45 protein-coding genes and 1 tRNA gene (2 of these 46 cut by a window edge) are annotated in these 57,671 nt (G+C 61.0%); 13 read left to right on the top strand and 33 right to left on the bottom strand.

Features of this window, described 5'->3' with window-relative positions; all coding sequences use genetic code 11:
* Together betA and betB are read left to right on the top strand one after the other, a co-directional pair.
* On the top strand, positions 1 to 1,024 hold the 3' portion of the coding sequence (betA, locus tag ACWTU9_RS14350; protein WP_455858836.1) for a choline dehydrogenase. It extends 629 nt beyond the left edge of the window; only the last 1,024 of its 1,653 coding nucleotides appear in the window; its start codon lies beyond the left edge, outside the window; it ends in the stop codon at positions 1,022 to 1,024.
* A 34-nt stretch (positions 1,025 to 1,058) separates the two neighbouring features.
* Positions 1,059 to 2,522: a betaine-aldehyde dehydrogenase gene (gene betB / locus ACWTU9_RS14345; protein ID WP_455858835.1), complete on the top strand. Its 1,464-nt coding sequence runs from the start codon at positions 1,059 to 1,061 to the stop codon at positions 2,520 to 2,522.
* 3 nt (positions 2,523 to 2,525) lie between these two features.
* Here betB and ACWTU9_RS14340 read toward each other — a convergent pair whose 3' ends face one another.
* Both ACWTU9_RS14340 and ACWTU9_RS14335 read right to left on the bottom strand, forming a co-directional pair.
* The gene (locus ACWTU9_RS14340; protein WP_455858834.1) at positions 2,526 to 4,760 is read right to left on the bottom strand and encodes a mannose-1-phosphate guanylyltransferase/mannose-6-phosphate isomerase; all 2,235 of its coding nucleotides are present in this window, start codon (positions 4,758 to 4,760) and stop codon (positions 2,526 to 2,528) included.
* Between the two features lie 11 nt (positions 4,761 to 4,771).
* A complete protein-coding gene (locus tag ACWTU9_RS14335; protein ID WP_455858833.1) occupies positions 4,772 to 6,292 on the bottom strand; it encodes a phosphomannomutase/phosphoglucomutase in 1,521 nt (506 codons plus the stop codon).
* A gap of 200 nt (positions 6,293 to 6,492) precedes the next feature.
* On the opposite strand from ACWTU9_RS14335, the gene ACWTU9_RS14330 reads away from it, so the two are divergent.
* Together ACWTU9_RS14330 and ACWTU9_RS14325 are read left to right on the top strand one after the other, a co-directional pair.
* Positions 6,493 to 6,569: transfer RNA gene (locus ACWTU9_RS14330), tRNA-Pro, on the top strand.
* Between the two features lie 175 nt (positions 6,570 to 6,744).
* Complete coding sequence (locus ACWTU9_RS14325; protein ID WP_455858832.1) at positions 6,745 to 7,089, top strand: hypothetical protein; 345 nt, start codon at positions 6,745 to 6,747, stop codon at positions 7,087 to 7,089.
* A gap of 42 nt (positions 7,090 to 7,131) precedes the next feature.
* Here the strand turns inward: ACWTU9_RS14325 and ACWTU9_RS14320 are convergent, their stop codons facing one another.
* The 14 genes from ACWTU9_RS14320 to ACWTU9_RS14255 all read right to left on the bottom strand — a co-directional run bounded on the left by ACWTU9_RS14320 (position 7,132) and on the right by ACWTU9_RS14255 (position 29,152).
* Complete coding sequence (locus ACWTU9_RS14320) at positions 7,132 to 8,751, bottom strand: ABC transporter ATP-binding protein (protein ID WP_455858831.1); 1,620 nt, start codon at positions 8,749 to 8,751, stop codon at positions 7,132 to 7,134.
* A gap of 17 nt (positions 8,752 to 8,768) precedes the next feature.
* Entirely contained in the window at positions 8,769 to 9,896 is a 1,128-nt protein-coding gene (locus ACWTU9_RS14315) for an ABC transporter permease (protein WP_455858830.1), read from the bottom strand.
* A 24-nt stretch (positions 9,897 to 9,920) separates the two neighbouring features.
* Positions 9,921 to 10,844: an ABC transporter permease subunit gene (locus tag ACWTU9_RS14310; protein ID WP_454573872.1), complete on the bottom strand. Its 924-nt coding sequence runs from the start codon at positions 10,842 to 10,844 to the stop codon at positions 9,921 to 9,923.
* Between the two features lie 172 nt (positions 10,845 to 11,016).
* Positions 11,017 to 12,609: a peptide ABC transporter substrate-binding protein gene (locus tag ACWTU9_RS14305; protein ID WP_455858829.1), complete on the bottom strand. Its 1,593-nt coding sequence runs from the start codon at positions 12,607 to 12,609 to the stop codon at positions 11,017 to 11,019.
* Positions 12,610 to 12,889: 280 nt separating this feature from the next.
* Positions 12,890 to 14,527, bottom strand: a complete 1,638-nt coding sequence (gene bglA / locus ACWTU9_RS14300) for a beta-galactosidase BglA (RefSeq protein WP_455858828.1) — start codon at positions 14,525 to 14,527, stop codon at positions 12,890 to 12,892.
* Positions 14,527 to 16,527, bottom strand: a complete 2,001-nt coding sequence (gene glgX, locus ACWTU9_RS14295) for a glycogen debranching protein GlgX (protein WP_455858827.1) — start codon at positions 16,525 to 16,527, stop codon at positions 14,527 to 14,529. The genes bglA and glgX overlap by 1 nt, the downstream gene beginning before the upstream one ends.
* A gap of 199 nt (positions 16,528 to 16,726) precedes the next feature.
* Positions 16,727 to 18,355 (bottom strand): alpha-D-glucose phosphate-specific phosphoglucomutase, encoded by a 1,629-nt coding sequence (locus tag ACWTU9_RS14290; protein WP_455858826.1) that lies wholly within the window; start codon positions 18,353 to 18,355, stop codon positions 16,727 to 16,729.
* Between the two features lie 3 nt (positions 18,356 to 18,358).
* Positions 18,359 to 19,804, bottom strand: coding sequence for a glycogen synthase GlgA (glgA, locus tag ACWTU9_RS14285; RefSeq protein WP_455858825.1), 1,446 nt, complete (start codon positions 19,802 to 19,804; stop codon positions 18,359 to 18,361).
* A gap of 80 nt (positions 19,805 to 19,884) precedes the next feature.
* Positions 19,885 to 21,150 (bottom strand): glucose-1-phosphate adenylyltransferase, encoded by a 1,266-nt coding sequence (gene glgC / locus ACWTU9_RS14280; protein ID WP_455858824.1) that lies wholly within the window; start codon positions 21,148 to 21,150, stop codon positions 19,885 to 19,887.
* Between the two features lie 84 nt (positions 21,151 to 21,234).
* Positions 21,235 to 23,448, bottom strand: a complete 2,214-nt coding sequence (gene glgB / locus ACWTU9_RS14275) for a 1,4-alpha-glucan branching protein GlgB (protein ID WP_455858823.1) — start codon at positions 23,446 to 23,448, stop codon at positions 21,235 to 21,237.
* A gap of 119 nt (positions 23,449 to 23,567) precedes the next feature.
* Positions 23,568 to 26,030, bottom strand: a complete 2,463-nt coding sequence (locus tag ACWTU9_RS14270; protein ID WP_455858822.1) for a glycogen/starch/alpha-glucan phosphorylase — start codon at positions 26,028 to 26,030, stop codon at positions 23,568 to 23,570.
* A gap of 141 nt (positions 26,031 to 26,171) precedes the next feature.
* Complete coding sequence (locus tag ACWTU9_RS14265; protein ID WP_454586590.1) at positions 26,172 to 26,954, bottom strand: ATP-binding cassette domain-containing protein; 783 nt, start codon at positions 26,952 to 26,954, stop codon at positions 26,172 to 26,174.
* 2 nt (positions 26,955 to 26,956) lie between these two features.
* Positions 26,957 to 28,018, bottom strand: coding sequence for an ABC transporter permease (locus ACWTU9_RS14260; protein ID WP_454586591.1), 1,062 nt, complete (start codon positions 28,016 to 28,018; stop codon positions 26,957 to 26,959).
* Between the two features lie 156 nt (positions 28,019 to 28,174).
* On the bottom strand, positions 28,175 to 29,152 hold the full coding sequence (locus tag ACWTU9_RS14255) for a substrate-binding domain-containing protein (protein WP_454586905.1): 978 nt from the start codon (positions 29,150 to 29,152) through the stop codon (positions 28,175 to 28,177).
* Positions 29,153 to 29,416: 264 nt separating this feature from the next.
* Here ACWTU9_RS14255 and ACWTU9_RS14250 point away from each other — a divergent pair, with 264 nt between their 5' ends.
* The 4 genes from ACWTU9_RS14250 to ACWTU9_RS14235 all read left to right on the top strand — a co-directional run bounded on the left by ACWTU9_RS14250 (position 29,417) and on the right by ACWTU9_RS14235 (position 33,449).
* Complete coding sequence (locus ACWTU9_RS14250; protein WP_454573861.1) at positions 29,417 to 30,643, top strand: ROK family transcriptional regulator; 1,227 nt, start codon at positions 29,417 to 29,419, stop codon at positions 30,641 to 30,643.
* Positions 30,644 to 31,090, top strand: a complete 447-nt coding sequence (locus tag ACWTU9_RS14245) for an RbsD/FucU family protein (RefSeq protein ID WP_454586593.1) — start codon at positions 30,644 to 30,646, stop codon at positions 31,088 to 31,090.
* Positions 31,087 to 32,010: a carbohydrate kinase family protein gene (locus ACWTU9_RS14240; protein ID WP_455858821.1), complete on the top strand. Its 924-nt coding sequence runs from the start codon at positions 31,087 to 31,089 to the stop codon at positions 32,008 to 32,010. The genes ACWTU9_RS14245 and ACWTU9_RS14240 overlap by 4 nt, the downstream gene beginning before the upstream one ends.
* Before the next feature lie 296 nt (positions 32,011 to 32,306).
* On the top strand, positions 32,307 to 33,449 hold the full coding sequence (locus tag ACWTU9_RS14235; protein WP_455858820.1) for a DegT/DnrJ/EryC1/StrS family aminotransferase: 1,143 nt from the start codon (positions 32,307 to 32,309) through the stop codon (positions 33,447 to 33,449).
* A 3-nt stretch (positions 33,450 to 33,452) separates the two neighbouring features.
* Here ACWTU9_RS14235 and cysQ read toward each other — a convergent pair whose 3' ends face one another.
* From cysQ to ACWTU9_RS14215, 4 genes are all read right to left on the bottom strand, one after another.
* A complete protein-coding gene (cysQ, locus tag ACWTU9_RS14230; protein WP_455858912.1) occupies positions 33,453 to 34,241 on the bottom strand; it encodes a 3'(2'),5'-bisphosphate nucleotidase CysQ in 789 nt (262 codons plus the stop codon).
* Positions 34,242 to 34,251: 10 nt separating this feature from the next.
* Positions 34,252 to 36,189 (bottom strand): sulfate adenylyltransferase subunit CysN, encoded by a 1,938-nt coding sequence (gene cysN / locus ACWTU9_RS14225; RefSeq protein ID WP_455858819.1) that lies wholly within the window; start codon positions 36,187 to 36,189, stop codon positions 34,252 to 34,254.
* Positions 36,190 to 36,191: 2 nt separating this feature from the next.
* Positions 36,192 to 37,097: a sulfate adenylyltransferase subunit CysD gene (cysD, locus tag ACWTU9_RS14220; RefSeq protein ID WP_455858818.1), complete on the bottom strand. Its 906-nt coding sequence runs from the start codon at positions 37,095 to 37,097 to the stop codon at positions 36,192 to 36,194.
* A 73-nt stretch (positions 37,098 to 37,170) separates the two neighbouring features.
* The gene (locus tag ACWTU9_RS14215; protein WP_455858817.1) at positions 37,171 to 37,410 is read right to left on the bottom strand and encodes a hypothetical protein; all 240 of its coding nucleotides are present in this window, start codon (positions 37,408 to 37,410) and stop codon (positions 37,171 to 37,173) included.
* Positions 37,411 to 37,570: 160 nt separating this feature from the next.
* On the opposite strand from ACWTU9_RS14215, the gene ACWTU9_RS14210 reads away from it, so the two are divergent.
* Positions 37,571 to 38,851 (top strand): O-antigen ligase family protein, encoded by a 1,281-nt coding sequence (locus ACWTU9_RS14210; RefSeq protein WP_455858816.1) that lies wholly within the window; start codon positions 37,571 to 37,573, stop codon positions 38,849 to 38,851.
* Complete coding sequence (locus ACWTU9_RS14205; RefSeq protein WP_455858815.1) at positions 38,848 to 39,783, top strand: NAD-dependent epimerase/dehydratase family protein; 936 nt, start codon at positions 38,848 to 38,850, stop codon at positions 39,781 to 39,783. Before ACWTU9_RS14210 ends, ACWTU9_RS14205 begins: the two co-directional genes overlap by 4 nt.
* Here ACWTU9_RS14205 and ACWTU9_RS14200 read toward each other — a convergent pair.
* The 3 genes from ACWTU9_RS14200 to ACWTU9_RS14190 all read right to left on the bottom strand — a co-directional run bounded on the left by ACWTU9_RS14200 (position 39,771) and on the right by ACWTU9_RS14190 (position 43,387).
* Positions 39,771 to 40,310 carry a sugar transferase gene (locus ACWTU9_RS14200; RefSeq protein WP_455858814.1) on the bottom strand — a complete coding sequence of 180 codons (540 nt, stop codon included), beginning with the start codon at positions 40,308 to 40,310 and terminating at the stop codon, positions 39,771 to 39,773. The genes ACWTU9_RS14205 and ACWTU9_RS14200 overlap by 13 nt on opposite strands.
* Before the next feature lie 17 nt (positions 40,311 to 40,327).
* Positions 40,328 to 41,260: a glycosyltransferase family 2 protein gene (locus ACWTU9_RS14195; protein WP_455858813.1), complete on the bottom strand. Its 933-nt coding sequence runs from the start codon at positions 41,258 to 41,260 to the stop codon at positions 40,328 to 40,330.
* Positions 41,261 to 41,398: 138 nt separating this feature from the next.
* Positions 41,399 to 43,387: an SDR family NAD(P)-dependent oxidoreductase gene (locus ACWTU9_RS14190; protein ID WP_455858812.1), complete on the bottom strand. Its 1,989-nt coding sequence runs from the start codon at positions 43,385 to 43,387 to the stop codon at positions 41,399 to 41,401.
* Between the two features lie 393 nt (positions 43,388 to 43,780).
* Between ACWTU9_RS14190 and ACWTU9_RS14185 the strand changes: the two genes are divergently transcribed.
* The 3 genes from ACWTU9_RS14185 to ACWTU9_RS14175 all read left to right on the top strand — a co-directional run bounded on the left by ACWTU9_RS14185 (position 43,781) and on the right by ACWTU9_RS14175 (position 46,016).
* On the top strand, positions 43,781 to 44,572 hold the full coding sequence (locus tag ACWTU9_RS14185; RefSeq protein ID WP_455858811.1) for an ABC transporter permease: 792 nt from the start codon (positions 43,781 to 43,783) through the stop codon (positions 44,570 to 44,572).
* Positions 44,573 to 44,581: 9 nt separating this feature from the next.
* Positions 44,582 to 45,289, top strand: a complete 708-nt coding sequence (locus ACWTU9_RS14180) for an ABC transporter ATP-binding protein (RefSeq protein ID WP_455858810.1) — start codon at positions 44,582 to 44,584, stop codon at positions 45,287 to 45,289.
* A 103-nt stretch (positions 45,290 to 45,392) separates the two neighbouring features.
* Positions 45,393 to 46,016: a class I SAM-dependent methyltransferase gene (locus tag ACWTU9_RS14175; RefSeq protein ID WP_455858809.1), complete on the top strand. Its 624-nt coding sequence runs from the start codon at positions 45,393 to 45,395 to the stop codon at positions 46,014 to 46,016.
* A 181-nt stretch (positions 46,017 to 46,197) separates the two neighbouring features.
* Here ACWTU9_RS14175 and ACWTU9_RS14170 read toward each other — a convergent pair whose 3' ends face one another.
* The 10 genes from ACWTU9_RS14170 to rfbA all read right to left on the bottom strand — a co-directional run.
* On the bottom strand, positions 46,198 to 49,914 hold the full coding sequence (locus ACWTU9_RS14170; RefSeq protein ID WP_455858808.1) for a glycosyltransferase: 3,717 nt from the start codon (positions 49,912 to 49,914) through the stop codon (positions 46,198 to 46,200).
* A 67-nt stretch (positions 49,915 to 49,981) separates the two neighbouring features.
* Entirely contained in the window at positions 49,982 to 50,722 is a 741-nt protein-coding gene (locus ACWTU9_RS14165) for an ABC transporter ATP-binding protein (RefSeq protein ID WP_455858807.1), read from the bottom strand.
* Positions 50,719 to 51,534, bottom strand: a complete 816-nt coding sequence (locus ACWTU9_RS14160) for an ABC transporter permease (RefSeq protein WP_455858806.1) — start codon at positions 51,532 to 51,534, stop codon at positions 50,719 to 50,721. The genes ACWTU9_RS14165 and ACWTU9_RS14160 overlap by 4 nt, the downstream gene beginning before the upstream one ends.
* A gap of 202 nt (positions 51,535 to 51,736) precedes the next feature.
* Positions 51,737 to 52,897, bottom strand: a complete 1,161-nt coding sequence (locus ACWTU9_RS14155) for a glycosyltransferase (RefSeq protein ID WP_455858805.1) — start codon at positions 52,895 to 52,897, stop codon at positions 51,737 to 51,739.
* A gap of 54 nt (positions 52,898 to 52,951) precedes the next feature.
* Positions 52,952 to 53,455 (bottom strand): GNAT family N-acetyltransferase, encoded by a 504-nt coding sequence (locus ACWTU9_RS14150; RefSeq protein ID WP_454573842.1) that lies wholly within the window; start codon positions 53,453 to 53,455, stop codon positions 52,952 to 52,954.
* Positions 53,452 to 54,579: a DegT/DnrJ/EryC1/StrS family aminotransferase gene (locus ACWTU9_RS14145; RefSeq protein ID WP_455858804.1), complete on the bottom strand. Its 1,128-nt coding sequence runs from the start codon at positions 54,577 to 54,579 to the stop codon at positions 53,452 to 53,454. Before ACWTU9_RS14145 ends, ACWTU9_RS14150 begins: the two co-directional genes overlap by 4 nt.
* Before the next feature lie 25 nt (positions 54,580 to 54,604).
* The gene (gene rfbD / locus ACWTU9_RS14140) at positions 54,605 to 55,513 is read right to left on the bottom strand and encodes a dTDP-4-dehydrorhamnose reductase (RefSeq protein ID WP_455858803.1); all 909 of its coding nucleotides are present in this window, start codon (positions 55,511 to 55,513) and stop codon (positions 54,605 to 54,607) included.
* Complete coding sequence (gene rfbB / locus ACWTU9_RS14135; protein WP_455858802.1) at positions 55,510 to 56,604, bottom strand: dTDP-glucose 4,6-dehydratase; 1,095 nt, start codon at positions 56,602 to 56,604, stop codon at positions 55,510 to 55,512. Before rfbB ends, rfbD begins: the two co-directional genes overlap by 4 nt.
* Positions 56,605 to 56,629: 25 nt before the next feature.
* Positions 56,630 to 57,181: a dTDP-4-dehydrorhamnose 3,5-epimerase gene (gene rfbC, locus ACWTU9_RS14130; protein WP_455858801.1), complete on the bottom strand. Its 552-nt coding sequence runs from the start codon at positions 57,179 to 57,181 to the stop codon at positions 56,630 to 56,632.
* A gap of 1 nt (position 57,182) precedes the next feature.
* A protein-coding gene (rfbA, locus tag ACWTU9_RS14125) for a glucose-1-phosphate thymidylyltransferase RfbA (RefSeq protein WP_455858800.1) crosses the window boundary here: on the bottom strand, positions 57,183 to 57,671 show its 3' portion. Its footprint extends 393 nt past the window's final position; 489 of the gene's 882 nt are visible here — the last part of the coding sequence; its start codon lies beyond the right edge, outside the window; the stop codon is at positions 57,183 to 57,185.

Genomic DNA, 57,671 nt, shown 5'->3' with positions numbered 1-57,671 from the left:
CAGCGTGGTCAAAGGCTTCGCGCGCCGCGTGATCATCGAGAATCAACGCGCCGTCGGCGTCGAGATCGAAGCTCACAAACAGATTCAAGTCGTTAAGGCACGGCGTGAGGTGATTGTCGCAGCGTCGTCGATCAATTCGCCCAAGATCCTGATGCTGTCCGGCATCGGCCCGGCCGCGCATCTCGCCGAAAACGGGATCGAGGTGATTGCCGACCGCCCCGGTGTCGGCCGCAATCTGCAGGATCATATGGAGCTCTATATCCAGCAGGAATCGACACAGCCGATCACGCTGAACTCGGTGCTCAACCCCTTCTCCAAGGCGCTGATCGGAGCGCAATGGCTGTTCTTAAAGACCGGCCTCGGCGCCACCAACCATTTCGAGGCGGCGGCCTTCGTGCGCTCTCAAGCCGGCGTCGACTACCCCGATATCCAGTACCATTTCATCCCGGCGGCGGTGCGCTATGACGGCAAGGCGGCGGCGAAGTCACATGGCTTCCAGGCGCATGTCGGGCCGATGCGCTCGAAGTCGCGCGGCTCGGTGACGCTGCGCTCGCCCGACCCGAAAGCGACGCCGGTGATCCGCTTCAATTATATGTCGCATCCAGACGACTGGACCGAGTTCCGCCACTGCATCAGGCTGACCCGGGAAATCTTCGGCCAGAAGGCTTTCGACAGCTTTCGCGGCAAGGAGATATCGCCGGGTTCGCACGTCCAGTCGGACGAGGATCTCGACGCCTTCATCCGGGATCATGCCGAAAGCGCGTACCACCCTTGCGGCACATGCAAGATGGGCCGTGCCGACGACCTGATGAACGTCGTCGATCCGGAATGCCGCGTCATCGGCGTCGAGGGCTTGCGTGTCGCGGACTCCTCGATCTTCCCGCGCGTCACCAACGGCAACCTGAACGCGCCGTCGATCATGACCGGCGAGAAGGCATCCGACCACATTCTCGGCCGCACGCCGCTGGCGCCGTCCAACCTGGAACCCTGGATCAATCCACGCTGGCAGGTCGCCGATCGATAGGGCATTGTCCAGCGAAGATCATTGGAGAATTCATATGCGCGCCCAGCCAACGGCATCGCACTATGTCAACGGCCGCTACATCGAGGACGAAGGCGGCGCGCCGCTGCCGGTGATCTATCCGGCGACCGGTGAGATCATTGCCACGCTGCATTCGGCGACGCCGAATGTGCTGGAGTTGGCGATCGAAGCCGCACGCGCGGCGCAGCCCGCCTGGGCGCGGATGAAGCCGGTGGAGCGCGGCCGCATTCTGCGCCGCGCCGCCGACATTCTGCGCGCCCGCAACGCCGACCTCGCCCGCATCGAGACACTCGATACCGGCAAGGCGATCCAGGAAACGCTGGTAGCAGATGCGCCCTCGGCCGCCGACTGCCTTGAATATTTCGGCGGTGCGGTCGCAGCCTTCAATGGTGAGGCCATCGATCTCGGCGGACCCTTTGCCTATACGAGGCGTGAGGCGCTCGGTGTGTGCGTCGGCATCGGCGCCTGGAACTATCCGATCCAGATCGCCGGCTGGAAATCCGCGCCCGCGCTCGCCATGGGCAATGCAATGGTGTTCAAGCCGTCGGAGAATACCCCGCTGTCGGCGCTGGCGCTGGCCGAAATCTACTCGGAAGCCGGCCTGCCCGACGGGCTGTTCAACGTTGTGCAGGGCTATGGCGATGTCGGCGCCGGCCTGGTCGGCCATGATGTCGTTGCAAAAGTCTCGGTGACCGGCTCGGTGCCGACCGGCCGCAAGGTGCTGTCGCTTGCCGGCTCGAAGATGAAGCACGCCACGATGGAACTCGGCGGCAAGTCGCCGCTGATCGTCTTCGATGATGCGGATCTCGAAAACGCCATTGGCGGCGCCATGCTCGGCAATTTCTATTCCACGGGCCAGATATGTTCCAACGGCACGCGCGTCTTCGTGCAGAGCGGCATCCATGACCGTTTCGTCGACCGGCTGGTCGAACGCACGAAAAAGATCCGCATCGGCGATCCGCTCGATCCGGAGACGCAGATGGGACCGTTGGTGAACAAGGCGCAGCAGGAGAAGGTCGTTTCCTACATCAAGGCCGGCCAGCAGGATGGCGCGACGCTCGCCTGCGGTGGCAACGTGCCGGCGCTGCAGGGTTTCGATCGCGGCTTCTTCGTCGAGCCGACGGTGTTCACCGGTGTCACCGACACCATGCGCATTGCGCGTGAGGAGATTTTCGGCCCGGTGATGAGCGTGCTGAAGTTCGACGGCGAGGACGAGGTGATCGACCGCGCCAACGACACCGAGTTCGGCCTCGCCGCCGGCGTCTTCACCCGCGATCTGCAGCGCGCCCATCGGGTGATCGCCGAGTTGCAGGCCGGCACATGCTGGATCAATGCCTACAATCTGACGCCGGTGGAAATTCCGTTCGGCGGCGTCAAGCAGTCCGGCATCGGGCGCGAGAATTCACTCGCCGCGATGTCGCTCTATTCGCAGCTGAAGGCGGTGTATGTGGAGACGGGGGATGTGGCGAGCCCGTATTAGGGCTCACCCCTCCGCCGTCCCATCCAGATACTGCGTCAGCGCACAGACCAGGTGGTAGAAAATGCTGGCCGGCACATCGGATGCCAATGAGCGGCCGCGTTCGTCGATGCGGTCGATCCACAGGCCGAGCGGCGCTGGGTCGATGTGCCAGCGGAACAGGCGGCCGACGCGAGCCTCGATCTCCGGTTTGAGGTCGGGGCCGCCAGAACCATCCAGCGCTATCGCCGCCTTGATGGCTTCGGCCTGTGGCCAGCTGCGCGACACGAGGTCGAGCGGCATGCCTTGCCGGGAGACCGCGCCATAAGCGAGGCCGGTGGCGCGGTTGAGGCCGTTGGCGATGGCCGATGCATAGAGTTTTCGGGCAAAATTGCTCAACTCGCTCTGGCCGCTGCGGGCGGCAAAATCCGTAAGCAGCGAGGCCCATTCGAAATGATGGCCGGGCTCGGTCCATGTGCCCCTCTCGCCGGCGGCCGGCTTCCATCCGGAGTCGAAAAATTCGCCCAGCGTCCAGCTCTCGGCATCGAAGAAATGGCTGCGGAAGAGGTCGATGATGCGCGCCGCGCGGCGCAGATAGGTACGGTCGCCGGTCGCCTCGTACCAGGCCAGGAAGGCCTCGAGCAGATGCATATGCGGGTTGGAGTGCCGTTCGCCCTCGCCGTCGGGCGTTTCGAGAAACCCGGTCATGCGGCTGTCCTCGAGATGTGTATCGAGGAACGAGAAGGTTTCCTCACCCAGCCGCAGCGCATCCGGGTGGCCGCTGATATGCGCATGCGCCAGTGCCAAGAGCACGCAGGAATGGTCGTAGGCATCCTCGGTGGCGTCGGCGACGGAGCCGTCGACATTGAGCGTGCGCACCCAGCCACCGCGATCGGTGCGGCCCTTGCCGGCCATGAAGGCAATGCCATGGCTAATCAGGCGGTCGGCCGGACCATCCCAACCACGCGCCTTGGCTACGGCGAAGGCATAGACCTGTCTGGCGGTGGTGCGCATGCGCTTGGGCTTCAAAAGCGGATTGCCGTCGAAACCCAGCGCCTCATGAAAACCGCCGTGGCGTTCATCGACGCCAACCGTCGACCAGAGAGGCAAGGTCTCCTCGAACAGCCAGTGATGCACACGCCGCCGCCAGGCGCCGCTTTCGATCACGCGGTCATGCGCAGGCGTGAACCTGGTTTCCAGCCGGCCCGATTTCTCCAGCTGCTCGACGATCTTCTTCACGTGCTGGCTATGGCTGACGGGAGCGACAAAGGTGGCGTCCGCCGTCGAGACGATGGCAACGTCCTTCATGCCGATCGCCGACAACAGCCGTCCGTCGCTTCTGATGTAGGAGTTCTCGCAGTCGATAGCGACGACATCGCCGACGACGACATTGCCCTTGGCGTCGGCAGGGCCGACATCGAGCAGCGACTGCCACGAGCCGAGATCGTTCCAGCGGAAGCCGGCCGGCACCATGGCGATGTCTTTTGCCCGCTCCATGATGGCGTAGTCGATCGAGTTCGACGGAATAGCGGCGTAAAGGTCCAGCGGCATATAGAGGCCGGACAGATCCGATGTCGCCGCCTTGTAGGCCGCTTCGGTGGCCTGCCAGATATCGGGCTGGAACGCCGCGAAGGCATCGCGCATGGCGCCGGCGCGAAACAGGAAGATGCCGGTGTTCCAGTAGAAGGTGCCAGACTTGAGGTAGCTCTGCGCGGTGGCCAGGTCGGGCTTCTCGACGAAGCGCGAGACGTCGAAGACGCCGTCGCCTTCGGCGGCAACCTCGATATAGCCGTAGCCGGTCTCGGGCTGCGTCGGCCTGATGCCGAACACCACCAGCCGCCCGGCAAGCGCTGCCGCCGCGCCTATCTCGACGCTCTGCCAGAACTGTTTCGGTGTGGCGATTTCATGGTCGGACGGCACCACCAGAACCAGGCTGTCGCCGAACTCCGACAATGTGCGCAGCGCAGCCAAGGCAACAGCGGCGGCGGTGTTGCGGCCGGTCGGCTCGAACAACGGACCGCCGCCTGAGAGGTCAAGACCGGCAAGGTCGGCATGGACGCGCTCGGCATGGCGCTCGGCGGCGATCAGGAAGATCGGCGTCTCACCTTCCGGCCGCGCCGTCAGCCGACGCAAGGTCTTGGCCAGCATCGAGCCGTCGCCGGAAAGATCGTGGAACTGCTTTGGATTGTCCTCGCGCGACAGCGGCCAGAGCCGCGAGCCGACACCGCCACTCATGACAAAACTGACAATGCGCTCGGACATGAAGGGCCCAATCAAAAGGTCTGGTTATAGGCGCCGACTTCAGGATTGCGGCGCAGCACGGCGTCGACGGCCTCGAACATCTGGCGGCGGCGGGCCGACGATACCGGGCTTTCGACAACCACGACAAGCTCCGGCTTGTTCGATGACGCCCGCACCAGGCCCCAGGTGCCGTCCTCGGCCACGACACGCACGCCGTTGACGGTGATCAACTCTGATATCTTCTGGCCGGCAAGGCTGGCGCCTTCTCGCTGCATTGCCTGGAAGTCCGCCACCACGCGTTCGACCACGCCGTATTTCACCTCGTCGGCGCAATGCGGCGACATGGTCGGCGTGCCATAGGTCAGCGGCAGTGCGCGATAGAGGTCGGCCATCGAGTTCTTTGGGTTGCGGTCGAGCATCTCACAAATGGCGATCGCGGTGATAAGGCCATCATCGTAGCCGCGGCCGATCGGCGGGTTGAAGAAGAAATGGCCTGATTTCTCGAAGCCGGCGACAGCGCCGAGCTCGGCAACGCGGCGCTTGATGTAGGAATGGCCGGTCTTCCAGTAATCGGTGACGGCGCCATTGTCCCTGAGCACGCTATCGGTGTTGAACAGGCCGGTCGATTTGACGTCGACGACAAAGGTCGAACCGGGATGCTGGCTGGAAATGTCGCGCGCCAGCATGACGCCGACCTTGTCGGCGAATATTTCGTTGCCCTCGTTGTCGACCACGCCACAGCGGTCGCCGTCACCGTCGAAGCCCAGCCCGACATCGGCGCCGGTCTCCAGAACCTTGTCCCTGATGGCGTGCAGCATCTGCATGTCCTCGGGGTTCGGGTTGTAGCGCGGAAAAGTGTGGTCGAGCTCGACGTCAAGTGGGATCACCTCGCAGCCGATGCGCTCCAGCACCTGCGGCGCAAAGGCACCGGCGGTGCCATTGCCGCATGCGGCCACAACCCTGAGCTTGCGCGCGATGTGCTTGCCGCCGACGAGATCGTCGAGATAAGTCTCGCGAAAACCGGAGACGAAATCGTAGGACCCGCCGCCGGCAAGATCGAAATCGCCCGACAGCACGATCTGTTTCAATGCGCTCATTTCCTCCGGCCCGAAGGTCAGCGGCCGCGCCGCGCCCATTTTGACCCCGGTCCAGCCATTTTCATTGTGAGACGCCGTGACCATGGCGACGGACGGTGTGTCGAGGGCGAACTGGGCAAAATAAGCCATCGGCGACAGCGCCAGGCCGATGTCTTTCACCCTGGCGCCCGCAGCCATCAGGCCGGAGACCAACGCCAGCTTGATGCCGAGCGAATAGGCGCGGAAATCGTGGCCGGTAACGATGTCTGGTCCCGCACCAAGACGGCGAATCAACGTGCCCAGCCCCATGCCGAGTGCCTGGACGCCGATCAGGTTCAGCTCCGGCGGCTGCGTGGAGCCGGGGTGACCGAACCACCAGCGCGCATCATACTCGCGAAATCCGGACGCCTTGATCAGCGCTGCGATTTCGAATTCGAAGCTGTTGGGCCGGGCGTCGCCTACGATTTTCAAGGGCAAAACAGCAGAGCTCCAGATGGCGAAAACACGATTTTATCGAGGCTGCCACTTAGCACACAAGGCTTTAAGCCGGGTTTATCCCGGCGGGAAATCCGAGCTTTGCGGCAACGCCCGACGAAAGCGAGGGAAATGCGACAGAAGCGCTGCCATTGCCGCTTGCAGGAACGGGATGCGGCAGCTATAAGCCCGCGGTCTGGTCACGGAGTGTAGCGCAGCCTGGTAGCGCACCTCGTTCGGGACGAGGGGGTCGCAGGTTCAAATCCTGCCACTCCGACCAGAAAAAACAGACACTTAGGTGTCCGTTCCTCCCGACATTCCACAAAATACCTTAAAGCCAAACCGGCCGCATCGGCGTCGAGTGTCGGCATGGTATTTTGACGAGACAAGCATCTGCGCTACCTCGATAATAGGGCAACCGCCGAGACAGCGGCCCGGAACGAGGTTTGCGGAAGATGAAATTGTTGATTTCAAGCGCGGGCCGGCTGTCAGCGCTGCTTGCCCTGTCGCTGGCGGCAGGCTGCTCGTCGCTGGGCGGCACGGTCAACCCGGCGAAATACGACAGCATGTCCTGCGCCGAACTCAACAATGCCGTGGGCGATATCGCGCGCGACATCTCGCAGACCGCCATCACCCGCGGCAAGGTCGCCAACACCAGCGTGCCGAACTGGCTGCTCGGCGGCGCACGTGTGAAGACCGCTGTGGCCAACCGAGAGACGGCCAGGATCGAAAGGCTGAAGCAGCAAGAAGATGCGCTCGTCGAGGCAAGAGCCAACAGATGCCCCAGGTCAGCGGGCTAAGCGAACTAGGCCCTGCCCTGACGATCTGCTTCCCGTCACGTCTCAAGCACTCAACCGGAACCGCGTGACATCGATCGCAGCGTTCATCAGCGTCTGCGTATAGGCGGCCTGCGGGTTGCTGAAGATCTCTTCGGTCGGCCCTTCCTCGACGATCTTGCCTTGCTTCATGACGATGATGTAGTCGGCCATGGCACGCACGACCGCAAGGTCGTGGCTGATGAAGAGGTAGGACAGCTCGTGGTCGGCCTGCAGCTTGCGCAGCAATTCGACGATCTGTTTCTGCACCGACCGGTCGAGCGCCGAGGTCGGCTCGTCCAGCACCACCAGTTTGGGCTTCAGAATCATGGCCCGCGCGATGGCGATGCGCTGGCGCTGGCCGCCGGAGAATTCGTGCGGGTAGCGGTTGCGTGCGTTGGGATCGAGGCCGACCTCGAGCAAGGCCTCGACCGCGCGTTGATCGCGTTGCTTGCCGGACAGATTCGGCTCATGCACCAAAAGCCCTTCGGTGATGACCTGGCCGACGGTCATGCGCGGCGACAGCGAGCCGAACGGATCCTGGAAGACGAGTTGCATCTCGCGCCGCAGCGGCCGCATGGCCTGGCGGTCGGCGGTGGAAATGTCGCGATCCCCGAAGCGGATGACGCCATCGCTCGGCAGCAGCCGGAGCAGCGCGCGGCCGAGGGTCGATTTTCCCGAACCGGATTCACCGACGATGCCGATGGTCTGGTTGCGCTTCAGCCTGATCGAAATGTGGTCGACGGCGCGTAGCAGTAGCGGCTCGCCGGCGAGGAAGCCGCCGCCGATCTTGAAGGTCACTTCGACATTCCTGCCTTCGAGCAGCACCGGCGCATTGGCTGGCGGCGGCGCCTTGGTGCCGGTCGGTTCGGCGGCAAGAAGCATTTTCGTATAGGCATGCTGCGGATTGGCGAACAGCACTTCCGCCTCGCCCTCCTCGACCACTTCGCCATAGCGCATGACATAGACGCGGTCGGCGAAGCGCCGGACGATGCCGAGATCGTGAGTGATGAAGACGATGGCCATGCCGAGCTTGCGCTGCAGTTCGGCGAGCAGCGTCAGGATCTGTGCCTGGATGGTGACGTCGAGCGCCGTCGTCGGCTCGTCGGCGATCAGAATGTCTGGGTCGTTGGCCAGCGCCATGGCGATCATGACGCGCTGGCGCTGGCCGCCCGACATTTCGTGCGGATAGGATTTCATCCGCCGCTCGGGATCGGGAATATGCACCAGCCGCAAGAGCTTGAGCGCCTCTTCGCGCGCCTCGGCCGCGTTCAGCCCGCGATGCTTCCGGATCGGTTCCATCAGCTGGTTGCCGATCGAATAGAGCGGATCCAGCGAGGTCATGGGCTCCTGGAAGATCATGCTGATCTTGGCACCTCGCACCTTGTTGAGGTCAGACTTGCTCAGCGTCAACAGGTTGCGGCCGCGATAATCGACGTGACCTGTCGCCTCGCCGTTGGACGCCAGCAGGCTCATCGCCGCCATCATCGTCTGGCTCTTGCCGGAACCGGATTCCCCGACCACGGCAACGGTTTCGCCCGCCTTGACGTGAATGTTGATGCCCTTGACGGCTTCAACCGCGCCGTCGAGCGTGCGGAAGCGGACGCGGAGGTCCTTGACGCTGAGGATCGTCTCGGGAGTTCCCATCTCAACGGTTCCCATCTTTATCGATCTCTCGGGTCGAGCGCGTCGCGCAGGCCGTCGCCGACGAAATTCAGCGCAAACAGCGTCGAGACGAGGAAGAAGGCGGGAAACAGGAGCAGCCAGTTGGCGGTGCCGATGTTCTTGGCGCCGACCGATATCAGCACGCCCCAGCTGGTCATCGGCTCCTGCACGCCAAGGCCGAGGAATGACAGGAAGCTTTCCAGGATGATGACCTGCGGCACCAGCAGCGTCATGTAGATCACCACCGGTCCGAGCAGATTGGGGATGACATGGCGGATCAGGATGCCGCGCTGGCCGACGCCCATGGCTTCGGCCGCCTGGACATATTCCTGGCGGCGTATCGACAGCGCCTGGCCGCGCACGATGCGCGCCATGTCGAGCCACAGCACCGCCCCGACCGCTAAAAACATGAGCACGAAGTTGCGGCCGAAGAACACCACCAGCATGATGACGAAGAAGATGAAGGGCAGCGAATAAAGCACATCGACGATGCGCATCATCACCTCGTCGATCTTGCCGCCGGAAAAGCCGGCTGCCGCTCCGTAGAGGACGCCGATCACCACGGCGACAATGCCGGCAAGCAGGCCGATGGCCAGTGAAATGCGACCTGCCATCAGCGTGCGGGACAACAGATCGCGGCCGGTGTTGTCGGTGCCGAACAGGAAATATTGCTGCTTGACCGACGCGCTCATCGTCACTTCGAGACCGTCGGGCGACTTGCTCTCTATCCTGGTGTCGTCGAAGGCATCGGAGCGGTCGAGATAGCGGATGTTGCGCTCGTCGATCGGCTTGGTCGAGGTAATGGTGACGGTGACGCGATTGCCGTCCTGTTTCCACTCCTTGATGTCGACGCGCATGCGCTTGATCGCATCCGTCAGCGCTGTCTCGATCATGTCGGCCTTGGGATAGGCTGAGAAGCTTGGCGGCGTGCGCACGTAGTCGGCATAGATGGTGGTGTATTGATGCGGCACAAACCAGGGCCCGAATATGCTGATGACGCCGATGAACGCCAGATAATAGAGGCTGAACATGGCGGCGCGGTTGGCTTTGAGCCGCGCCCATGCATCGCCCCAGAGCGAGCGGCCGACGACGGCCGGCGGCGCAGCGGCGGCTGTGATGTCAGTCATAGCGCACCCTTAGTCATAGCGAACTCAGTCATAGCGAACTCTGGGGTCGACGACCGCGTACATGACGTCGACGATCAGGTTGAAGACGATGGTGAAGAGCGCGATCACCACGACGGTCCCCATCACCAGCGTGTAGTCGCGGTTGAGCGCTGCATCGACGAAATAGCGGCCGACACCGGGAATAGAGAAGATCGTCTCGACGATGACCGAACCGGTGAGCAGCGCCGCGGCCGCCGGACCGGTGAAGGAAACGATCGGCAGAATGGCGCCGCGCAATGCGTGTTTGACCACCACCGACCAGTCCGACAGGCCGAGCGCACGTGCCGTTCGGATATGATGCGAACGCAAGCTCTCGATCATCGAACCGCGCATCAGGCGGGCGACGATGGCGATCTGCGGCAAAGCGAGCGTCAGCACCGGGCCGACCTTGTTGATCAGTGCGCCATCACCCCAGCCGCCGATCGGCAACAGCTTCCAGGTCAATCCGAAGGCAAGCTGGATGATCGGGGCGATGACGAAGGTGGGGATGGTGCTGCCGGCGGTCGCCAGCGCGATCACCGTATAGTCGCCAAGCTTGTTCTGGTTGAGCGCGGCAATGGTGCCGAGCACCGACCCCAGCAGAAGCGCCAGGATCAGCGCGGAGGTGCCGAGCTGGACTGAAATCGGCAAGCCCTTGGCGAAGAGTTCGGTGACGGTGAAGTCAGGCAAATTGTAGCTCGGCCCGAAATTGCCCCGCAGCAGGTTGCCGAGATAGTGGGCATATTGCAACCAAAGCGGATCGTCGAGGCCGAACTGTGCTTCCAGATTGGCCCTGATCTCGGGACTGAGGCCCCGCTCCTGATTAAACGGGCCGCCCGGTGCGACGCGTATCAGGAAAAACGCCAAGGTCACGATGACGAACAGCGTCGGTATGGCGGTCAGAAGCCGCCGTAAGATATATCGCAGCATCAGCGCCCCGTTTCGGCCAGAGCGACACACGTCCATGCGGACGCATAACCACGCTCCGGCGCCAAATCTTCGCACCGGGCTTGCCGAAAATCGACCACGACTTTCGGACCGGTGCGATGACCGACCAGCCCGCCGCGCCCGGATGAGGCGCGGCGGTCCAGTCAAGGATGATTCAGTCCTTGGAGACGAAGCGGGAGGGATGGATGTCCATCACATTGTCATCGAAGCCATGCAGCTTCGAGGAAACGATGTCGTGGAAGCTGTAGTAGAGAAGCGGAATGTTACCGACATCATCGACGAGGATGCGCTCGGCCTCAGTGAGGTCCTTCATACGCTCTTCCGGCTTGCCGCCGGCGGCGGCGGCCTTGTCCATGGCCGCTTCATATGCCGGGCTGACGTAGTCCGAATAGTTGTTTCCGCTGGCCTTGCGCGTGATGCCGAGGAAGGTCTCGGGATCCTTGTAGTCGGCGATCCAGGCGGCACGCGCCACGTCATAGTTGCCCTTCTGCTCGAGGAAGGAATAGTGGGTCTTGGTATCGGTGTTGAGCAGCGTGATCTCGACGCCAAGCGGCTTCAGCTGTTCCTGGATGGCAACCGCGGTGTTCTTGTGATTTTCCGAGGTGTTGTAGCGAATCTCCATCTTCAGCGGATGCTCGGGCGTATAGCCGAGTTTCTCGAGGATCTTCTTGGCGGCGTCCTCGCGGTCGATCTGCGACATGTCGGCGTATTTGGCCATTGCCGGCGTGTAGCCCGCGATGCCCGGAGGCACCATCGAATAGCCGGGCAGCATCGAGTTCTGCCAGACCTTCTCCGCAAGGAAGTCGCGGTCGATCGCCATCGAGATGGCGTTGCGCAGCTCGACATTGTCCCAAGGCGCCTTGTCGGTCTTGATCGCGTAATAGTAGGTGCCGAGATACGGTCCGACGCGGACCTGATCGCCGAACTTGGTCTTGAGGTCAGCAAGCTGTTCGGTTGGCAGGTCGCCGTAGCTGTCGAGTTCGCCGGCCTCGAAACGCTTCATCGCCGATGAGCGGTCTTCGGTCGGGATATAGTTGACGACGTCCATCTTGACGGTCGCGGCGTCCCAGAATTTCGGATTCTTGACCAGCTTCATGTGGTCGTTGGGAATCCACTCGGCCAGTGTATAGGCGCCGTTCGAAACGAGATTACCCGCCTTGATCCAGTCGGCGCCGAGCTTGTCGATTGAGGCCTTGTTGACCGGATAGGTGGCCTGGTGAGTCAGCATCTCCAGGAAGTATGGCGTCGGCGCCTTCAGCGTCACTTCCAGGGTGTTGGCGTCGATCGCCTTGACGCCCAGATCCTCGGGCTTGCCCTTCTTGGTGTTGACTTCCTCGGCGTTCTTCACCGGATAGAGCATGGAGGCGTATTCGGCGGCGGTCGCCGGATCCTCCAGCCGGCGGAAGGAGTAGACGAAGTCGTCCGCCGTCACCGGGCTGCCATCCGACCACAAGCCATCCTTGCGCAGCTTGAAGGTGTAGACGGTGCCGTCATCCGATACCGTCCAGCTTTCGGCTGCGCCCGGAATAAGGTTCGTCTTCTGATCGTGCATGACCAGCCCCTGGAACAGGTCGCGTATAATATCGGCTTCGTAGACGGTCGAGGTCTTGTGCGGATCGACCGTCTCCGCTTCGGCGGCGCTGCCCCTGTTATAGACAGTCTCGGCAAGGGCCGGCGTCAGGAACGTGCCTGCGGCAAAGGTCATGGTCGTGGCGACCAGCGTCGCCTTCAGCATATTTTTCAGCATGAAGTCTCTCCCTGCGGCGCTGCCCAGCGGCTCGCGCCTTTCGAGTGTTGACGCCCCGGAACCGATTTCTGGCCCTTTTTGAGCGCGCCACCGGTTCCCGTCCGGCAGCTTGGTGGCAGGAGACTAGACAGACGGAAATATTATTTCAACCGTTGCTTGCTTGACGTTGAGTGAGCTGCTTCAACGCTAAAACAGCGTTCCCTAAAATATAAGCCCGCCTGAATTTGAGGACATCGGATCTGCCAAAGGCGATTTTGACGCCAGCCTGTCCCTGAACGGATCAGGCTATCTTGCCGACAAAGCAGCCCAGTGCCGGCAGCGACAGCCCTTCCTCCTGTAGGACCGCACCGCCACCCGGAGCTATCGCCACAACAGCCCCGAAATCCGGCGGCAGTGGCCAGTCGGCCGGCTCGTCGGCGAAATTGAAGACGCAGAGCAATGTCTCGCCCTCACCCTGCCTGACGAAGGCAAGGACTTCGCCTTCGGTATCGAGAAAGCGGATCGACCCCTTGACCAGCGCCGGATGCGCCTTGCGCAGGGACAGCATCGTCCGATAGCCGGCGAGCACGGAATTGTCGTCGCCATTCTGGATGTCGACCGCCTGGGCGCGGTGACTTGCCGGTACCGGCAGCCAGGGCTTGGCCGTCGAGAAGCCGGCATTGTCGGCGCCCGCCTCCCAGACCATCGGCGTGCGGCAACCGTCCCTGCCCTTGAGCCCCGGCCAGAAACGGATGCCGAAGGGATCACGCAGGTCCTCGAAGGTCAGTTCCGCCTCTTCCAGCCCAAGCTCTTCGCCCTGATAGAGGCAGATCGAGCCGCGCAGGCATGAGAGCAGCGCGATTGCGAATGTGGCCACCGCATTTGGATCGCCGCCCGGCCGCGTCCAGCGGCTGACATGGCGCACGACATCGTGGTTGGAGAACGCCCAGCAGACCCAGCCGTCGACAACCGCTGCCTCGAAGGCCTCGACGCAGCCGCGCACATGGGCGGGCGAGAATTGTGACCCGAGCAGATCGAAAGTGTAGCACATGTTGAGCTTGTCGCCGCCGGAGGTGTAGGCGGCCAACGTCTGCAGCGAGCGGCCTTCGTCGCCGACCTCGCCGACGCTGGCGCGGTCGGGATACTCATCGAGCAGAGCGCGAAAGCGCCGGAGGAAATCGAGGTTCTCTGGCCGCGACTTGTCGAACAGATGTTCCTGGAAGAGGTAGGTGTTGGTTTCGCCGTTGGTGCCGGCGACGCTCGACGCCAGCGGCGGATTGCTGCGCAGCCAGCGGTCGTGGACATAATAGTTGACTGTGTCGAGACGAAATCCATCGACGCCGCGTTCTAGCCAGAACCGCACCGTCTCCAGCAACGCGTCCTGGACTTCCGGATTGTGGAAGTTGAGGTCCGGCTGCGAGGCCAGGAAATTGTGCATGTAGTATTGCCGGCGGGTCGCGTCCCACTCCCAGGCTGGGCCGCCGAAAACCGACAGCCAGTTGTTGGGAGCGTTGCCGTCGGGTTTGGTCTCAGCCCAGACGTACCAGTCGGCCTTGGGGTTGTCGCGGCTGGCACGGCTTTCGACGAACCATTCGTGCTTGTCGGAGGAGTGAGACAGAACCTGGTCGATGATCACCTTCAGGCCGAGCCGGTGCGCCTCGGCCACCAGCGCATCGAAATCCTCCAAGGTGCCGAACATCGGATCGACCGCCTGATAGTCCGATACGTCGTAGCCCATGTCGGCCATCGGCGATTTGAAGAAGGGCGACAGCCAGACGGCGTCGACGCCGAGCGAGGCGACGTGCGCCAGCCGCGACGTGATGCCCGAGAGGTCGCCGCTGCCGTCGCCGGTCGTGTCCTGGAAGGAGCGCGGATAGATCTGGTAGATGACGCAGCCGCGCCACCATTCGACCCCCTGCTCTGTATTGCCATCGGCCATCACGAACCCTTCCTGGCGCGGCCCTTTGCGGTCCGGCGCTCGATCATGAAACTGACGCTGCGGCCGGGCAGCGGGCGCGCGAGGTCGATCGCCTGCGTTTCAATGGCCGGCTGCCATTGGAACCCTTCCCGCGCAGGCAGGGTGAAGACGCATTGGCGGCGGTCGCCATTGACGATGACGGCGAGGCGCCCTTCCCCCGTATCGCCGAGCAGCATGACAAGGCGATGGCGCGAGGCATCGTTCCAGTCGGCCTCGCTCAGTGGCGCGCCGGTCTCGGTCAGCCAGGCGACGTCGGGCAGGTCCGAACCGCCCTGCGGTTCTCCAGTCAGGAAGCGCGGGCCGGCAAGCGCCGGCATTGCGCGCCGGAGTGCCGCGAGCGCCGAAACATGGGCTTCCAGCGCAAGGTCGCGCCCAGCCCAGTCGAGCCAGGTGATGGCGTTATCTTGCGCATAGGCGTTGTTGTTGCCCTTTTGCGTACGGCCGAATTCGTCGCCCGCCGTCAGCATGATGGTGCCGCGCGAGGCAAACAAGGTGGCAAACAGCGCGGAGCGATCATGGAGCCGGGCCTCGGCAATCGCCTGGTCGGAGGTCTCGCCCTCGACGCCATTGTTCCAGGACAGGTTCTCGTTGTGGCCGTCGCGGTTCTTCTCGCCATTGGCGTGGTTGTGTTTCGCTTCATAGGCGACGATGTCGGCCAAGGTCATGCCGTCATGCGCCGCGATGAAATTGACCGTGCGGCTGATGCTGCGGCCTTCTTTGGCGAAGACATCGGACGAACCGGCAAGCCTTGTCGCCAGCGCGCCGACCGCGCCGGCATCGCCGCGCCAGAAACGCCTGACATCGTCGCGGTATTTGTCGTTCCATTCGAGGTAAGGCGGGCGGAAATTGCCGAGCTGATAACCGTTCGGGCCGATGTCCCAGGGCTCGGCGATCAGCACACAGTCGGCCAGAACGGGATCATCGATGATGGCTTGCAGCAAGGGTGCGTTTGGATCGAAAACGCCGTCGACTCGGCCGAGAACCGGCGCCAGATCGAAGCGGAAACCGTTAACACCGGCATAGCGGACGAAATGGCGAAGCGTGTCGAGCACCATGTCGCGGACGACAGGGTGGTCGCAGGCGATCGTGTTGCCGGTGCCGGTGTCGTTGGCCAACCTGCCGCCCGCCTCGTGCCGGTAATAGGCCTGGGCATCCAGCCCGCGCAGCGACAGCGTGGGGCCGAGCCGGTCGCTTTCGCCGGTGTGGTTGAAGACGAGATCGAGGATGGTGCCGATGCCGGCCTTGCGCAGGGCCGCAACCGTATCGCGCAATTCGGCGATGCCGCCCGGCGCCAGGCGCGGGTCGAGCGCCATGAAGGTGACGGGGTTGTAGCCCCAGGCGTTGCTGAGGCCGAGCGGCGGCAGATGCCGCTCGTCGATCGAGGCCGTCACCGGCATCAGCTCGACGGCGCAGACGCCGAGCTTCTTGAGGTGTTCTATGATGGCCGGATGGGCAAGCGCCGCAACGGTGCCGCGCTGGCCTTCGGGGATGTCGGGATGCAGCCTGGTGAAGGAACGGACATTGAGCTCGTAGATCAGGCCGCCGGGCTGGAACAGCGGCGGCGCGGCCGGGACGGCTTTGGGCAAAGCCACAGCCACCGCCTTGGGCATCAGCGAGGCCGTGTCCATACCCATGCTGCGGGGCCGGGTCAGGCGCCAGTCGTAGGCGTAGGGCCTGTCGATCTCGACGGCATAGGGATCGGTCAGCAACTTGTCGGGGTCGAACCACAGACCGCGCTCTGGCACATAATCGCCATCGGCGCGCAAACCGTAGCGCGTGCCGGCAGCAAGGCCGGCGACGAAAAGCGCATGAACACCCTCGCCTTCCGGCTGGAGTTCGACCCGGTCGACCTCGTGGTAGCCCGCATCATCGAAGATCGACACCCAGAGGCGCCGCGCGGATGACGACCAGGCGGCGAAGCGGATGCCATCGCGGGTGATGGTGGCGCCGAGCGAGGTCATGAGCGCACTTCCCCTTCTCCCCTTGTGGGAGAAGGTGGATCGGCGCGCAGCGCCGAGACGGATGAGGGGTGTTGGAAGCAATGCGGCGTCCGTGATCTGGACGCCGGGTTGCGCCAAGCTGGAGCACCCCTCATCCGTCCGAGCTTCGCTCGGCCACCTTCTCCCACAAGGGGAGAAGGCGGAGCCATGTTCACCACCCTCAAGTAATCACGCTCGGCTTGTTGCGGCCCGTGTGGCTCTTGATGCCTGCAATATCATCAGCCGCGGCAATCAGATCGGCGAGCGCCTCCTGCGTGTCGAGATCGTGCCTCGCCCTATCCGGCTCGTAGCGCTCGATGTAGACGCGCAGCGTCGCACCCGACGTGCCGGTGCCGGAGAGGCGGAAGACGACGCGAGAGCCGCCCTCGAACAGGATGCGGATGCCCTGGTTCTTGCTCACCGAGCCGTCGACCGGGTCGTGATAGGCAAAATCGTCGGCATTGGCGATCTTCAGGCCGCGCACGCTGGTGCCAGGCAGCGAGGTCAGCTTGGCGCGAAGTTCGTCGACCAGCGCGTTGGCGCGTTCGGTCTCGACCTCCTCATAGTCATGGCGCGAATAGTAGTTGCGGCCATAGGTCGCCCAGTGCTCGGTGACCACCTGCTTGGCGCTTTCGCCGCGCACGGCCAGGATGTTGAGCCACAACAGTACCGCCCACAGCCCGTCCTTTTCGCGGACATGGTTGGAGCCGGTGCCAGCACTTTCCTCGCCGCAGATCGTCGCCATGCCGGCATCGAGCAGATTGCCGAAGAACTTCCAGCCGGTTGGCGTCTCATAGATGCCGATGCCGAGCTTTTCGGCAACGCGGTCGGCGGCCCCGCTGGTCGGCATAGAGCGGGCGATGCCTTTCAGGCCGTCCTTGTAGCCCGGGGCCAGTTGCGCATTGGCGGCAAGCATTGCCACCGAGTCCGACGGGGTGACGAAGATACCCTTGCCGATGATCAGGTTGCGGTCGCCATCGCCGTCCGAAGCGGCACCGAAATCTGGCGCGTCCGGTCCCATCATCTCGTCATAGAGATGCTTGGCGTGGACCAGGTTGGGATCGGGATGATGGCCACCGAAATCCTGCAGCGGCTTGTAGTTGCGGCAGGTGCCGTTTTCCGCGCCAAGCCGGCGCTCGAGGATTTCCTTGGCATAGGGTCCGGTGACCGCATGCATGGCGTCGAAGCGCATGCGGAAGCCGTATTTGAAATTGGCGCGGATGGCGTCGAAGTCGAACAGGCTCTCCATCAGCTCGGCGTAGTCGGTGACCGGATCGATGATCTCGACCTTCATGCCGCCCGCCTCGACCGAGCCGATCTTGTCGATGTCAATCTCGGCGATATCGGCGGTCTTGAAGCTCGAAATCGTCTTGGTCTTTTCGAAGATCGCGTCGGTCAGTTTTTCCGGCGCCGGGCCGCCATTGCCGGCATTGTATTTGATGCCGAAATCCTCATGCGGGCCGCCGGGATTGTGGCTCGCCGACAGGATGATGCCGCCGAAGGTCTTGTATTTGCGGATGACGTGCGAGGCGGCCGGCGTCGACAATATGCCCCCCTGCCCGACCATCACCTTGCCGAAACCGTTGGCGGCGGCCATGGCAATGGCCTTCTGGATGACCTCGCGGTTGTAGAAGCGGCCGTCGCCGCCGATCACCAGCGTCTTGCCCTTGAAGCCGTCGAGCGCATCGAAGATCGACTGAATGAAGTTCTCGGCATAGTGCTCCTGCTGGAAGACAGGCACCTTCTTGCGCAGGCCGGACGTGCCGGGTTTCTGGTCAAGATAGGGTTTGGTGGGGACGGTCCGGATCATGCTTCAGGCAACCCTTTTCGAAAGCAACAGGCGGTAGAGTTCAACGTATTTGTCGGCGCTCTTGTCCCAGGAGACATCGGCCTTCATGCCTTGGCGCTGGATCTGTTCCCAGACCGCCGAGCTCGAATGCGCGTCGACCAGCCGGCGGATGGCGTGCAGCATCGCGCCGCCATTGTTGGGCGCGAACTGGAAGCCGGTAGCCACACCTGCCGAGATCGCTGCCTCGTTGGCATCGATGATGGTGTCGGCAAGGCCGCCGGTGCGGGCCACGACCGGCACGCAGCCATAGCGCAGGCCGTAGAGCTGGGTCAGCCCGCAAGGCTCGAAGCGCGACGGGATGACGATGGCGTCGCAGCCGCCTTGCATTGTGTGGGAAAGCCCCTCGTCATAGCCGACCACGACGCCGATGCGGCCGCGATGGCGGGCGGCGGCGGCAAGCAGCGCGCCTTCGAGGCCGGCGTCACCCGAACCAAGGATCGCCAGCCGCGCGCCGGTGGCAACGACGCCGTCGACGACCGCCGCCAGTATGTCCATACCCTTTTGCCAGGTCAGCCGGCTGATGACGCAGACGATCGGGCTGTCGTCCTGCTCCAGATTGAAACGGTCCTCGACAACAGCCCGGTTGGGCAGGCGAGCCTTCAGCGCCTGCGCGGAATAGGCCGACACCAGATGCTTGTCGGTCTCGGGGTTCCAGATGTCGACATCGATGCCGTTGACGATGCCGTAGAGATCCGAGGATCGCATGTTGATCAGGCCGTCGAGACCCATGCCGAATTCGGGCGAGCGGATCTCCTGGGCATAGGTGGGGCTGACCGTGGTGATCGCCCAGGCAGCCTGCAGCCCGGCCTTGAGGAAGCCGACGCCGCCATAATATTCGACGCCGTCGAGCGCCATCGCCACCGCCGGCAGGCCGAGCTCGCCGAAGATGCCGGCGCCGAACTGGCCCTGAAAGGCAAGGTTGTGCACAGTGATCAGCGACGGCACGCCGACCGCCTTGCCGTATCGCATATAGGCGAGCGTCATCGCCGACTGCCAGTCATGGGCGTGGACGAGATCCGGCTGGTAGCCGGAAATGGCGCCGCCGGCGATGTCGCCGCCGACCTGGCTCAACGCGGCGAAGCGCCGCCAATTGTCGGGCCAGTCGGCGCCGGCCGCGTTGCCATAGGGGCCGCCGGGACGGTCGTAGAGATGCGGCGCGTCGAGCACGAACAGGTCGAGCCCGGCAATCTTCACGGCATGGACTGAAGCCTTGCCGCCCTGCAGCAGCGGGTACTGGTAGACGGCCTTCTTTTTCTTGAAGGCGTCCATCACCTGGGGAAAGCCGGGGATGAGCGTGCGCATGGTCACGCCCTTGGCGGCAAGTGCGATCGGCAGCGCGCCGGTCACGTCGGCAAGCCCGCCGGTCTTGATCAGCGGGAAGATCTCGGGCGTGACCGACAGAACCTGCATGCGTTTCTGATCCTGTCTAACTCTTTGTTTTTGCGCAATTCCGGACGGAAAGCCGTTTCACACTTTTCCTGGAATAGCTCCTAAAGCTTCAACTTGTCGATCATGTCCTGCGTGACCAGGCAGATGCCCTTCTCCGAAACGCGGAAACGCTTGGCGTCGAGCGCTGCGTCTTCGCCAACCACCAAGCCTTCCGGTATCCTTACACCGTGGTCGATGACGACGCGCTTCAACTTTGCGTTCCGCCCGACATGAACGTCGGGCAGCATGACGACTTCTTCCAGCGTCGAATAGGAGTTGATGCGCGCACCGGTGAAGATCAGGCTGCGCTTCAGCGAAGCACCTGAAACGATGCAGTCGCCCGACACCAGCGAGGAGACGGCCGAACCGCGCCGGCCATCCTCGTCATGCACGAACTTTGCCGGCGGCTTCAATTCGGCATAGGTCCAGATCGGCCAGTCGCGGTCGTAGAGGTCGAGTTCGGGGGTAATGTCGGTCAGGTCGATATTGGCTTCCCAATAGGCATCGACGGTGCCGACATCGCGCCAATAGGCCTCGTTCTCGGCCGTCGAGCGCACGCAGGATTTGGCGAAGCGATGCGCAATCGCCTTACCGTTCTGGACGATGTAGGGGATGATGTCCTTGCCGAAGTCGCGGCTGGAACCCGGCTCGGCGGCATCGCGGCGCAGCTGTTCCATCAGGAACTTGGTCTTGAAGACATAGATGCCCATCGAGGCCAGCGCGAATTCCGGCTTGTCGGGGATACCAGGCGGATCGGCGGGCTTTTCGACGAAGGCGATGATGTTGTCCTTGTCATCGACATGCATGACGCCGAAGCCGGTCGCTTCCATGCGCGGCACTTCGAGGCAACCGACGGTGACGTCGGCATTGGCGTCGACGTGCTGACGCAGCATCAGCTCGTAGTCCATCTTGTAGATGTGGTCGCCGGCGAGGATGACCATGTATTCGGGGCCATAGGCCTCGATGATATCGATGTTCTGGTAGACGGCGTCGGCGGTGCCTTCATACCACTGGGTTTCCGAGACACGCTGGCTGGCCGGCAGGATGTCGAAGCTTTCGTTTCGCTCGGGGCGCAGGAAGTTCCAGCCGCGCTGCAGGTGGCGGATCAGCGAATGCGCCTTGTATTGGGTGGCGACACCGAGGCGGCGAATGCCGGAGTTGAGCGCATTGGACAGCGCGAAATCGATGATGCGCGTCTTGCCGCCGAAATAAACAGCCGGCTTGGCGCGGCGGTCGGTCAATTCCTTGAGCCGGCTGCCGCGGCCGCCGGCCAGCACATAGGCCATGGCATCGCGCGCCAGCGGCTGGGTTCTTTTCAAGTCTGCCATTTTTTACCCTCCCAAATTACCAGTCTGGTGCATCGCTCAGTCGCCAACAAGCTGACGGACTTCGTCCGCAGCGCATTGACGGACCTAGTCCGCAATGAATTCAAGCATGATCGTCGACAGCGGCGGCAAAAGCATCGTCGCCGAAATGCCTCCTCCCTCCGCCCTGGCTTCGACCACGCCGCCATTGCCCTTGCCCGAACCACCATAGTCCGAAGCGTCGGTGTTGATGATTTCGCGCCATTTGCCGACCTCGGGCAACGGCACGCGATAGCTGTCGCGCGGCACCGGCGTGAAGTTGGAAACGACGGCGATGGGATTGCCGTCCGGCGCGCTGCGCAGCCAGGCGAAGACCGAGTTCTCCTTGTCATCGACGATCAGCCAGGAGAAGCCTTCCGGCTCGCAGTCACGCGCATGCAGCGCCGGGCGCGAGCGATAGAGGTAGTTGAGGTCGCGCACCGTCTGCCAGACGCCGCGATGCGGGCGGAAATCGAGAAGGTTCCAGTCGAGCGCGCGCGCTTCGCTCCACTCGCGGCGCTGGGCGAATTCCTGGCCCATAAACAACAGCTTCTTGCCGGGATAGCCCCACATGAAGGCGTAAAAGGCGCGCAAAGTCGCGAATTTCTGCCAGTCGTCGCCGGCCATCTTGCCGAGCAGCGTGCCTTTGCCGTGCACGACCTCGTCATGGGAAAGCGGCAGCACGAAATTCTCTGAAAAGGCGTAGGTCAGGCCGAAGGTAAGGTCGTTGTGGTGGTGTTTGCGGAAGATCGGCTCCTTGGCAAAATACTCCAGCGTGTCGTGCATGAAGCCCATGTTCCACTTGAAGCCGAAGCCCAGTCCGCCTTCATGCACCGGGGCGGAGACCTTCGGCCATGACGTCGATTCCTCGGCGATGGTCATCACGCCGGGATGGTGGCCGTAGACCTCCTTGTTCATCTTCTGCAGGAAGGACACCGCTTCGAGGTTTTCGCGACCACCCTTCTCGTTGGGGATCCATTCGCCCGCCTTGCGCGAATAGTCGAGGTAGAGCATCGAGGCGACCGCATCGACGCGCAAACCGTCGACATGGTATTTCTCGGCCCAGAACAGCGCATTGTTGACGAGGAACGACACCACCTCGCGGCGGCCGAAATTGTAGATTGCGGTGTTCCAGTCGGGATGAAAACCCTTGCGCGGATCGGCATGCTCATAAAGTGCGGTGCCGTCGAAATTGGCCAGGCCATGCGCGTCGACCGGGAAATGCGCCGGCACCCAGTCGAGGATGACGCCGACGCCGGCGCGGTGCGCACCGTCGACGAAACGGGCAAAACCGTCAGGATCGCCGAAGCGCGCGGACGGGGCATAGAGTCCGGTTGTCTGATAACCCCATGACGGGTCATAGGGATGTTCGGAGATCGGCAGGAATTCGATGTGGGTGAAGCCGGTTTCGACAGCATAGGGGATCAGCTGGTCGGCGAGTTCGTCCCATGACAGGAAGCTGCCGTCATCGTGTTGCTGCCACGAACCGGCATGGACCTCGTAGATCGATATGGCTTCTCGCCGCAGATCGGCCTTGCGCCAGTAGCTGCGGTGCGCTTCGTCACCCCATTCATGCGCCGGCGGCACCGCCGTCACCGAAGCGGTGGCCGGGCGAAGCTCGGATTTGAAGGCGAACGGATCGGCCTTGAGCGGCAGGCGCACGCCATCAGGGGCAATGATCTCGTATTTGTAGGGCCGGCCAGCGCCGATATCGGGAATGAACAGTTCCCAGATGCCGGTGTCGCGGCGGTCGCGCATCGTATGGCGGCGGCCGTCCCATTCGTTGAAGTCGCCGACCACCGAGACACGCCGCGCATTGGGCGCCCAGACGGCAAAATGCACGCCCGACGCGCCCTCATGGTCGATGAGATGGGCGCCGAGCTTGTCGAACAGCCGGAGATGCGACCCCTGGGCGATGTAATAGTCGTCCATCGGGCCGAGCACCGGGCCGAAGGAATAGGGATCGGTCAGCCACCAGTCGCCGCCGGCATTTTTGGCGTGATAGCGCAGCGGCTGGCGTTTGCGGATCGAAACCTTGCCCTCGAAGAAACCGGCATCGTCGCGGCGTGAGAGTTCGCCGACTTCCTTGCCGGTCAGCGTATAGGCGGTGACAAACTCGGCATTGGGCACGAAGCAGCGGGCAACGAAGCCCTTGCCGGCTTCATGCACACCCAGAACCGCGAAGGGATCGCCGTGCGTGCCGGCAACAATCGCCGCGACATCGCCGGCTGGCGCCAGCCCGTCCGGCCCGCTTGTCGCAGCGGTCACGCGCGGTTTCCTCATCAGGTAGCGTCCCTCCCAGGGTGCTATTTTGTTTTGTGCATGTCGTTGGCCCAAAACCGCTATGCACTTTTGGGCGACATGCACGAGGCCACATTGTTCGTGGGCCTCATGCAATCATATCAGGCGGGCACGTTCCAGATTTCTTTCGCATATTGGCGGATTGTGCGATCGGAAGAGAACCAACCGACGCGGGCGACGTTGCGGATTGCACGTGCGTACCAGTCGGGACTGTTGCGCCAGACGGCGTCGACATCGCGCTGGGCAGCGGCGTAGGCGTCGAAATCCGCCGCCACCATGAACCAATCGGTGTTGTAGAGACCGTCGACCAGTTCGCGGTAGCGATCCGGCTGATCGGGCGAGAAAACGCCCGACGAGACGGCAGCGACAGCCTGCGCCAGTTCCGGCGATCCTTCGATGACGGCGCGCGGGTTGTAGCCATTGGCGCGCCGCTCGGCGACTTCGGCCGTGGTCAACCCGAAGATGAAGATGTTGTCGTCGCCGACGCACTCCTTGATCTCGACATTGGCGCCGTCGAGCGTGCCGATGGTCAAGGCGCCATTCAGGGCGAACTTCATGTTGCCGGTGCCCGAGGCTTCCATGCCGGCGGTCGATATCTGCTCCGACAGGTCGGCGGCCGGCATCATCACTTCGGCCAGGCTGACATTGTAGTTCGGTACGAACACCACCTTCAGCAGGCCGCGCACCGACGGGTCGCTATTGATGACCTTGGCGACGTCGTTGGCAAGTTTGATGATCAGCTTGGCATTGTGGTAGCTGGGCGCCGCCTTGCCGCCGAAGAATTTGACGCGCGGCATCCAGTCCAGCTCGGGATGCGAGCGGATCTGGTCGTAAAGGGCGATGGCTTCCAGGATGTTGAGCAGTTGGCGCTTGTATTCGTGGATGCGCTTGACCTGGATGTCGAACAGCGCAGACGGATCGACCTTGATGCCAAGCCGGTCGGCGACGAGATTGGCAAGCTTGACCTTGTTGGAGCGCTTGACCGCAGCAAACTTGTCACGGAAGGCGGCGTCGCCGGCAAAGGCATCGAGCCCCTTGATGGCGTCGATATCGTCGAGGAAGCGGTCACCGATCGCTTCACGGGTGAGCGCGGTGAGACCTGGATTGCACTGGATCAGCCAGCGCCGCGGCGTAATGCCGTTGGTCTTGTTGTTGATGCGATCGGGATAGAGCTTGTGGAGATCGGCAAACACCGTCTCCTTCATCAGCTCTGTATGCAGCGCCGACACGCCGTTGATCGAGTGCGAGCCGACAAAGGCCAGGTTGCCCATGCGCACGCGGCGGTCGCCGGCTTCCTGGATCAGCGAGATGCGGCTGATCTGCTCGTTGGAGAACTGGTTGGTGGCACGGGCCTCCAGCAGCACCTGTGCATTGATGGCGTAGACGATCTGCATGTGGCGCGGCAAAAGCCGCTCGAACAGCGGAACCGGCCAGCTTTCCAGCGCCTCGGGCAGCAGCGTGTGGTTGGTGTAACCGAAGGTGCGCTTGGTGATGTCCCAGGCCTGGTCGAAATCCATGCCGTGGACATCCATCAGCAAGCGCATCAGCTCCGGCACGGCAATCGCCGGATGGGTGTCGTTGAGATGGATCGCGGCCTTGTCGGGCAGCGAGACGAGATCGCCATACTGGCTCAGATGGCGCTGGACGATGTCCTGCAGCGAGGCGGTGGAGAAGAAGTATTCCTGGCGCAGCCGCAGTTCCTGCCCGGCCTTGTGGGAATCGGCGGGGTAAAGCACGCGCGACAGCGCATCGGCCTTGTTGCTTTCGGCAAGCGCGCCGATGTGGTCGCCGGCGTTGAACTTGTCGAGCAGGATCGGATCGATCGGCATGCCGGACCACAGCCGCAGCGTGTTGACGCGGTTGGCCCGCCAGCCGACCACCGGCGTGTCGTAGGCGACGGCCTGGACATGCTCTGTCGGCTTCCAGACGTGGCGTTCGAGCCGGCCGTCCTTGGAGGTGATCGATTCCACCGAACCGCCGAAGCCGACCTCGAAGGCACGCTCGCGGCGTTCGAACTCCCAAGGGTTGCCGTGGTCGAGCCAGGTCTCGGGCAGTTCGACCTGCCAGCCGTCATGGATCTCCTGGCGGAACATGCCATTGGCGTAGCGGATGCCGTAGCCATGGGCGGGAATGTCGACGGTTGCCATGCTTTCCATGAAGCAGGCGGCAAGCCGGCCGAGACCGCCATTGCCGAGCGCTGCATCCGGCTCGAGCCCGGCGATGAGGTCGAGGTCGACGCCCAGCGACTTCAGCGCCTCGCGCATATTGTCCATCAGGCCGAGATTGGAGAAGGCATCGCGCATCAGCCGGCCGATGAGGAATTCCAGCGACAGGTAATAGACGCGCTTTTCCTGCTGGGCGTAGGCCTCCTGCGTCGCCTGCATCCAGTGATCGACGATGCGGTCGCGCACGACCTTGATCGAGGCCGTCAGCCAATCATATTGCGTGGCGACGTTGGTGCCCTTGCCGACCCTGTATTTGAGGGCTGACAGCACTTCGTCGGCGAGCGTCTTGGGATCGGGGATTTCGAGATCAGGGGCTTTGGCTGTCATTGTTCGCGTCATACTGCCTCTCGTGATCGTGCTGCGATCATACCGGCTTTCACCGCAAGTCCCAGCCTATCCTAGTGCATTGCAGCATATATTCAATCGATTTAGGCTGAGATGCCGCATGCTTCCCCTGCGGCAATTTACCCGTAGGGCCGGTCAGGCCGCCAGCGCATCCTCCGGCGGCTTCTTGGCCCCGGTCATCAGCGCCACCGCATCCGACATCGAAATCTGCTTCGGATCGACGACGCAGAGGCGCCGGCCGAGCCGATGGATGTGGATGCGGTCCGCGACCTCGAAGACATGCGGCATGTTGTGCGAGATCAGCACGATCGGCAGGCCGCGCTTCTTGACGTCGAGGATCAGTTCCAGCACGCGGCGGCTTTCCTTGACGCCAAGCGCGGCCGTCGGCTCGTCCATGATCACCACGCGACTGCCGAAGGCAGCGGCGCGCGCCACAGCCACGCCCTGGCGCTGGCCGCCCGAGAGCGTTTCTACCGCCTGGCTGATGTTCTGGATGGTCATCAGGCCGAGTTCGGTCAGTTTGTCGCGGGCGCGCTTTTCCATCGCCGGACGGTCGAGCATGCGCAGCCATTGGCCGAGGAAGCCGGGTTTGCGGATTTCGCGGCCGAGGAACATGTTGTCGGCGATCGAGAGCGCCGGCGACAGCGCCAGATTCTGGTAGACGGTTTCGATGCCGGCTTCCCGGGCCTCCATCGGCGACTTGAAGGCAACGGGTTTGCCTTCAAGCCGGATTTCCCCTTCGTCGGGCACTGCCGCGCCCGAAATCGCCTTGATGAGCGACGATTTGCCGGCGCCGTTGTCGCCGATGACGGCGAGGATTTCACCCGGATAGAGGTCGAAATCGGCGTTGTCGAGGGCGGTCACGCGGCCATAGCGCTTGATCAGGCCGCGCGCGGTGAGGATGGGTTCCTGGGTCATGATTATGCCGAAACCTTTCTGATCCATTGGTCGATCGCCACGGCGCCGATGATCAGCACACCGGTCAGCAGCACCTTCCATTGCGGATCGGCGCCCAGCATGTTGAGGCCCATCGAAACGACACCGACGATCATCGCGCCGAACAGCGTGCCCAGAATTGAGCCGCGTCCGCCGAACAGTGAAATACCGCCAATCACCGTCGCGGTGATCGCCTGCAGATTGTAGTCGGTAACGGCGGCTGACGGCGAGATGGAGCCGTTGCGACCGATGGAGACCCAGGCAGCGAAAGCGGCGATCAACCCGGCAAGGGTGTAGACCGTCACCAAGACCTTCTTGGTCTGGATGCCAGAGAGCTTCGCCGCCTCCTGATCATCGCCAACAGCGTAGACATGGCGGCCCCATGCGGTGTGGTTGAGCACGTACCAAAGGACCATAACAAGCACGACCGTGGCGATGACGCCGAGTGTCAACACCGCCGTGCCGACCTTGAAGCTCAGGGCAAAGAGATGCAGCAGCGGCGCCTGGGTGTCGACGTCGGTGTCGCGGATCGTCTCGTTGGCCGAATAAATGAAGTTCGTCGCCATGACGATGTTCCAGGTGCCGAGCGTGACGATGAACGGCGGCAGCTTCATGTAGGCGACCAGCAAGCCGTTGAGCAGGCCGCAGGCCGCGCCGGCGGCAAGTCCGATGGGCACTGCGAGCACGGCCGGCATACCGTAGCTGACCGCGCAATTGCCCATGATCACGGCCGAAATCACCATGATCACGCCGATCGACAGATCAATGCCTGCGGTCAGGATGACCAGCGTCTGCGCGGCACCGAGGATGCCGACGATGGCGATCTGCTGCAGGATCAACGTGAGAGTATAGGATGAAAAGAAACGCCCGCCGATGGCGATGCCGAAAATGACGATCGACAGGACCAGCACAATCAGCGGCACCGCCGCCGGTGTCGAGTGCAGGAAATGCTGGATGCGCTTGACGGCCGATTTGTGCTCGTCAAAAGCCGCAACGCTTGTGTCGCTGCTCGAGAGAACTTTTTCGAATTCCTGAGCCTGAACCATGTTTCCTCCCCTGGGCCTCGGCTCCATGCCGACACCCGCTCGCGCCTGTCCGGTCTGGTGCCGGGATTATTCGCGTTTACAGTGGCGCATCGTCCACCCGAAGCGGCCGGGGATCAAGCCCCGGCCGTCAGCTTGTTGCCGGCTGTCAGCCAGCCATCAGCCCCAGCACTTGGCGAGGCCTTCCTTGGTGTCGATCGACTTCACGCCATTGGCCGGCTTGTCGGTGACGAGATTGACGCCGGTGTCGAAGAAATTCTTGCCTTCGGTCGGCTTGGGCTTGGTGCCGTCCTTGGCGAAGGCGGCGATCGCCTCGATGCCGAGTGCCGCCATCTGCAGCGGATATTGCTGCGAGGTGGCGCCGATGACGCCTTCGGTCACCGACTTGACACCTGGGCAGCCGCCATCGACCGAGACGATCAGCACCTGGCTTTCGAGACCGACAGCCTTGAGCGCCTGGTAGGCACCGACGGCGGCAGGCTCGTTGATGGTGTGGATGACGGTGATGGTGTTGTCCTTCTGCAGAAGGTTTTCCATCGCCTTGCGGCCACCCTCTTCGTTGCCGTTCGTCACGTCGTGGCCGACGATGCGCGCATCGTCCTCATCGCCGATCTTGTTGGGGTCCTTCACGTCGATGCCGAAGCCCATCATGAAACCCTGGTCGCGCAGCACGTCCACGGTCGGCTGCGACGGCGTCAGGTCTAGGAAGCCGATCTTGGCATCCTTGGCCTTGTCGCCGAGGGTTGCGGCGGCCCAGGCGCCGATCAGCTTGCCGGCTTCCAGATTGTCCGTCGCGAAGGTCGCGTCGGCGGCATCGATCGGGTCAAGCGGGGTATCGAGCGCAATCACCAGCAGGCCGGCGTCACGCGCCTTCTTCACCGTCGGCACAATGCCCTTGGTGTCGGACGCGGTGATCAGGATACCCTTGGCGCCGTCGGCGATACAGCTTTCGATCGCCGCCACCTGGCTTTCGCTGTCGCCGTCGATCTTGCCGGCATAGGTCTTGAGGTCGACGCCAAGCTCCTTGGACTTGGCGGTCGCGCCCTCCTTCATCTTGACGAAGAAAGGGTTGGTGTCGGTCTTGGTGATCAGGCAGGCGCCGACGCCGGCGGCCGATGCTGTCGAAGCAAACGCCATCAGGCCGAGGCCCGCCGCGGCGAACACGGTGGACTTCAATAATGCTTTGGTCACGATCTTCCTCCCATGGAACCATGCGGATGCCGCCAACCGGCATCTCGAGCGCATCCACTGAAGTTCTCCCAGTGTGGACGCGTCCTCAAATGACACCAGCGGGAGGCGCCTGTCAATAATTAAATCACTCTTATTTATTATTGACAGCATTGCACGGTTCACTCATTCTGCCGCAAAAGCAGTAAGAATAAACCAAGGGAAGGAACAAGGGTGGAGACCGGCATTGCGAGGCACGGTTCGCCCGAGGCGGCCGCCAGCCGTCTCCACCGTGGCACCAACCAGAGCGGCATGCGCGACCACAATGAGCGGCTGGTGCTGTCGCTGGTGCGCCAGCATGGCAGCCTGGCCAAATCGGACATTGCGCGCATGACCGGGCTTTCCGCCCAGACCGTCTCGGTCATCATGCGCGAACTCGAGGAAGACAGCCTGCTGGTGCGCCAGGCGCCGTTGCGCGGCAAGATCGGCCAGCCTTCCATTCCGATGGCGCTGAACCCTGAAGGCGCATTCTTCATCGGCCTGAAAATCGGCCGCCGCAGCGCCGAGCTGGTGCTGATCGATTTCCTTGGGCATGTGCGTTCCATGCTGCAGCACTCCTACCGCTATCCGGCGCCGCGCGAGACGGTGGAGTTCGTCACATCGGGCATGAAGACGATGCGCGCCGAACTGACACCGGCCCAGGACAGGCGCATTGCCGGGCTCGGCATAGCCATGCCGTTCGAACTTTGGAACTGGGTCGACACCGCCGGTGCGCCGCGCGACATCATGGACGAGTGGCGCCATCGCGACATCCGCACCGACATCCAGTCGCAATGCGAATTCCCGGTCTATCTGCAGAACGACGCGACGTCGGCCTGCGGCGCCGAACTGGTGTTCGGCCAGACCGGCGGCGCGCGCGACTTCGTCTATTTCTACATCGGCGCCTTTGCCGGCGGCGGCATCGTGCTCAACGGCCGGCTTTTTGGTGGGCCAACAGGCAATGCAGGGGCGCTGGGCTCGATGCCGGTGCCCGGGCCGGACGGCAAGCCGACACAGCTCATCGACGTTGCCTCGATCGCCATGCTGGAAAAGGCGCTCAGCGACCGCGGTATAGACGGCTCCTATCTCTGGACGTCACCGCAGGAATGGGGCGACATCGGCGCCGAGCTGGACGACTGGATTGCCAGCGCCTCACGGGCGCTTGCCTATGCAATCGTATCGGCGTCCTCGGTGATCGATTTCGAGGCCGCGGTGATCGATGGCTGGATGCCGCTCGCTGTCCGGCGGCGCCTCGTCGATGCGATCAAAGCGGCCATCGGCACGATCGACGGCGAAGGCCTGAAGCTGCCGGTTGTGCGCGAAGGCACCGTCGGCATCCACGCCCGCGCGCTGGGCGGCGCCAGCCTGCCGCTGTCCGAACGCTTCCTCATCGGTTCGACCACGATTTCCAGGAGCACCTGAATGCTGATCGGTATTCCGTCGCTGCTCGGTCCGGAGCTTCTGGCGACCTTGCGGGCCATGGGCCATGGCGACGAGATCGCGCTTGTCGACGGCAACTACCCGGCGGAAGAACAGGCAAACCGGCTGGTGCGAGCCGACGGTCATCATCTGATACCGGTGCTCGACGCCATATTGAGCGTGCTGCCGGTGGACGACTTCGTGCCGGAAGCGCTGTTTCGCGCGTCGGTCCGAGGCGATCCCTCACTTGCCGATCCGGTCCACCACGAGATCGAGGCACTCTGCGCCCGGCGCGCACCAGGACGCAAAGTGGTTGCGCTGGCCGGTGCCGACTTCTATGCACGCGTCCGGTCGGCGCACGCCATAGTCGCTACCAGTGAACCCAGGCTCTATGCCAACATCATCATCCGCAAAGGCGTGATCCATCCGCCGGAGAACAAGAAACCATGATCCTCTGCTGCGGCGAAGCCCTGATCGACATGCTGCCGCGCACCACCACGCAGGGCGAGCCGGCCTTTGCGCCCTATGTCGGCGGCGCGGTCTTCAACACGGCGATCGCGCTTGGCCGCCTTGGCGCGCCGGCGGGCTTCTTTTCCGGCCTGTCGTCCGATCTGTTCGGCGGCCAGTTCCGCGAGGCGCTGGGGGCAAGCAAAGTCAGCTCCACCTATGCGCACACCTCCCCTCGCCCTACCACGCTGGCCTTCGTGCGGCTCACCAACGGCCAGGCGACCTACACCTTCTATGACGAGAACACCGCCGGGCGGATGTTGACCATCGAAGACCTGCCGGAACTCGGCGCAGAGATCGAAGCGATGCTGTTTGGCGCCATCAGCCTGATCTCGGACCCGGCGGGTGCTGCCTATGAGGAATTCATGAAGCGCGAGCACCAGCGCCGCGTCATGATGCTCGACCCCAACATCCGGCCGAACTTCATCCCCGACAAGGCCAGGCATCTGCGTCGCATCCGCTCGATGATGGCGATGGCCGACATTGTGAAGCTGTCGGACGAGGATTTGCTCTGGTTCGGCGAGGCCGGCTCGCATGAGGACGTCATTCGCAACTGGCTGGACCGCGGCCCGAAGCTGATCGTCGTCACCCATGGCAGCGAAGGCGCTGTCGGCTACAGCCGCGACCATAAGGTCACGGTGATGCCACAGAGGGTCGAGGTCGTCGACACGGTCGGCGCCGGCGACACTTTCAATGCCGGCATTCTGGCCTCGCTGCACGAGCAGGGTCTGCTCACCAAGGCTGACATCGGCGGCCTTTCCGAGGACGCCATTCACCAGGCGTTGGCGCTGGGCGCCAAGGCGGCGGCGGTGACGGTGTCGCGGGCCGGCGCCAACCCGCCCTGGCGGCATGAAATCGCCTGATCCACCAGCCATCAGGCCCACGCTACTGCGACAGCACGATCACTTTATGTTTCCGCGGGCCGGAAAGACGCGATAAATTAGCCGCGACACGTCCTGGAAAGCCCGGATTTCCGGCATCTTGCTGCAGTGCGGCAAAAACCTGAGGTAACAGACTGCGACACCTCGGCCACCGGCCGCCTGGCCGGGCTGGCTTTCTCGACCGGCCCAACTCTGGTACCAGCGGGCCGGGTTAAGTTGTTGTTTCTGCGCGTGTCGTTGTCCCTGGAACCCGCGCGCATTACCGTTTTGAGGCCGACATGCAGTTCATCGATCTTGGCGCACAGCGCGAACGTATCCGCGACCGGCTAAAGGCCGCGATCGACAATGTCGTCGAGGAAGGCCGCTATATCCTCGGGCCGCAGGTCACCGAATTCGAAAACAAGCTCGCGGCCTATATCGGCACCAAGCATGTCGTGGCCTGCGCCAACGGCACCGACGCGCTGCTTTTGCCGCTGTTTGCAGCCGGCATCGGCCCCGGCGACGCCGTGTTCGTGCCGAGCTTCACCTTCGCGGCAACGGCGGAAGTGGTGGCGTTGGCCAAGGCCGAACCGGTCTTCGTCGATGTCGACGCCGAGACCTACAATATCGACATCGCCAGCCTCGAGGCGGCGATCGCGATGATCAAGAAGGAAGGAAGGCTGAAGCCGAAGGCGATCATTCCGGTCGACCTATTCGGACTTGCCGCCGACTACGAGGCGATCATGGCAATCGCCAAGCGCGAAGGCCTGCTGGTGATCGAGGATGCGGCGCAGTCGATGGGCGGCTCGGCCGACGGCAAGATGTGCGGCGCCTTCGGCCATGTCGGCTCGACCAGCTTCTATCCGGCAAAGCCGCTCGGCTGCTACGGCGATGGCGGCGCGATGTTCACCAATGACGACGCGCTGGCCGACCAACTGCGTTCGTTTGCCTTCCACGGCAAGGGCGAAACGCAATACGACAATGTTCGCGTTGGTATCAATTCACGCCTCGACACGATCCAGGCGGCGATCCTGATCGAGAAGCTCGCCATCCTCGAAGACGAGATGGTCGCCCGCCAGGTGGTGGCCAAGCGCTATGCCGAAGGTCTCGGCGACATCGTCAAGGCGTCACGCAATCTGGGTGGTGGCCGCTCGGCCTGGGCGCAATACGCCATCGAGACGCCGAAGCGCGACGGCTTGAGGGCGCATCTCGGCGAAAAAGGCATCCCTTCGGTGATCTATTATGTGAAGCCGCTGCACGAGCAGGTCGCCTATCGCGACTATCCGCGCACGCCGACCGGCCTTACCGTATCGGAGGAACTGCCGAAGCGGATCCTGTGCCTGCCGATGCACCCCTATCTCAGCGAAGCCGACCAGGACCGCATCATCGAGATGATCCGCAACTATATCGGCTCGAACTCGGCGCATGTAGCAGCAGCGTAATTCTTACGCCGCCTCCGCCGCCTTCCCACTCGCAATAAAATGCGGGTTGGCGAAATCCTCGTCGTCACTCTGCCTGCGCTTGCCATAGGTGAGCGGCTCGCCGTCGAGCGTGCGCGTCATGCCGCCGGCGGCGCGCAGCACCGCATCGCCTGCAGCCGTATCCCATTCCATAGTGCGGCCGAAGCGCGGATAGATGTCGGCTTCGGCTGCGGCGAGCAGGCAGAATTTCAGCGATGAGCCGACCGAGACGATCTCGGCGGCGCCGAGGTCCCTGATAAAGGCTTCGGTCTCCGGCGTGTTGTGCGAACGACTGGCCACGACGGCGAGCGGCGTCACCGCCGTCCTGACCGAAATCCGTCGCCGGCCAACGATCCGGTAGTCGCCATCGACCTCGATGGATTCCGCGCTGCCCGGCCGTCCCGAAAAGAATCGCCCGCTACACGGCGCGAAGACGACGCCGATCTCCGGCACGCCATGCCGGACAAGCGCGATGTTGACGGTGAAATCGGTCCTGCGGTTGACGAATTCCTTGGTGCCGTCGAGCGGATCGATCAGGAAAAAGGCGCCATCCAGATCGGGCGGCACGATACCGGCGGCCACCTCTTCCTCGGCCACGCAGGGAATGTCGGGATAAGCCGCACGCAGGCCGGCAAGGATGATCGTCTCGCTCTCGCGGTCGGCTTCCGTCACCGGCGAGGAGTCGGACTTGCTGTCGACCGAGCAGCCGGCCTTGAAGACCCGCATCACCTCGCGCCCGGCTTCGAGCGCCAGGCGCTCGAACACGTCGATCATCACCTCGTCGTCAGATGCCGCCGCCGGCTTCGTATTGGTCTTCAGCAATGTCGCGCTCGTTCAGCCAGTGTTCCAGAGCCTCTACCATCTCCTCGGCCGTCTTGCCGAGTGTCTTAAGATGGATTTCCGGTTTTTCCGGGGCTTCATACGGTGAATCGACGCCGGTGAAGTTCTTGATCTCGCCATTCAGCGCCCGCGCGTAAAGGCCTTTCGGATCGCGCCTTGCGCATTCCTCGAACGGCGTATCGACAAACACCTCGACGAATTCGCCGTCGGCCATCAATTCGCGCGCCACACGCCGTTCGGCGGCGAAGGGCGAGATGAAGGAGACGATGACGATCAGCCCGGCGTCGGCCATCAGCTTGGCCACTTCGGCGACGCGGCGGATGTTTTCGACGCGGTCGGCATCGGTGAAGCCGAGATCGCGGTTAAGGCCGTGGCGGACATTGTCGCCGTCGAGAATGTAGGTGTGGCGCCCCGAGGCGAACAGCTTCTTCTCGAGCAGGTTGGCGATGGTCGACTTGCCTGAACCAGAAAGCCCAGTGAACCAGAACACGGCGGGGCGCTGGCCCTTCAGGTCGGAGCGACCGCGCTTGCCGACATCGAGCGACTGCCAATGGATGTTTTCGGCGCGGCGCAGCGTATGCAGGATCATGCCTGCGCCGACCGTGGCGTTGGTGATGCGGTCGATCAGGATGAAGGCGCCGGTGGTGCGGTTGTCGGCGAAGGTGTCGAAGGCGATCGGCGCGCGGGTCGAGATGTTGCAGATGCCGACTTCATTCATGTCGAGCGACTTTGCCGCCTCACGGGCGAAGTCGTTGACGTTGACGCGGTATTTCAGGTCGGTGACGGTTGCGCTGGTCTGGTCGGTCTCGGTGCGCAGTATGTAGGAGCGGCCCGGCAGCAGTGCTGCCTCGTCGAACCAGACGATGTTGGCGGCGAACTGATCGGCAACCTGCGGCCGCGCCGCTGGCGACACCAGCATGTTGCCGCGCGAGACTTCGACCTCGTCGTCGAGCACAAGGGTGATGGTCTGGCCGGCGACGGCCTGGGCGAGATCGCCACCATGGGCGACGATGCGCTTGACCCGCGAGGCCTTGCCGGATTTGGCGACGACGACCTCGTCGCCCTGGGCGACCTGGCCGGACGCGATGGTGCCGGCAAAGCCGCGGAAGTCGAGATTGGGCCGGTTGACATACTGCACCGGAAACCGGAACGGCAATTCGACCGCCGCCTCGTCGACCGACACGGTTTCGAGATGCTCGATCAGCGAAGGGCCGGAATACCACGCCGTCTTGTCGGAACGGCTGGTGACATTGTCGCCGTAGCGAGCCGACATCGGGATCGGCACGATCGTCTGGAAGCCGAGCTCATGCGAGAACTGGCGATAGTCCTCGACGATGCGGTCGAACACCGCCTGGTCGAAATCGACGAGATCGATCTTGTTGACGGCAAGCACAATGTGGCGGATGCCGAGCAGCGAGGCGATGATCGAGTGGCGCCTGGTCTGGCGCAGCACGCCCTGGCGCGCATCGATGAGCACGATGGCCAGATCGGCGGTCGAGGCGCCGGTCGCCATGTTGCGGGTGTACTGTTCATGGCCAGGCGTGTCTGCGACGATGAACTTGCGCTTGGGCGTGGCGAAGAAGCGATAAGCGACGTCGATGGTGATGCCTTGCTCGCGCTCGGCCTCGAGGCCGTCGACCAGCAACGCAAAGTCGATGTCGTCGCCAGTGGTGCCGTGCTTGCGGGAATCGCGCTCGAGTGCTGCGAGCTGGTCCTCGAAGATCTGCTTGGTGTCGGACAGAAGGCGGCCGATCAGCGTCGATTTGCCGTCGTCGACCGAGCCGCAGGTGAGGAAGCGCAGCAGCGACTTCTTCTCCTGCGCCGCCATGTATTCGCGGATGCCGTCGTTGGGGGCGAGGCTCTTGGCCAGGATGTGGCGCATGCTCAGAAATACCCCTCGCGCTTCTTCTTTTCCATCGAGCCGGCTTCATCGCGGTCGATGAGGCGGCCCTGGCGCTCGGAAGTGCGCGCCGTCAGCATCTCGCCGACAATGGCTTCCAGCGTGTCGGCGTCGGATTCAATAGCGCCGGTCAGCGGATAACAGCCGAGGGTGCGGAAGCGCACCAGGCGGTTCTCCACCGTCTCGCCGGGACGCAATTGCATGCGATCGTCATCCTTCATGATCAGCATGCCGTCGCGTTCGACCACCGCGCGCTCCTTGGCGAAATAGAGCGGCACGATCGGAATGTTCTCCTGCAGAATGTACTGCCAGATGTCGAGCTCGGTCCAGTTCGACAGCGGAAAGACGCGGATCGATTCACCCGGCGCGATGCGGGTGTTGAAGATCTTCCACATTTCCGGCCGCTGGTTCTTCGGGTCCCAGACATGCTGGGCGTTGCGGAAGGAAAAGATGCGCTCCTTGGCGCGCGACTTCTCCTCATCGCGCCGCGCTCCGCCGAAGGCGGCGTCGAAACCGTATTTGTCGAGCGCCTGGCGCAGCGCTACGGTCTTCATCACATGGGTGTGGGTGTTCGAGCCGTGGTCGAAGGGGTTGATGCCGTCGCGCACGCCGTCTTCATTGACATGGACCAGCAGGTCAAAGCCGTGCTTCTGCGCCATCTGATCGCGAAAGGCGATCATCTCGCGGAACTTCCAGGTGGTGTCGACATGCAGGAACGGAAAAGGCGGCTTGGCCGGATAAAAGGCCTTCATCGCCAGATGCATCAGCACGGAGGAATCCTTGCCGACGGAATAGAGCATCACCGGCTTGGAAAAGGAGGCGGCAACCTCACGGAAGATGTGGATGGATTCGGCCTCGAGCCGCTGCAAATGCGTAAGCGCGATGTTCATGGACTGTGAGCGTTCTCTCGTGCCATCCAGACCTTGCATCAGATGGATCGGGCGTCTTTTTCAGCCGCCCGGTTCAAGCTTCACCGCTGGACACTATCGGTTCGTGCCGGCGTTCTAGCAGATCGCCACCTGATATAACAACGCTGGAAAGGCCGGCGGCCAAGCCGTTTGGGAACGAATTTTCCAGGAAATGCCCGGAATCCGGAAATTCCTGCCCGGCAAATTGATTGCCTTCAAAGGTCGGGAAAAATATTGCCGGAACCCTGGGAAAACGGTCGGGCCGGTGGATGCTTCCGCTATGCGATGCGGCCACGCCACCGATCTCGATCGCTGCAAGATTCTCGCCGCACTATCGAAAACCGGACCCAGCCGCTATACCGGCTCCTGAACCCGCGCGGGGCGGGATGCCGCAAAAGCCGCCGCCAAAACACCGTCCGTCGCCAAGCGACCCCAGCGCATTGTGAACCAGAGCATTGACCCCGATTTCCACTATCAAGCAGCACCTCTCGCCGTCTCGGATCAACATCACCTTCTCCATTCTCTGCTTCCTTTGCCCGCCTGTGCTGGGGTCGGCGGTCAGCTTTGTGTTCAATGGCGGCGGCCTGTGGTCGGTGTTTCTGCTTGCGCTGAAAAGACGGCGTTTCAACATCGACCGGCCGATGGTCGCGATGACGGTGGCGATCTATGCCTATTGCGCAGCCTCCGTGCTCGCTTCCATCGTCAACAATTCGATCGCCAGGGATGCGCCGCATCTGGCGGGGCTGATCACCTTCCTGTTTTTCCCCGTCTCATACGCGACCTGGAGCATTACCGAGAAAACCACGCTGGCGCGCATCGTCGTGCTGGCGAGTGCTGCAGCCTGTTTTGGCGCCCTGCTGCTGGGAACCGTGCAATATTACTGGCTTGGCATACGGGCCGAAGGCGGCGCCGGCAATGCGATCGTGTTCGCGACCGTCGCCTGTCTCAGCATGATGATGTGCCTGGCGGGCGTCCTGTCGGGCATGGAAAAGAACAGGGTCCTGCTGGCCTGCACGACACTGGCCGGTGCGGTCGCCATCCTCCTTTCGGGGTCACGGATCATCTGGCTGGCGATGCTGGTGGCCGGCATCGCCGTCCTGCTGATCAACCGTCGCAAGCTCAACAACAGAAACGCCATTCGCCTCTTGCTGATTGCGGGCACGACCGGCATCGTCATCGCTGTCGTCGGTTTCCCCATCATTTCCGAGCGCGCGGCTTTCCTGTTCAGCGACTGGGATGCGCTGGCCACGAAAGGCGACCACACCACGGCGCTCGGCTTGCGCGCAGCACTTTGGCAGATCGGCCTTAACGCCTTCCACGACATGCCGCTTTTCGGTCACGGCATTGCTGCGAGCCGTGACCTGATAAAGCAAGGCTTCCACGACCAGTTCAACATGCCGTCTACGGGCTTCAGCCATTTCCACAATGGCTTCCTGACCGCATTGGTGGAGGCCGGGTTGCTTGGCGCCATTACGCTGGCGGCTGTGTTCGTCGTTGCCGCGAGAAACGCCGCCATTGTGCTGCGCAACAGCACCGACGCGATCGAGCGGTTCGGCGCCACGATGATTGTCGTTACCGTGGTCACCTATCTCATCGGGGGCTTGACCGGCATCCTGGTCGGCCATGATATCCTTGATTCGACATTGATGGTGTTCCTGGTGTCCGGGACCTACCTTGCTTCGGGCCGGCAACAGGCGCTGCCGGAACAGCGGACGCCACAGGCAAGCCAGCCATGAAAGTGCTGGTCACAGGCGCGACGGGTTTCATCGGCAGGCAGGTCGTCAACCAGCTTGGCGAAGCCGGGTTCGAGGTGCGCATGGCCTCGCGTCACCCGGAACAGCTCGATCCCGCGAGCGATGCGGTCCTGTTGCCGGAATTCGACGCGCCGGCCCAGGCATTCCAGGCGCTGATGCTAGACATCACCCATGTCGTCCACTGTGCGGCGCTCAACAATGACCGCAAGGCAAGCGAGGCCGATTTTATGGCCGCCAACGCGACACTGACCGCCCAGTTGGCGCACGCCGCGGCCCGGCGGGCAAGCGGGCGTTTCATCTATCTCTCATCGATCCGGGCGGTGGCCGGTCCTACTTTCAGCGGCACCATCGACGAGGCGCCCCCCCCTGCCCCGCAATGCGCCTACGGACGCTCCAAGCGCGAAGGCGAGATCAGGATGCTGGAAGCCTATGCATCAAGGCCCGCCGATGCGACGGCGCTGCGGCTGCCGCCGGTCTATGGCGAAGGCATGAGGGGAAACCTGCGTGGGATGATGCGGCTCGCAGGCACTACACTGCCAGTGCCCGCTGGCCTTCTAACGGCAGTTCGTTCGCTGATGTCCCGTGACGCATTAGCCGGCGCCGTGGTGCATCTTTTGACCCGTCCCAAGCAGCCGCGCCCGACCTATGTCCTGGGCGATGCTTCTCCGGTCGCGATGTCCGAAGTCATCATCGCATTCCGCCACGGGTTCGACATTCCGGCCCGCCCTTGCCTCATGTCGCCTCGACCGTTCCGGTTGTTGGCCACGCTGCTTGGCAGACGAGCATCGTACGAAGCGTTAATGGCGACACAGATCTGCGACCCGTCACCGCTGGTCTCGGAAGGCTGGATGCCGGAAACCGACACGCTCGGCCGACTTGAGGAACTCGCGCGAAAGGCCCATCAGGCCCGGTAGATTGTGCCGAGCAGGATTTTGACGTCGAGGCCCACCGACGCCATCCTGAGATATTCGGCATCGGTTTCGGCGCAGAGTTCTGGGTCGGACATATCGATGCCTTTCATCTGCGCAAGCCCGGTAATGCCCGGAACCGCCGCAAGCACGCCCAATTGCCTGCGGCGTTCGATCAATTCCGTTTGCGTGGGCAGGCATGGACGCGGCCCGACCAGGCTCATCTCGCCCTTCAGCACATTCCACAGCTGTGGCAGCTCGTCGATCTTGAATTTTCGCAGCACTTTGCCTGCGGCAGTGATGGAGTTTGCCGGCGCCTGATGCGAAGGCAGAGACGGCGTTCCCACAACCATCGTCCGCAGCTTGCGGCAGCGAAACAGCACGCCATTCTGTCCGATCCGGGTTTGCGAAAATAATGCGGGTCCAGGCGACGACAGCCTGATCGCCAGCATGGCAAGCAGGATGACGGGCGAGGTCAGCGGCAAGAGAACCGCCGCCACGACGAGGTCGAAAACTCGCTTGGGTCCCCTCATGGCCGTCCCTGCATGCTCTAGATCCGCCGCCAGATGAAGGCCAAATAGAGCCCAAGCGTACCAGCCAGCGTCTGCCGGTAGACGCCGCTTTTTCTGAGAAGACGCAGGCGTCGCAAGACACCGCCCTTGCGCGCCCTGATGAACAGGCCGAGGCAAGCGGCGGCATCCCTGCTGAGGATGTCGCGATTGTCCGCCAGACCGCTCAGATTGTGATCGGTCCAGATGGCGAACTCGCCCTTGAACAGGCGCCCCAGCCGCGACAGCCGCGCCTTCCACGACACGTTGGCGCCGACCAGGTTCGCCTCATGCTGGCGGTAGCGCACCAGCGGCCGAGGGTCATAGCGAACTATGCCGCCAGCGGCGGTGACGATCAGATAGGTCCACCAGTCATGGCTGACGAACTCGGTCCTTGCCGATGCCTTTGCCAGCAACTTTCGCGCCGTGCGGTTGATCATCATGGTGTTGCCGCCGGCAATGCTTTGCACGAGCGCGTTGCGAAACGAGGGCGGCTTCAGGAACAGCGGCGAATGCCCTTGCGCTGCTCCGGTTTCGGATATGGTCGCGGTCCTCGAGCAAAACAGCAGCGGCGTTCCGGCATCGTGGCCCTGCATCCAGGCGATAGCGCTCTCCAGCCTCTCCGGCTCCCAGATGTCGTCCTGGTCGCAGAAGGCGTAGAAGTCGGCGTCGATGCGTGGATCGATGATCATAGAGCGGAAGTTGGCGGCAAAGCCCTGGCGAGGACCATTCACGAGGGTTAGCTGCCCCTTGGACCAGCGGCTCTGCCAGGCGCCGATGATGGCGGCGGTGCCGTCCGTCGAACCGTCGTCGGAGATCCAGAGGTCAATATGGGGATGCGATTGCGCAAGCAGCGATGCGAGCTGCTCGTCAAGGAAGGCCGCGCCATCTTTCGTGCCCAGCAGCACGGCCACACGCTGATCTTGTCTGCTCACTGGTTCAGAATCATCTGCAAACGCCTGGGACCGGCCATCGGATTGGTTTCAATAGCCAATCCCGGTCGATCAGGACAGCTTGTTTGTTGTCAGCAATTCCGGACGGAAAAACCGCTTCACACTTTTCCTGGAATTGCTCTAACCTGCTTGTCCGACCGTTTTCGCAATGGTTTCCCGGTGCGTGTCGGCTGGAGGCTGTTCGGCCTGATGAAGCCCGGCCATGACGGCGAGTGCTGCGGCCTTGTCCTGGTCGCGCATGGCCGCCTGCAGCGATGTCAGCGCGGCCTGGACCTTTGGCCATCCCACGACATCGGTTCGCAGGCCGAAGATCTTGGGAATGTCGAGTGCGACAATCTCTTCATTGCCGCCATGCAGCACCTCGTGAAGCTTCTCGCCCGGCCTGATCCCGGTGAAACGGATCGGAATGTCGGTGTAGGGGCTTTTGCCGGCCATGCGGATCATGGTTTCGGCGACTTCGAGGATCGGCACCGGCTTGCCCATGTCGAGCATGTAGATGGCGTAATCGTCCTTGCCCTGGCGCCGCTCCGCGTCGGCCGCCGCCATGATGACGAGGTCGACGGCTTCGGCCACCGTCATGAAGTAGCGGGTCATGCGGCGATCGGTAATGGTGACCGGACCGCCGGCCTCGATCTGCGCCTGGAAGATGGTGGCGACCGAGCCGTTGGAGCCGAAGACATTGCCGAACCGCACGGCGATGAACTTGGTGCCGGAACGACGGCCATTGGGTTCGATGGCGTGCGTCTCGTGCAGTGAAGAGACGATCTGCTCGGCGGCGCGTTTTGTCATGCCGAGCACCGAGGTCGGATCGACCGCCTTGTCGCTGGAAATCAGCAGGAACTGCGGCACCCCGCATTTGGCGGCAACCTCGGCGCAGACGAGGGTTCCCAAAATGTTGGTCTGGATCGCCGATTCCCAGTTTTCCTCGAGCAGCGGCACATGTTTGAGCGCGGCGGCGTGGAAGATGATGTCGGGCTTGAAATCGCTGACGACGCGGGTGATCTGGCGCCGGTCGGTGACATCGACGATGCGGCTCTTGAGCCGGGCATGATCCTTTTCGTCGACCTGCTGGTCGAGCTGGAAAATCCCGAACTCCGAGATATCCGCGACCAGAACCGCCTCGGCGCCAAGTTCCAGCGACCGCTTGACCAGGATGCGACCGATCGAGCCGGCGCCGCCGGTCACCAGGACGCGCTTGCCGCCGACAAAGCCACCGATCCGCTCAATATCGGAAGGAACCGTGGAACGGCGCAGGATGGTTTCCATTTCGACAGCGTCGAGAACCAGCTTCCCGCCCTGCCCGAGTTCCGAGACGCCGGAGAACTGGACGACGGCGATGCCGCTGTGGCGGGCGACACGGACCAGCTCCGAATACTCCTCGATCTCGCGTTCGGTGCCATTGCCAAAAATCAGCATGTCGAGGCTTTTGGTGCCTCTTGCATATTCTTCCAGGACCTCGACCAGGCGGGGCCGCACACCCACTACCGGGACGCCCTGGATCTGCCTGCCCAGCGGCGCGGCGTTCTCGATGGCCATGATGCCGGCGATGGAATATTCGGCCGGCTCTGCCGCACGCGTGAACCGGATTATGACGTCTGCTTCGCCGAGCCTGCCCACGAACAGCGCCTGCTTGATCGCCACATTGCTCGCATTGCGGCTCAGGATTCGCCAGCTCGCGCCATCGCGCAGGAACCGGTAGTAAAGCCGGGGCGCCGATATGATGGTGAAGGAGACGAGGAAAAAGACGATAAACTGACGCTCGTTGAGGCCGGTCACCGGCTGAAAGGATCGAACCGCCAGCGAGACGACATAAAGCGTGACGGTCAGGATCGCGCAGCTCTTCAGAATGTTGAAGAAGTCCGGCGTGGAGGCGAAACGCCACACGGTGTTATAGAGGCCGCAATAGCGAAACAAGATATGGCTGAGAAGAACAATGCTCACCCAGCACGCCAGGCCCGGCCAGGAGAGCGCATCGAATGAAAGTCTCGACTGCGAAAGCCCGAGACTCAGCGCCACCGCAACCAGGACCATGACCAGGTCCTGGATCATTATAATGGCGCGCCGCATCTTCGGCCGAAGTCCGGATACGACTTGTACGTATGACGTCATTGGGTAGTACTGAACTCCAGGCGCGGGTATATCAATACCAGACAGGCGCCGGATGGAACATCATCCGTCACCACTCCAGATTGCAAATCCCAAGTCCCTTGCCCAGCTATCGCAATAGCGCGGAGTCGGGGGTATCGCCAGATGTTTTTGACGAATATGTGATCAAAGGTGAATGCGGCTGTTCCGGACCAATCGCCATTGGCTGAACTGTGGCCTTTCAGGACAATTGTACAGGTCCAAAAGACATTGCTAATGGTTGGTCTCAAGATATTGCTGGGCTTCACTAAGCCGCAATCAGTTGCCATACGCTCGTCGCGATGGCTATGAAATGTCCCTCGCCTCATGTGGCCATCGGACATACGAAGCGACTAGGAACGGATTGCGACACCAACAATGATTTTGGCACTGAACGGCGCCCTCGACGATATCAGCAAGGCTATGAGGCTGCATCGGGTCTGGATCGCACTTGCCCATGAGGACATCGGCGACCAGCATAGGCGCACGACGCTTGGCCCACTTTGGCTGCTGGTCAACTACGTAGCGTTCGTCGGCACGTTCGTTTTCGTGTTCCAGCCTGCCGGCAAGGATGCTGCGGGCTATTCCGCCTATGTCGCAATCGGCCTGATGGTCTGGTTCTACCTGATGGAAATCATCTCCTTGAGTGTTTCCCTCTTCCAGCGTGAGGAGAGCTTCATAGAGGGCACGACCCTACCTCTGTTTGTGTACGTCATGCGGATGACGGTTCAGTCCGTCATTCGCGTTGGCTATGCGATCGCAGGTTGCATCGTGATTCTGCTCCTGAGCGGCTCGGGACTTACCCCCGCATGGCTATGGTCGCTTGCAGGGCTACTCGTGATCCTGTTCGCCACTCCAGCCGTCATCACGGTCTTCGCCTTCCTCGGCGCATTCTTTCCCGACAGCCAGTTCATCGTCGGCAACATCATGCGAGTCGGGATGTTTTTTACGCCTGTCTTCTGGATCTACAGCGGACAGGGCGGCATACAAAAATACGCCTATAACTGGAATCCATTCAGCTATTTCCTGGAAATCGTGCGCGAGCCGATCACGAACGGCGCGTTTCCGATGCAGGCATTCGCCGTAACGGTCTATATTTCCTTATTCATGTGGGCGATTGCATTGTTGCTGCTTGGCCGATATCGCAGGCAAGTTGTTTTCCTGATTTGAGTTTTTTCGATGGTCTCTATCAAGCTGGATAACGTCAGTCTGGTCTACAAACTGCACGAAAAGCTGACACTTTCAGCGCCTGACCGACGCATGGGTGGGCCAGGCGGCAGAATTGAAAGCTCAGGCAGAAAGCAGTTTGTGCAAGCCCTCGACGGCGTCAGTTTCGAGCTCAAGGCGGGCGAGCGACTGGGTTTGGTCGGCCCGAACGGAGCCGGTAAGACCACGCTTCTCAAGGTGCTCTACGGAATCTATGAGCCATCGGGGGGAAGCATCACTATAGAAGGCAAGGTCGACGCGCTTTTCAACATCAACATAGGCTTTCGACGCGAAGCCACAGGCCGCAGGAACATCGTCCTGCGCGGATTGATCAACGGGTGGACAGAGGCCGAGATCGAAGAAAAAATGGAGGGTATTATTGCCTTCAGCGAGCTCGGCGACTTCATCGACCTCCCGTTCAAGGCTTACAGCCAAGGCATGGCAGCCAGGCTGGCATTTTCAGCGGCGACCGCGCTTGAGCCAGAGATTTTGCTGATGGACGAGTGGATTGGCGCCGGCGATGCTTCGTTCCAGGACAAAGCCAAACGGCGCATGGACGAACTGGCGGAAAAGGCAGGTATCATTGTGCTGGCCAGCCACAGTGAGTACTTGATCCAAAGCGTTTGCACAAAAAAGCTAACTCTCAAAGGCGGGCGGGTCGACACCATGGAAACGACCTGAACGCGCGCGCCCGGCCGATGCCATGCCCTGATAATTCCTACATTGCCGGCTAGACGGATGCTGCTGGCATGGCCAGTAGACACTTGATCAGAGGAAGCGACCCGTGACTCGAACCTGGGACAATTGGGATGTTGGTGAAATTGCAGAGGAAATTCAGTCGATTTGGCAGAATTCGCCGATCGAACATGCGCATCGCGAAGAGCTCGTTCAAGTAGTATCGAGCAATATAGATAGACACACACTATCGATTCTTGAAGTTGGTTGCGGTACCGGCCTCATATACGAAAAACTGATCGGTAATATCTCTAGCGATTCCAGCTATACGGGAGTCGACTCATCTTCAAAAATGCTGGAGATAGCGAGAAGAAATTTCCCAGACACCGAATTTCTTTCAGGAGATGGTTACGATCTCAGTTTTGGAGATCAGGAATTCGATGTTGTCCTGTGCTTCGAAGTGCTCGGCCACATTCCCGAGATAGAGAAATTCGTAGCTGAATTGCTTCGTGTCGCGCGGAGAACCTGCATTTTCACGACTTGGCCAAGCAGCGAACAGGAAATCGTTGAAAACCACGAAACGATTGGTGGTGTTCAGTTTCTACACCGGCAATACCCAGATGCCCTTATCCGGAAGGTCATCCGCACCGTAGGGGCGAAGGACTTGGGTGACATCAGGTCGGTCAGCCTTCGCTCCGGCGGGCAAGCCTACATTGTTACGCGTCATTCCTGACCGCTGCCGAGTGCAATCTGGCGGAAGTGTGCGCGTTCGTCACGGATTGCACGTTCACGCTGCGCCTATCGAGATCTTGCGGCCTTCGCCATTGCGCAATTTCCAACGGAAAGCGCTTCGCGCTTTTCCCGGGAAAACCACTCACACTTTCCTGGAATTGCAGTAGCCGCAGTGACCGCGGCTACTCGAATTTCGCGAAAGGGAACCGCTTTAGCGCGCCGTAGATCACCGTTGGCCGAACCACCTCATAGATGGTGACCGGTACATCCGCCTCGTGTACGAAAACCCTGAGGCGCCATCCGGCCTCAAGGTCATGAAAAGGCGTGTCAAACGAAAATCTTGCGGGGAGGCCCTCTTCAATATCGGCGAGTGGTCGGGCCACGGTGCCCAGAATCTCATCGTTCCTGGACACAATCTCTACGCCTACGAGCCCTGCCTGCGCCCGAACAAGTGGCGCTATGCCAAGATGGACGGCCGATAGGGAGGTGAGCGCGAAATGAACGGTATATTCTCTATAGGATATATTTGAGAGATCCTCGCTCAGGCGCAGTTCATCACGTCGCATCCGGCCGAAGTGCTGATGGCTGAAACGATCAAGCGGATCGAAAACAGAGGAAACCATGTCCCACATTTCGCTCGACCGCCGAGTGACGGCTCTCGCAAGCCTGAGTGGACGCGAAAAATGTTGGGCCTCTACCTCCGAATGAAGCCTGGCAATCGTGGAAGCCACAGCGGGCTCAAATCTCGCTGAGGGCACGTCCCGTTGAGCCATCGAGACCTCAGCGACCGCCTCGATCGGCTTCGCGGACGCCGCCCTACTGAATGCAGTCCCGTAAAGGTCCATCAATTCAGCACGGACGTAGCCTGAACGTCCCAATATGCTTATCGTCCGATAAGCACTTCTCAACATCTCAGCCCGCCGCACAACTGAATATCCAAGAAACTCCTGAACGGCCTTCGCCAGTTCCTCCGGGGACGCATCCCTGGCAATCAACCCGCTGTAGCGATGCCTAAGCAATTCTGATACGCCGCCAACGCTAGGCGATACGACGGCGACACCAGACGCCATGGCCTGAAGCATCGTCTGCGGCATGGATTCGTCCAGAGCGGAAATGAGCAACACGTCGCAACTTGCGTAGAACCGCTCCGGGTCAGAAACGAACCCATGAAAGATGACGTGGTTTTCCAGACCATGTTCCGCCACATAATCGCGGCACTCGTTGGCGTAGTCGACGCGAAGGTCATCGTAACCTATTACGTGGACCGTAACGTTGTGCCCGGCCTTTTGCAGAAGTAGCGCCGCCTTGATGGCGGCGAGTTGATTCTTGCGAGGCTGCAATGTTCCGGAAACGACTATCTGCAGCGGATCCTTTATTGAAAAGTTCCGATCGTCTCGTGCCGCGAATAGCGAAAAATAGATATCGTCCACGGGGCACACGATACGACGCACGGCGACCCCGGATTCTTTCTTCCATCGCTCCCCATGTGCTGTCGAGGAGCAATGAACTGCATGGGCGAAAGCGTTTGTATCGGCGCCGTCGTAGTATTGATGAACGCTAGCGGCAATTGGAACCCCAAGCTCCAATCCAAGTGCCGTCATAGCTGGCTGCCAGGTGGCGAAATGAACAAGGCCTACATTGTGTCCAACCAATCTTTCGCCAATGCGACGTGCATCCTGCCGATCTCTCTCTTGAAGCGACCGGATTTTGGACGCGTCGACACGGTCCATCCCGTTCTGCCAGCTTTCCTCCAACAGTGGGGCATCCTTCGTTGCCTCACGCCAGAGACGAGCAAATTCCGGTCCAAACCTCTCGCTCTGCGGAACCAGACCCACAACGCTGAAACCGAAGGAGGAAGCTAGCGCAGCATGCCGTAGCAAATGAAGAGTTGCGCCCCCCAGCGCGGCCTCATGAAACCCAAAGAGGATTGCCTTATCCTTCAGGCGCGAATGAAGTGCAGTTGCGGCGAGCGCACCGAAAAAATCGTAGTATTGAATCTCCGTGGTATACCGGCCTTCTACATATGTACGAGCCCTTTCCAAAATCTGGTCCCGCTGTTCGGCCTTCAGCTTGATCAGACCTTCAATGGCGTCTGCCCAGTCGTCAGGCCTATTGCTCACCTTGACGCAAACCGAGTCAGGCAAGCGGCTATAGGGCGCGACATTGCTCATCACGCTAATCGCGCCAGCGACGACCGATTCTAACAATTTGACAGGGCTCTTACTCCGTTCCGCACGTGTTTCACCCTCAAGAGGCGTCAGTGAAAGATCGAAATAGGTGCCGGTCAGTTCAGAAAGATAATGATCATATGAATGGGTGAATGGCTTGAAATGAACATCGCAATCCAGAGCAGGACAATCACGCGGATCGATCCCCCAAAAATGAAATTCTACCTCATCCTTATAAGCTGACGCCACACGCTGAAGGCCAGGCCAAATCTTGATTAGAATATTTCTACGGAATTTATTACTAAAAATCGCAATTCGGAACTTCCCAGACCTTTTGTAGTCTCTCCTGGCGACGTACCTGCCTTGTATGTTTGTGCTTAGCTTAATAATATGGGAGTTATAAATCGAAAAATCTTCAATGATCTCATCGCTGTATCCAATCACGGCATCGGCCGCAGATATCTGGGCCACTATGCTTCGGTATCCCGGCGTACCAGGCGCGATGGCGGAATGTTCCGGCCCCACTTCATGGAAGCGGAGCATGTTATCATCCATCAGATAGGCACACGGGATGCCCTCGCGCCTCTTGCCGGCCAATAATTGTTCTGCCGGGCCCACAGTACGGTAGAGGATTGCTATGTCCGTGTCCGACGTGTCGAATCGCGGCACATCTCGCTCTCTGACGAAGGTACTGCTGAAGCCTCTTTGACTTTCAAGGTTCTCAAAATTGCGAACGGCCACATCCACAGACGTGCTATAGTCTGGCTTCGATACCAGTATGCGCTTGTGTTCCATAGCCCCAGACGCGGCGACTGCCAGCTCTGACGGGGTCAAATAGCCATTGAACTTGGAAATAAATGGCAGAGCTTCTTCTCTATAATATCTCCGTATCTCGGCCGTCGAGAATCGGTTCTTCCAATGTTCGGCACCAATCAGGTCATAGCTGGCAATATTGCCAGGCTTCAGCTGATTGTCTCGCGCAAGCCGCAAGTATTTCAAGGTCTGGGTAAAATCTGACCGCACATCCCGGCCGAGCGAGTTCTCCATGTCGGCGCGAACGATCGAACATGTCGCATCCACCCATTGAAATGGCGCACTTCTTCCGAAACGCAGCCAGAGGTCGTAATCCGAGTATCGCCTGGCCGCCACATGAGGGTCGTACATGCCATGCCTTTCAAAAAGAGCAGCATGGTGAATTACTGAGTTATTTGCGATATAGTTGCCATGCTGGAGGAGTCCATAGTTGAACTCCTGCCCAAGCACGCGCAGAAAGACGTCGCCTTCGCTCGTCGCACGATAGGCGTCGCAACTGCCATAGGCGACGCTTGGAACAGCTTGTCGCTCAAGCCAAGCCATGCGCACCTTCAGGCTGTCTTCCGTCCACAGATCATCGTCAAACTGGTAGGCAATGTACTTGCCGCGCCGGTGAAGCGCGGCCTGATTAACGCGCAAGGCTGGCAGACCACTGTTGTACCTATATGAATGTATGATGACCCGAGGATCGGCAAGCTGGTACTCGCTTAGCACGTCGGCAGTTCCATCGCGCGAGCCGTCATCCACAATGATCAGCTCGAAATCGCCATAGCTTTGCGAAAGCACACTCTCGATTGAAAGCCGTAAAGACCCGTTGGCACGCGCAAAAGTAGGGAGGATCACCGTCACTTCGGGTGCCGACTGCCCTCTGTCGATGTGGCAGATGGAAAGATCATGGCCACAATCACCGAATCTCATATTTCCTCCGAATTCTAATATCGGACAAGCATCGCGCGCCGCCACACCTTGCCACAAAGCGGAATGTCTATCGCTGCGATGACTCGTATCCAGCTACCACTTCTGGCGTATCGCCATCCATAACGATACTTCCCTTTTCTATCCATATAGTTCTGGCGCAAAAACTCTTTAGCAAATCAAAATTGTGAGAAGAGAAAACAAGAATCTTTCCCTGCTCCATGAATTCAAACATACGACGCTTGGCTTTCTTCGCAAAACGAATATCTCCAGCACCCATAACCTCATCTATAAGAAGTATTTCTGGATTTATGCTTGTTGACACTGCGAACGCGAGGCGAATGAACATACCCGCGGAATATGTCCGGACAGGGTACCCCAGGAACTCGCCAAGCTCCGTAAACTCCTCGATCTCCGGCAGCTTCGCCTCGATCTCACCGGGCGTCATGCCAAGCAGCAAGCCGCGGATGCGGATGTTGTCTCGACCGGTTTGATTCATCTCGAAACCGGTTGCGAACTCGAACATCGGGCAAACATGCCCTTCGGTTTCCACAACTCCGCTGGTCGGCGCGTAGATACCGGCCATGACCTTCAGCAGCGTGCTCTTTCCCGCGCCATTGAGACCGATAAGCCCCACCCTCTCGCCCTGCTCGATCGCAACAGTGACATTCTTCAGAGCTTCAACCGCATAGGCGCCAGGGGCCACTCCCCCGCTGCGCCTTCTGGTCAACCGGCCTATCAGCCCATCGCTGTTCGTATCGCCGGTGAAAAGCACGCCGGCGTTGCGTAGTCGTATGAAGTTCTGGGTCAAAGGAGGAACACCACTTTTTTATCCAACCGCGAGGCCACGTACCAAGCAATTCCATACAAGACGAGAATATATGCAACCACAAATTCGTATGAAAAAAGTGGAGCGAAGCCTCCAGACAGAATTGGATGACGAACGATATCGATCAAATGGTAGAATGGGTTAACCATATACACGAGTTCTAGACCGTGATTCTTCAGGACGCTGGCCGGAACGACAATCGGCGTCAGATAGAACACGACCTGCAACACTCCCGATAACGCATGCGGAAGATCGCGGAACGCAACGCCAAGGTATGAAAATATCGCTATGTGGCCAATCAGAGCAAGATACAGTAAAAACAAGCCAGGAATTGCCGATGCCCATCCAGTTAGCCAACATATACCAAGCACAATCTGAACAATACCGATTGCAAACAAGCCAATCGCAAAATTCATGCTGCTGCTTACCAGTGATCTCATAATATATATCTGCTTTGGATATGAGAACTGCTTGATGTAACCCTCTGCATTTATGAAAACCATGCCGGCGTCGACCACGGAGGCGGAAATCAACCCCCAGATAACGAAACCCAGCATCAGGTAGGGAAGGAAGGCCCTCAGGTCTTGCCCGAACATGACGCCGTAAACGAAACCTATCGCCCCCACATAGAGTCCAAGGTTGAGAAGAATCCACAGCGGGCCAACGAACGAACGGTGATAGCGCCGCTTGATGTCTTGCATGCCGATAAAAAACCAGACGCGATGAAGCAGCAGCGAGCGCAAGACGTCACGGAGCAGCCTGTTCTTATCCGCACTCGAATAGCTGTGTTTCATAAGCCGTACCGATTTTGCCGTTTCGCTTGAGTCGCGCCACCATGGAGGGCGATTCCAGCACTGCGTTGCAGCGCTTCTCGACCGTGGCCGGCGAGATGTTGCAGGTGGAGGCGGCAAGACCATGGGCGCGTTGCCAGTTGGCAAAAGATCATGCGGCCGGACAACCTGTCAAGAGCGCACCCCATATGATGGAAATAAAACATTAAAGACTAACTAGTATTTTTCGGATCATCTTCTTAGCGACAAGATAACATCCTCCATCCCGATAATTTACCAGCAAATGAACCCTATACCTCTCGACCAATCCCCATAATTTTCTCCATCTAATTTTTCTCAATCTAAGCTTCTTGGCATTTTTTGGGCGTTCCTTGTCAATTTTCAAGAATAAGTCAGACCACTCTCGAGAAACCGTATTCAAATCATACCGCTTATGCACATCATCAAACGCAACACCGACCAATTTACTTCGTCTTTCTGGAAAACTTATTAGCATTGATACAGCATTAAACCACTCTTGCTCGGTGTTCTCGACAAGCAATCCTGTCTCCATATCCTTTACGGCGTTTTTATACGGAATAATATTTGAATATATTCCAGCTATACTGAGTGCGCCGTACTCTCGGTACTTGTTATCCGTCTTGCTGCGGTTTGCCTCATGGTCGATCAGGGGCGCCAAGCCAATCGCCCAATTTCTCGAAGTCTGGAATTTTATGTAGGCGCCGTAGTCGCCAGTGTGCGGAAAAAACCGAACTCGGGCGCCGGCCACGACTCCCTTTGGAAAGACGCCGGCGAATTCGAATACCGCTTTTGGAAATCTCTCCAGGATCGGCTGAATAAGCGGCGATATCAAACTCAGATCAGCGACCCGCGAAGGGCTTCCCGCAAAGCCGATTCGGATTTCGTCAGTAGAAATCGGAGATGAGCCGTCAATGAGTGAAAAATCGAAAAACGACGGCAGCACTGTCACGCGGGGATTAAAACTTGATACGAACCTGGCCAGCTCGGGGGAGTTTACGATAACGGACTCAGCATGAGAAACCATAAACTCCAACGATTTCCTGACAATTGGGTGCCGATAGTACAATGCGAGAGGATTGTCTCCAACAATTCTCCAGAAATTATCATCGATATAGTATGCATATGGCCGGCCTGCATCGGAAAGTAGTTCTGCCCATGCCGAGGCCTGCGGGTCAGCACACCTTACAAACATTGGGATCGTATTTTGGGTAAGGTCACCTATTTGCAGCTCAGTTAGAAGTTTTACTTCGTGATCGACTCCACGAGCCCGACAAGCCTCCATGATTTGCTCAAGCAAATATGTAGTGGCTATTTTTGCCTCTATGATCATCAAGACCCTGGCCATGTCGAGATCACATAGCCCGGCCCGGAGACGTCAGCATGAAGTAGTGCGTCGCGGTCATGGAGTGCTACCTCGACCCAAGCTCATGCGGATCAAGCCATCGGAACGGCCTTCCTCAATAAACCCCTCGCGCGTGTAAAGGCGAATAGCTTTTGTATTTTGCTCCATAACCTCAAGGAACAGATAGGAGAGGTTCAGGAATTGCGTACCGAAGCGAACGATCTCTGCGCACGAACGGCCGATATATCCTTTGCCGGCCATTTCCGGCGCAACCAGAAATCGGCCGACTTCAGCGCTCCGGGTGTTCTCATCGATATCGTAAATGGCGCACTGGCCGGCCGGTTGGCCATTCGCTTCCACCAGGAAGAACAAATCATTTGGCTTTTTGAGGTAGCTTTTGTACCAGGCGATATGCGCGGCGAGGTCGATCTTGTCGGATGTCTTGAACCAGACACGTGCGTCGTCACGATTGCGCCAGTCAAGGATTGTCTCGAGATCCCGCTCTTCCACGAGCCTCAAGACAACTGTGCCGTCTCCGAAAGGGGCGATTTGCGGTTTCATTGGGCGTATTTGAGAACCAAGTCGCAAATCTGATCGACATCGGCCTTGGTCATACGAAGATGCAGTGGCAGCGAAATGATTTCGTGGCTTGCCGCGGCGGCATTCGGACACGTGCCGGCCGCAAAGGCATACATCCGGTAATCCGTGTTGTCGCGATAGTGAACTCCCGGATAGATTCCATGCTCGTTGAGGGCAAGCATCAGATTGTCGCGATTCTGAACCCGTATCTGGAGAAGGTGCTGGGCGGATTCGCACCCTCGCACGGTCGGCACGACCCTGACATGGTTGTGCCCCTCCAGATGCTGGCGGTACCAGACGGCTAGCTGGCGCCGGAACGAATTGTCTATGTCGAGATACTTCAACTGGACAATGGCAATCGCGGCCATGATCGAGTTGCCGTGATATTTATGGCCGATCTCCTCGACGTCATACATCCATTTGTAGGCACCCTGGGAAGCGGTGCGGGCATACGTATCCTTGTTGATGCCCAGCCAGGTGAGTTTGCGGACGCGCTCATCGTCCTGGGCTTCCTTGAAACAGATCATTCCGGAATCGGCGGTTGGAAGATTTTTGACCGCCTGGAAACTAAATACCGACACATCGGCGTCGTCGCCAATGTGCCTACCGTCGACCCGAGTACCTGACATGTGGGCCGCGTCGAGCACCAGTTTGATGTCACGCGCGCGACAAATCTCCAATATCTTCTGATACTGGCCGACATTGCCTCCCATCCCGACGAATATCAGCGCCTTGGTCTTGTCGGTGATCCGCTCGAGCACGCTTTGCGGGTCGAGGCAAAGATACTCATCAACATCGGCGAAAACCGGCTTGAGGCCAGCATACAAGATGGCATGGTTTGTCGAAACGAATGTCAGCGGCGTTGTTATGACCTCGCTCTCGTCATCCCATCCGTATTTGGACTTGAACAGCTGGAAAGCCAGATGAAGCCCGACGGTGTTGGAATTCAGAAAATGAGCGTGCGGGAGGCCCGTATAGTTCTTCCATGCCGTTTCAAATTCGGCAGTCTTGAAACCTAGTCCGGTCCACCCTTTTTCCAGGCACTCACGGATTCCTGCAAGGCATTCCTCGATGCGGAAACTCGGTACGAAAAGCTGAACGCTCATAAAGTCTCTCCGTGACGCTGGCGGTTCATAGGTCGCTGGCATATCCCGTCTCACCGTTCAGGAGACGAGATATGGTTTTGTTTGTTGATTGCTGCCACTCCGGCGCCGCCCAACTAAAAGTCTCGGTGAACTTCGCGGTAGACAGCTGTGAATTGGTCGGACGCTTTGCCTTGGTCGGATAGTCAACGGTCGCGATGTCACGCACCCGGGCGTGGGGGCCGCCAAACACCTGGCTGGCGTCCAGGGCGTGGCGTGCAAACCCGCTCCAATTGGTCGCGCCAGTTCCTACCAGATGGTACCTGCCAAAGGAAGAAAAGCCCATGTCGGTACGCAGCATCGCCGCGGCATGCAAGATGGCGTCGGCGATATCAAGCGCCGACGTCGGATTGCCCCACTGGTCGGCGACGACAGGGATCTCGTCGCGGTCGCCGGCCAGCCGCAGCATGGTCTTGACGAAATTCTCGCCGAACGGGCTGTAGGCCCAGGCGGTACGCAGGATCAAATGACGTGGATTGGCGGCCGACACCGCCAGTTCTCCGGCAAGCTTGGAAGCGCCGTAGACGCTAAGCGGCGCGGTGGCGTCGGTCTCGACATAGGGGCCGTCCTTCGAACCGTCGAAGACATAGTCGGTCGAAAGATGGATGACGGGGACGCCGAGCCGAGCCGCCGCCTCGGCGACCTTGCCGGCGCCGACGGCGTTCACCGCGAAGGCCAGATCGGGCTCGTCCTCGGCCTGGTCGACCGCGGTGTAGGCAGCGGCCGACACCACGATATCCGGCCGCGCTGCCGCAAGCGCGTCGAACACGGTGTCGGGCCGCGCCAGATCGAGCGCCGGCCGGCCGACGGCGACAACCTCGATGCCGTCGCGCGACTTCCCGGCCTCCAGCAGGCTGGCGGCGACCTGACCGTCGCGTCCGGTGACAACCAGCCTCACGCCGCGCCCTTCCTGCCTTCAACCTCGCCCCGGGACTGGACTTGGCCAAGCCGCTCGCCGGCATAGCGCTGCTCGCGGATCGGCCCCCACCACCATTTGTTGTCGAGGAACCAGTCGACCGTCCTTGCCAGACCGCTGTCGAAACTCTCCGCCGGCGTCCAGCCAAGGTCCCTGCCGATCTTGGAGGCATCGATGGCATAGCGGCGGTCGTGACCCGGGCGATCGCTGACGAAGCTGATCAAATCGCGGTAGCTCCTGCCGCCCCTGCGCGGACGCCTGATGTCGAGCAGGTCGCAGATCGTCTCGACGACGCCAAGGTTGGTGCGTTCGGAATTGCCGCCGACGTTGTAGCTCTCCCCCGGCTGACCCTTGGTGGCGACCAGCTCCAGGGCGCGGGCATGATCCTCGACGAACAGCCAGTCGCGCACGTTGGCGCCGGCGCCGTAGACCGGCAGCGGCTTTTCATCGAGCGCGTTGAGGATCACCAGCGGGATCAGCTTTTCGGGAAAGTGATAGGGCCCATAATTGTTCGAGCAGTTGGAGAGCACGACCGGCAGGCCATAGGTCTCGTACCAGGCCCGCACCAAATGGTCGGAAGCCGCCTTCGAGGCGGAATACGGCGAGGACGGCGCGTAAGGCGTTTCCTCGACGAACATGCCGCCGTCGAAGGGCAGATCGCCGAACACCTCATCGGTCGAGACATGGTGGAAGCGGAAGCGGGCTTTCCTGTCCTCATCAAGGCCGCGCCAATATTCGAGCGTCGCATTCAGCACCTTGTAGGTGCCGACGATGTTGGTCTCGATGAAGGCGCCGGGTCCGTCGATCGAGCGGTCGACATGGCTTTCGGCGGCGAGATTCATGACGACGTCGATCTCGTCGCGGTGGAGGATGTCGAGGACCGCCCGCTCGTCACAGATGTCGGCCTGCTGGAATTTGTAGTTGTGCGCATTCTCGATCGTGCGCAGCGAGGCGAGGTTGCCGGCATAGGTGAGCTTGTCGAGATTGGTCACATGGTAGGCCGGATTGGCGCACAAATGCCGGCACACCGCCGAGCCGATGAAGCCGGCACCGCCTGTCACCAGAAAATTCATGGCGCTCTCCTCACATCGTCGCGCGTCATGCGAACACCTCCGCCGTGGCAAGCATCGGCGCCTCGAGGTCCTTGGCCGAGAGCTCGAAGGCGCCGGCTGGCGACGGCCAATCGATGCCGATGTCGGGATCGTCGAAACGGATCGATCGGTCGTGCGCCGGCGAATAGGTGTCGGTGACCTTATACAGAACCTCGGTGTCCGGCACGAGCGTGACGAAGCCGTGCGCGAAACCCTTCGGCACCAGGATCTGGTTGCCTTTCTCGGCCGATATTTCGAGCGCGACCCATTTTCCGAAGGTTTTCGAGCTGCGGCGAATGTCGACCGCGACGTCAAGGATCTTACCTCTGATCACACGCAGCAACTTGTCCTGCGCGCGTGGGGGCAGCTGATAGTGAAGCCCCCGCACGACGCCCGCGGCCGCGGAATAGGAGTGATTGTCCTGGACGAAATGCAGATCGATGCCAGCTTCCGAAAAGCGCTCGGCATTCCAGGTTTCGATGAAATAGCCGCGCGCATCGCCGTGCCGCGTCGGCACGATCTCCAGCACACCGTCGAGTCCGAGCTGCCTGACCTCCACTCTAATTCTCCGTCAGCTCGGTGACGCGCCGGCGCAGATAGGCGGCGTATTCGTTCTTGCCCAGGCGCGTGGCGCGCTCAAGCACCTTGTTGGCGGTCAGCCAGCCCTGCTCGAAGGCGATTTCTTCGGGACAGGCGACCTTGATGCCTTGGCGGTGCTCGATGGTGCGCACGAAGGATGAGGCTTCATGCAGGCTGTCATGCGTGCCGGTGTCGAGCCAGGCATAGCCGCGGCCGAGCTGATGCACATGCAGCTGCCCGCGCTCGAGGTAGACGTTGTTGACCGCCGTGATCTCGAGCTCGCCGCGCGCCGAGGGCTTGATCGTCGAAGCGATGTCGACGACCTCGTTGTCGTAGAAATAGAGGCCAGTGACCGCCCAGTTGGACTTCGGTTTCTCAGGCTTTTCCTCGATCGTCAAAGCGGTGCCGCTGAGCCTGTCGAACGACACCACGCCATAGCGCTCCGGATCCTCGACATGGTAGGCGAACAC

Source organism: Mesorhizobium sp. 128a, from assembly GCF_053848025.1.
The sequence above is the reverse complement of the archived record's forward strand: the minus strand, read 5'-3'. Positions and strand labels throughout refer to the sequence as shown.

What these genes read in the sequence shown, in the direction of transcription:
- betB (WP_455858835.1), top strand. Translation starts at nt 1,059, where the DNA reads ATGCGCGCCCAGCCAACGGCATCGCACTATGTCAACGGCCGCTACATC.
- ACWTU9_RS14340 (WP_455858834.1), bottom strand. Translation starts at nt 4,760, where the DNA reads ATGTCCGAGCGCATTGTCAGTTTTGTCATGAGTGGCGGTGTCGGCTCG.
- ACWTU9_RS14325 (WP_455858832.1), top strand. Translation starts at nt 6,745, where the DNA reads ATGAAATTGTTGATTTCAAGCGCGGGCCGGCTGTCAGCGCTGCTTGCC.
- ACWTU9_RS14320 (WP_455858831.1), bottom strand. Translation starts at nt 8,751, where the DNA reads ATGGGAACTCCCGAGACGATCCTCAGCGTCAAGGACCTCCGCGTCCGC.
- ACWTU9_RS14315 (WP_455858830.1), bottom strand. Translation starts at nt 9,896, where the DNA reads ATGACTGACATCACAGCCGCCGCTGCGCCGCCGGCCGTCGTCGGCCGC.
- ACWTU9_RS14310 (WP_454573872.1), bottom strand. Translation starts at nt 10,844, where the DNA reads ATGCTGCGATATATCTTACGGCGGCTTCTGACCGCCATACCGACGCTG.
- ACWTU9_RS14305 (WP_455858829.1), bottom strand. Translation starts at nt 12,609, where the DNA reads ATGCTGAAAAATATGCTGAAGGCGACGCTGGTCGCCACGACCATGACC.
- bglA (WP_455858828.1), bottom strand. Translation starts at nt 14,527, where the DNA reads ATGGCCGATGGCAATACAGAGCAGGGGGTCGAATGGTGGCGCGGCTGC.
- glgX (WP_455858827.1), bottom strand. Translation starts at nt 16,527, where the DNA reads ATGACCTCGCTCGGCGCCACCATCACCCGCGATGGCATCCGCTTCGCC.
- ACWTU9_RS14290 (WP_455858826.1), bottom strand. Translation starts at nt 18,355, where the DNA reads ATGATCCGGACCGTCCCCACCAAACCCTATCTTGACCAGAAACCCGGC.
- glgA (WP_455858825.1), bottom strand. Translation starts at nt 19,804, where the DNA reads ATGCAGGTTCTGTCGGTCACGCCCGAGATCTTCCCGCTGATCAAGACC.
- glgC (WP_455858824.1), bottom strand. Translation starts at nt 21,150, where the DNA reads ATGGCAGACTTGAAAAGAACCCAGCCGCTGGCGCGCGATGCCATGGCC.
- glgB (WP_455858823.1), bottom strand. Translation starts at nt 23,448, where the DNA reads ATGAGGAAACCGCGCGTGACCGCTGCGACAAGCGGGCCGGACGGGCTG.
- ACWTU9_RS14270 (WP_455858822.1), bottom strand. Translation starts at nt 26,030, where the DNA reads ATGACGCGAACAATGACAGCCAAAGCCCCTGATCTCGAAATCCCCGAT.
- ACWTU9_RS14265 (WP_454586590.1), bottom strand. Translation starts at nt 26,954, where the DNA reads ATGACCCAGGAACCCATCCTCACCGCGCGCGGCCTGATCAAGCGCTAT.
- ACWTU9_RS14260 (WP_454586591.1), bottom strand. Translation starts at nt 28,018, where the DNA reads ATGGTTCAGGCTCAGGAATTCGAAAAAGTTCTCTCGAGCAGCGACACA.
- ACWTU9_RS14255 (WP_454586905.1), bottom strand. Translation starts at nt 29,152, where the DNA reads ATGGCGTTTGCTTCGACAGCATCGGCCGCCGGCGTCGGCGCCTGCCTG.
- ACWTU9_RS14245 (WP_454586593.1), top strand. Translation starts at nt 30,644, where the DNA reads ATGCTGATCGGTATTCCGTCGCTGCTCGGTCCGGAGCTTCTGGCGACC.
- ACWTU9_RS14240 (WP_455858821.1), top strand. Translation starts at nt 31,087, where the DNA reads ATGATCCTCTGCTGCGGCGAAGCCCTGATCGACATGCTGCCGCGCACC.
- ACWTU9_RS14235 (WP_455858820.1), top strand. Translation starts at nt 32,307, where the DNA reads ATGCAGTTCATCGATCTTGGCGCACAGCGCGAACGTATCCGCGACCGG.
- cysQ (WP_455858912.1), bottom strand. Translation starts at nt 34,241, where the DNA reads ATGATCGACGTGTTCGAGCGCCTGGCGCTCGAAGCCGGGCGCGAGGTG.
- cysN (WP_455858819.1), bottom strand. Translation starts at nt 36,189, where the DNA reads ATGCGCCACATCCTGGCCAAGAGCCTCGCCCCCAACGACGGCATCCGC.
- cysD (WP_455858818.1), bottom strand. Translation starts at nt 37,097, where the DNA reads ATGAACATCGCGCTTACGCATTTGCAGCGGCTCGAGGCCGAATCCATC.
- ACWTU9_RS14205 (WP_455858815.1), top strand. Translation starts at nt 38,848, where the DNA reads ATGAAAGTGCTGGTCACAGGCGCGACGGGTTTCATCGGCAGGCAGGTC.
- ACWTU9_RS14200 (WP_455858814.1), bottom strand. Translation starts at nt 40,310, where the DNA reads ATGAGGGGACCCAAGCGAGTTTTCGACCTCGTCGTGGCGGCGGTTCTC.
- ACWTU9_RS14190 (WP_455858812.1), bottom strand. Translation starts at nt 43,387, where the DNA reads ATGACGTCATACGTACAAGTCGTATCCGGACTTCGGCCGAAGATGCGG.
- ACWTU9_RS14185 (WP_455858811.1), top strand. Translation starts at nt 43,781, where the DNA reads ATGATTTTGGCACTGAACGGCGCCCTCGACGATATCAGCAAGGCTATG.
- ACWTU9_RS14180 (WP_455858810.1), top strand. Translation starts at nt 44,582, where the DNA reads ATGGTCTCTATCAAGCTGGATAACGTCAGTCTGGTCTACAAACTGCAC.
- ACWTU9_RS14170 (WP_455858808.1), bottom strand. Translation starts at nt 49,914, where the DNA reads ATGAGATTCGGTGATTGTGGCCATGATCTTTCCATCTGCCACATCGAC.
- ACWTU9_RS14160 (WP_455858806.1), bottom strand. Translation starts at nt 51,534, where the DNA reads ATGAAACACAGCTATTCGAGTGCGGATAAGAACAGGCTGCTCCGTGAC.
- ACWTU9_RS14155 (WP_455858805.1), bottom strand. Translation starts at nt 52,897, where the DNA reads ATGGCCAGGGTCTTGATGATCATAGAGGCAAAAATAGCCACTACATAT.
- ACWTU9_RS14150 (WP_454573842.1), bottom strand. Translation starts at nt 53,455, where the DNA reads ATGAAACCGCAAATCGCCCCTTTCGGAGACGGCACAGTTGTCTTGAGG.
- ACWTU9_RS14145 (WP_455858804.1), bottom strand. Translation starts at nt 54,579, where the DNA reads ATGAGCGTTCAGCTTTTCGTACCGAGTTTCCGCATCGAGGAATGCCTT.
- rfbB (WP_455858802.1), bottom strand. Translation starts at nt 56,604, where the DNA reads ATGAATTTTCTGGTGACAGGCGGTGCCGGCTTCATCGGCTCGGCGGTG.